We start from the raw sequence: 56,810 nt of genomic DNA, 5'->3' as shown, positions 1-56,810 counted from the left end.
CCAACCCCGCAGACCCCGTTTGGATAATTTTTGCTCCGGTGTCTTCTCTGGTTCTGCCTTCAACGCCTGAATCCGGTCGCAAGTGCTGGGAACGCGCTTGGCAGCGCCCAGCACAAAACAAGTCTGCGACGTAGACGTTTCCGCCATCCCGATGCTTTGCGCACAGAGTTTTATCCTTGACCTGTTCAAGGAGGCGTTTCTCGATAGTCATGGGTGCGAGCTGCGAGCAAGATGGCCAGTCATTGTTGGCGGTCGCGCCGAAATAGGATTGCGATCAACGAAACGGGGAGAAAACTCATCCGCCAAGCTTTCGTTATCGCTTTGATCTTCGCCATCCGGCCGCACGAGCTTCGGCTTCGGAGCAAAACCACTTCTCGCCCCTCGCTTTGGAAATCTTGGTTACGGTGTAAAACTTCTGCCCAGGCAGATGATAGATGCGCTCGCCGTCCGCTGAGATATTGCCTTTGATGTTGCAGCCGGAATTGCCAAGCGCGAAAACGGGCGCGCTGGTTTGCTGTTCTGTGGCTGTATGCTGTGCTCGCCAATCCCACGGCTTCTGAAATGTTCCGGCCCACAGGCCGAGCTTCGCCGCTTGGGCATTCGCCTGCAGTCCTGCATAGGCACCGTGGCTGTAGCGAGGCCAGTCAAGCGCCTGGCCGTTCTCGACCTGCCAACCGGCAACGTCAGAGCCGTCAGCACGCGCACAGCTGCCAACATAACGGCCAAAGCGATCCCAACTCACAAACGTGCATTGGACCGGCTTTGACGACGAGAGGAAGCCGTCCAGCGCTTCAGCGGAGCGACGGCCGCATGCATATTCGAAGCCTTTGGCGTCATGGCAATATTGCTGGCTCTCGGGCGCGTCTATGCCATTAAATCGGATAAGGTGGCCATGGATCTCGATCGTGTCGCCGTCGATGACCGAAGCTACCCCGGCGATCGGGGCCGTCGTAGGTCCGATCGAGTTGGAGAGGTTGGTCTCGGGGAGGCGATCGCTGTGCTGGAGGACGAACTGCGTGATCAAGGCGGCCAGGGCGGCTACCGTCACTAAGACGAGCCGCTTCGGAACGCCCGCCAGTTGGCGGGCACGCCGGAGCTTTGCTCCAGTGCGCCGGCGCCATTGATCGGAGCGATTGTCGTACCGAGACCTGTCCAAGACCGTTTCACTCGCACCCAACGCCATCGTGATCGCGGTCGGGCCTGTTGGAATCACTGCCAGTGACATTTACCAGACCGGCCACGACCGGATTGTTTCCCTTGCCGCCTCCGAGTCCAAATCACCGCCGCCGCGCCGCGATGGCTGCGTCGGGGCGACCGAAAACGCCTACAAAATTGATTGACGATCGCAGCGGCGCGCGCCGCCGCCTTCGATATATTGTTGCTGTTCGGATTGAACGGGTCAACGGTCTGTAAAAGCATATTGGGGTGGTACGCATCGCCGCCGCGAGCGTCACCGTATCGTAGTGATTCAAGTAGTCGGGCGTGCAGCCCGAGAAAAGCACTGCGGACAACTCGCACGAAAATTCACCCACACGCATGAATGAATTCCTCAACTCTAGGCGAAATTATGCGCTATTTGACTTTTGTTGTCGAATCCAGAATAGGTTCGACCGTGAGCGGATACGGCACGCGCATTTGGGTCGCGTGATGCGGACCACGCAAAGCTGCGCCGGAACCCAGTCGAGCGTGTTGCTGACGCTCTCACCCCTGGTGCGCCGCCCCAGCATGTGCAGACCGTGCGCCGATGTCGAGCAAAACATTCTCGCGCGGAAGATGATCGGGCAGCGTCTTACGATCGGACGGTCGCTCGGACGGCGACCTCTCGACGCTGGCTCGCCTCTCCCGCCGCGGGCAATATCGCCGTCGAGGCCTTCCAGGGCGAGAGCCAGTTGATCGGGTTCGGGGCCCACTCTCGCTTTCACCCTGCAGATGCCATATTTCTACAGCGTGATCTGGCTTTAGCAGCCTTCCGCCCTTAGGGATCGCACCATTCGCAGCACGACGGGATCGTACGGGATTTTTTCGGATCTGCTGTAGTTCATTGTAAAGAGCGCCGCACGGTCATTGCAGATCGCAATGATGCGTACATAGCGGATTTGCCCGTCCCTGAGGCCGGAATAACTGGCCCAAGTCGGCTTAACGCGCCGATAGGTCACTTTCCAGCCCGCCTTTTCGTCCTCGACGATTCGATGCTCTATCTCGGCGCGGAAACTGGCCTTTCCGAGCCTTGCGCCCCAAACAGCAAGAAAGGCCCCGTTTTTGCCCTGAAAAGCTGCCCCCTGATCGGAACGCTGAGTCAGAACAAAGCCAGGGGGCACATCGAATACAAAGCCAAACTGCTTGACGCCGAAGGGCTGCCACTCTTGCGCATAAAGAAGCGTGGTGGAAAACAACAACGAGACGAAGCTAAGCAGCAAACGGCTCATAGTGTTTAATTAGGGTCGCGTAATATATCGTCCATACCTTGCCGGATCCTGGTCGCAAATTTTTTGCCAACGCGACCTAGCATCGGCAAGCTGTCGCAGTCGTAGACACCGGCGGCGTTCACTCTTCCCAAAGTCTTTCGCCGATATGGGGCAGTTAAGCCGACGAGAGGCAATTGCCCGCTGCGCAGCGCCTGCGCGACGCGTTTGGCCCGATAGCCCAACCTGTCGGCTGCCTCGACCGCGCGAAGCGCGGTCTCGTCGCCGACGTAACCATAACTGTTGAGCGCCCGCGCAGCCGTCGCCCGCGATACGTTTGCCGCGGCGGCCACCTCTTTCAGAGTGATCCCCTTCTGCGTCAATGCTATCGGTCCTCCGGCGACCTGGGCGGCATGCCAGGAGCATTTTGGGCCCCAGCATTGCAGCCACCCTTGTCCCGCATATCGGCGGGTTGTCGAACTGCCAAGGCCGCTTGTGCCCGTTTCTTTCCGCAAATAGGATCCTAACCGTGTTTCGGGCCGACCGGCGGTCAAGCGCCCTCTGGGCACAAAATGCCTTCCTGGCCAGATGGCGCAGGTTGCCAGGTCGTTGTCGGTCAAAGTTCGGCCAGAAAATCGCGGCGGTCCAAGGGCAGCACGGAATCGAGAGCCGCGAAGGCTTCGGCACGTCGAACAACATAGGCAGGTGGTCGAGCGAAGAGGTCAGTTTCCATTCGCGAGCGGCCCGAGAATTCGGACTCCCTGGCGGCGCGCGGCAAGTGCGAGCTTGCGATCGAGGGTGGCCAGCGGCAACTCGGTTTCGATTGCCAGCGCAAGATAGGCGGCGTCATAGGCGCTGAGCCCGTGCGAAGCCGCTAGCGTCAGCACCGCGCCGTCCGACCCGCCGCCCGCGTCCTCCAGCGGCAATCGGCGCAGCCGTGCCATGGTGGTGGCAGCTTCGCCCGCCGCGATGCGGCCACGCCGCTCGGCAATCAGTACGACGTTCCGCGCCTCGTGCCAGAACAGGGAAGGGACAGGCGCCGTTGTTCCCGGCAATCGTCGCATCAGGGCGGCCGCCGCCTCGCTGTCTTCATCAGGAAGAATCCAGGCAGCCGCCATGGAAAGGTCGACAACGAAAGGCATCAGACGATGATCGCCATCAAGCGCGGCGCCCTTCATCGCGCCAGGCCCGAATTTCGTCCTGCGTCACGGGCCTGGCGCGGGCGCGGGCAGCGCTGATCTCTTCGATCACGGCTTCGACATCGTTGCGCCGTTGTATCCGCGACAGTTTAGCGATGGGATCGTTGCCGCGCGAAATAATCACCTCCTCGCCGGCTTCGACCCTTGAAAGCAGTTCCGAGAGATGCGTCTTGGCCTCGCCAACTTTCACCGTGATGGGCATTTCCTGTCCTTGTACGCGTCGGGGCCCTCGCGGCGAGCCGTGTTCATTGCCGTTGAGCTGAGTGTGGATTGCCCGACAATCGCTGTACGCGACAATAGGCGCAATGCTGACGCTTGGTCAAGGCTTGGTCAAGTCACTAGGCCTGGACACTGCCGACCCCTCGCACGCCGCAAGGCGGGCCGTCTCTCAACAAGGTGAAATTGTTCGTTCTGGTGGAACGGGGCTTCTGATCGTGCGCGGTTATCTGGTTTTCGCAGATGCGGAGGCTTGCAACTTGTCGCGGTCAGCGCACTCCAGTGGATCGCGAGTGGCTATCTGACCATAGTTTGCGGGGCATTCATCGTTGGGCGTGTCGCGCTTGGACGCGCAGCGCCGACACTCGTCGCCGTGTCTGTTGCCGTAAGACGACAACCTAATCACGCGATCCTGTCACCCATCTCTTCCAGGCCCGCGGCCCATCTGGACGGTTCGGCCTTGCCCCAATTGCCCTTTCAGCTGAAACGACTAGGGCGGAACGTTGCGAGCATGGGATGCGGATTGCCTGAGGCGATTTCTTTGGCAAGCAATTCGCCGACGATCAATCCAAGCGTGGCGCCGCTGTGGCTAAAGGCGACGTGAAGCCCGGCGACGGTCTCGACGGAGCCGAGCACTGGCTCGCCGTCGCCAGGGATAGGCTTCGGGCCAACTGCATAGGTAGCGAGTTCGAGCCGCGGATTGCCCTCGAGCACGGCGCTGGCCTCGTCGAGCAGTCCTTTTTTGGTCTTGTCGTGCACGGTGTAGGTGCCGTCCGAGTTGACCACGACTTCATCCTCCGACCATGCCGAATCCAAAACAAGTGCGCCATCCGGCGTCGGACGCACCGCCACGCGCGGCGTATTCAGCACGGCACGGAGCTCGGTCTTGATCGGCTTGGTTTTCAAGAGGAGTGAAATCGGCGTAGCGTCGGGGATATGGACTCCGAGCTCCGCAAGCATGACAGGCGTCGCTGGCCCAACGCAAAGGATCACTGCATCCGCCTTTACCGGCACACCATCGACAGCGACGACGCCACGCGCGCGACCACCTGTGGCATTTATCCTCACGCGCCCAGCGTCCCGAACAAGCTTGCCGCCGCGGGAGCGGAACTCATTGAGCAGCAGATCGATCAAAGAGGGCAGGTCAACCCATCCTTCGCCAGGATTGAAGATGGCACCCTGCGGGGTGATTGCGCTGGCGTTGACGCCGGGCGTCACTGCACCGACTTCGGCAGGGCCGAGCAGAAGCGCGTCATAACCAATATCCTGCTCCAACTGGCAGACGGACGCGATCTGGTTCGATTCATCATCCGCATCCCAGGTGAGGCCGCCGTCAAAGCGAAGCCACGACGCCGTTTCCGGCCTTGTGGCGGCCAGGGTCCGATAACGGTCGATGCCTGCAAGCCTCAATCGGTGGTAGGCAGTGTCGGCACGTCGCGCTGAGTTCAGCCAGGAAAGTGAACGGCCGGATGCACCGTTGGCCGGCGCGCCGTCGTTGACAATGGTTACATCAACGCCAAGACGAGCAAGGTGCAACGCAGAAGAGATGCCGAAGATGCCCGCGCCGATAACAACGACATGGCGCGGCTTTGGGGATGCAGTCATAGAGAAATCCTTCTTCGCAGAAGACGGGCTGGGGGTTGTTGGATCGCTGCAGAGTGCGGCGGAACTAATAGTCGGTGAGCTTGTTCATGTAGCGCCGGCCCTCAAGCATTGGCCGGCCGCGCAGACTGGCCAGCTCGTAGGCAAAACGCCATAGACTGTCGAAGAAGACCAAGGGCACGAGATAGGGTTTGATGTGTTCGGACATACCGCTGAGGTCGAGTTCCGCTCCATCGAGCACCAGGATGTTTTCCCGGCTGCCGTACTTGAAAAGGAAATCGCGGGCGCGTTCGGAAAGGCTCCGCGTTTCGTCCAAACCCAGCAAGACCACGAAGCAAGCGTCCCGGTCCACCACCTCAAATGGGCCGTGAAAGAATTCGTTGGCGTGTATGGCTTGCGAGTCGAACCACTGCATCTCCATCAACACGCAGATGGCGTACGAATAGGCCGCACCATAGCTGGCACCGCCGGCCAGTGTGTAGATCGCTTTGCGCGGCGCGAAACGGGGTGCGAAGGCCTGAAACCGGGCGGCATAGGTCCGGTGCGCACGTTCGATCGCCGGCTGAAGATGGCTCAGGCTCATCAGCAGATCGGCGGTCAGCCCAGCATTCTCCCGAGCATCGATTAGGCCGGCCAGCAACGTGTAGAGCACGCCGTAATTGCTGCGGGCTGCATCGATCGGTTTGCCCGTCGTGTAGGAGGCCTGGTACGCCACAGGGTGGTCGACGGCGCGCGCGAGGGGCGATACCTGGTCAAGGGTCATGCCGATTGTCGTTGCGCCTCGATTTCTTGCGTGATTGGCCGCTCGGACGGTCTCCTTGGTGGTTCCGGTCTGCGAGCAAAGGACAACGAGCGTGTCAGGTCCCAACCGTCGCGGGTCTCGGCAGACGAACTCATCCGCGTTGTAGATGTCGCAGGCGAATGTGCCGCTGCGACGGTCGACGAAGTATTTGCCTGCCATCATGATCGAGAGCGAGCCGCCGCACGCCACGAGAAACAGGTGCGAAAACTGCCTGCCCGCCGTAGCGGTCAGGGTGCGTTCTACGTCGGCGGGAAGGGCGGAAATCATGAGGGTCCTCTTCTCGATGATAGAGCTTGGGCCGGCGCACAATTGACAAATGGCAGGCCATTGTGCGAACGTTCTCATATCCTTTAAACTGAAAGTCCTGCGATGGTCAAGATTGCCGCGATGGGCGACAACGTGGTCGATTGTTATCTCGCTCGCGGCGAGATGTATCCTGGCGGAAATTGCCTCAATGTCTCGGTCTATGTCAGCCGCTTCGGCGGGCAGTCGGCCTATGTTGGGGCGATCGGCAAAGACCGGGCAGGGGACTTGATCCACGCCGCACTCAAGTCCGAGCGCGTGGGCGTCACCCGATTGCGGCGCCTTGAAGGGCCGACCGCCTATTGCCTCATAGGTCACCGAAACGCCGATCGGATCTTCCTGGACTTCGACCTCGGCGTCTCGATGTTCACGCCGACGCAAGAAGATCTGCATTTTCTCTCGGGCTTTGAGGCCGTTCACATTGGCCAATCCAGCGGGTTAGACCCATGGGTTGCTGCGGTATCGAGTAAAGCACTGTTATCTTACGATTTTTCAACGCGGCGGGACCCGGGACATCGACTCGAGATTGGGCCTCATTGCTATCTGGCCTCCGTCTCGGGTGATGGTCTCGACGACAATGAATTGGCTGCAATCGCATCCGAACTTCTTGCATGTGGTTCAAGGTGGGTTTTGGTGACTCGTGGTCGAGCCGGCGCCGTGCTTCACAGCGACACCGTCTCCTACCGCACCCCGGCGCAGCTGGTCGAACCCGTCGATACCCTGGGCGCGGGCGACACCTTCATCGCCAGAACGCTATTCGGCCTGCTTAAGGAAGAGGCGCCTCAGAATATTCTCCGCGATGCTGCAGAGGCGGCGGCTGCTACCTGTCAGTACTACGGCGCGATCGGCCATGCGGCAGCAATCGATATTGGAAAGATTACGGTGGAGATCCTCCGCGGAACGGCACAGGAAACCAGTCTAGCTGCGAAATTCTCCCGACCAATTGACGCGAGAAATGTACAATGCTAGACGAAGTGATAACGTTCTCATTCATCTAACTGAACGCCGCCCAGGAGCGTTTTGATGGATTAGACGTCGAGTGGGATCGCAGGCCGAGTTCGGCCAATCTTAAGAGGAGAAGACATGCAAACGAATTCAAGCAGGCGCCAACTGGTGAAATGCGGTCTGGCGCTGACTATCGCTCTTGTGACAGGACTTAGCACGTTGGCTGCATCAACGCAGGCAAAGGCGGCCACCAATCCCTACAACCTCATTGACCCTGCTGTGATCAGTGTCGGGACGATGGGCGATGCGAAACCCTATGTCTTCACCGACGCCAACGGCAACTTCACCGGCTTCGACGCTGAACTCTTCCGCGACGTGGCGCGCCGGCTCGGGTTCAAGGAGGAGCAGGTCGTTTTCACCGGCCAGGAATTCTCGGCGCTCCTGCCGTCTGTCGCCAACGGTCGCTTCGACGTCGCTGTCGCCGCCATCGGCACGACCGCGGAGCGCAAGAAGACAGTGGATTTTGGCGACGGCTATCTCGCCGGCTACCTGTCGATCATTTCGGCGGATCCGGCACTGACAAGTAATGAAAGCACCGCCGGAAAGCGCATCGGCGTGATCCAGGGGACGCTGCAGGAGATCTATGCAGAGAAGAATCTGAAGGGCGACATCGTCAAATTCCCCGACAACAACACTGCGGTGGCGGCGCTGAACAACGGAACGATCGATGGCCATTTCACTGACTATGAGTCGGCCAAGCAGTATGTGGAGCGCTATAAGAACCTGAAGATAACCATGAATGTGCCGTCCTTCGATGCGCCGGCCGGGTTCGTGGTCAAGAAAGGCAACGATGCCTTCCGCGAGGCGCTAAACAAGGCCCTGCGCGAGGCCATGGACGATGGCACCTGGAAACGGCTGCACGAGAAGTGGTTCCCGGGCACTCCGATGCCGGATCAATATCTGCCCAAGAAGTAAATTCGCGCGTATTTGTTATCGTTTCCGGCCGGACCCGTGAGCAACGGTGCCCGGCCGAGTTGTAGATGGACTTGATATGAGCTGGTTCGACACCTTCGCCCGCAGCTTCCTGGATTTCCAGGCGATGGCAGAAGTTCTGCCGAACATGGTGACGGTCGGCCTCAAGAACACCTTGATCCTGGCCCTTGCCTCGACGTTTTTCGGGACGCTGATCGGTATCGTACTCGCCGTGATGGGGATTTCCGAGAACCAGCCGCTGAAACTCCTTGCCCGAGTCTACACCGATATCTTCCGCGGGCTTCCTGCCATTGTCACAATCCTGATCATTGGCCAAGGCTTCGCGCGGTTGGGCCGAGATCTGTTCGGTCCATCGCCTTATCCGCTGGGCATTCTGGCGCTCAGCCTGATCGCCGGCGCCTACATCGGGGAGATTTTCCGCGCCGGCATTCAGAGCGTCGAGCGTGGTCAGATCGACGCCACGCGCACTCTCGGCATGACATATGGCCAAGGCATGCGCCTTGTGGTGATCCCGCAAGGCATCCGTCGCGTCCTGCCTGCACTGGTCAACCAGTTCATCGGCAATGTTAAAGACTCCAGCCTGGTCTATTTCCTTGGTCTGCTCGCCTCCGAACGCGAACTGTTCCGCGTCGGCCAAGACCAGGCTGTGCTGACCGGCAACTTGTCGCCGCTCTTGCTGGCCGGCGTGTTCTATCTCGTGATCACGGTGCCGCTGACCCATCTCGTCAACTACATCGACGCGCGCATGCGTGTCGGCAAACGAATCACCGCCGTGCAGAGTGGCCTCAAGGAAGTCACCGAGCTTGCCGAAGCCGTCGTGCCGGGCGCAGCGACGTTGCCCGCAGCACAGCCCATTCGCTTCAAGGGTGGGGGCATCGAGGTGAAGAATATCGACATGGCCTACGGCGCCGTCCAGGTGCTCCATGACGTCAGTCTGAAAGTGCAACCCGGGACCGTCACCTGCCTCATCGGTCCGTCCGGCTCGGGCAAGTCCACCTTGCTGCGTTGCCTCAACCGCCTAGTAGAGTGTCGAGCCGGTGACATTCTGCTCGATGGCGAAAGCATCTACAAACAGACCCCTGACCAGCTCCGGCGGCGCGTCGGCATGGTTTTCCAGCAGTTCAATCTGTTTCCCGACCGCAGCGCGCTCGCCAACATCACTCTGGCGCTGCGCAAAGTTAAACGCATGTCGCGCGAGGAGGCTGAGGGCGCGGCCTTAGCCAGGCTGCATGAAGTCGGACTGCTGGAGCGCAAAGATCATCGGCCGGCCAATCTCTCGGGCGGGCAACAGCAGCGGGTGGCCATCGCGCGTGCGCTCGCCCTCGAACCCGAAATTATGCTGTTCGACGAAGTCACCAGCGCGCTCGATCCGGAATTGGTCAAAGGCGTCCTGAACTTGATGGCCGATCTCGGTCGGGGCGGGATGACGATGGTGGTCGTAACACACGAGATGAATTTCGCCCGCAAGGTCGCGAACCAGGTCGTATTCATGGACGAGGGGCGGATCGTCGAGGCAGGGCGACCGGAGGACCTTTTCGACAATCCGCAGAGCCCGCGTCTTCGGCGCTTTCTGTCGGAGGTGCTGTGATTCAAATGGTGTGCGCAACGGCGGGTGCTGCGGTGTTCGGCCTTGCGGGGCGTGCCTAACTGCCGCTAGTTCGTCGCCACGACGTTGCATGGTCGGCGGGACTTGCTGGGTGACTCAAAGATCCAAAAACGCAACTATCATCGAAGTCGCTCGCCGGGCTGGAGTGAGCTCTGCCACGGCTGGGCGCGTTCTTGGTGACTACGGCTACAGCAGCCCTGAGGTCCAGGAGAAGGTGCGCGCCGCAGCAGCTGCGCTGGGTTATCGCCCCAATCGCCTGGCCAAAGGTCTGATCACCGGTAAGACGCAGACTATCGGAGTTGTCGTGGGCGACATCGAAAGCCCATTCTATGCAAGCGTGCTGCGCGGAATAGGGGACGTCGCGCGCCGTGGCGGCTTCGGGGTTATCGTTACGAATAGTGACGAAAATGCCGAACTCGAGCGAGAGGCGGTGCAGCTGCTGTTGGAAAAGCAGGTCGATGGTTTAGTCGTCTCATCGACCTTCTTGGACGAGCCGGATCATCTTCGTGAAGCAGTCGCGGCCCGCTGTCCCGTCGTGCAGTTCGACCGCATCGTGGCGGGCATGCAAACCGATTCGGTCGTGGTCGACAACGTTTCTGTAACGCGTAACAGCATCGCGGCGATCATCGCCGCCGGACACAGCCGCATCGGAATATTGGCGGAACTCGGGCCGGACCAACGCGATGATGTTGGCTCCTTTGTGGCAAACGCTGATCTCTCCAGCTCCGACGTTCGCTACCATCATCCAAGCTGGCAACGGTTGTTGGGTTATCTCGAAGCCCATCGCGCCGCGGGCATTTCGCCGGATCCGCAGTTGATCCGCCGCGTGGCGGTCTATTCCAGCGAGGCAGCCCGCAAGGAGGCGCTCGATCTGCTGACAATGCGCAATGCACCGTCCGCTCTGTTTACCGCCGATGGTGTGATGTCGACAGGAGTTCTGGAGGCGATTTCCGCATTGAAGCTTGCGATTCCAGGAGACGTTTCGCTGCTTTGCTTCGACGATCTCGACTGGATGCAATTCGTGGCCCAAGGTATCACAGCCATCGCGCAGCCGGCGCATCTGATCGGAGCGACGGCAGCAGAGCTTCTCTTGAAGAGGCTGGCTCGGGACGCCGCACCTTTCGAACACCGTGTTCTCGCGGCCCGCTTGGTGGAGCGTAATTCAATTGCGGTTCATCTCAATCGCGAGGCCGTCTGACCTGGCCGCAACGGTCTATAGCTGGGGCTGCAGCGCCTCTCTATATCGAGGTCGATGCCATGCAGGGATATTGACCTGCCGTATGTTTCTTCGCTTGCCTACACGCCATCGGCCATTTGCGGCTCGGCTCGGCTGAATGACAGCCCACGCGGACTGCTGGGTCGGACCATTATTGCCTGAGATGCCCCCGGCGTGAGCTGCGCAAGAAAACGGGTGAGCGCATCCGGATTCCGATTGCGAATCTCGAAGTCGTTCTTGCGCCGGATTGCGCTGCGCACAAGCCTGACCCCGAAATAGCGGAACGGCTCTGGAGCTAATGCCAGCCGCCGGTCGATGCCGACAAAGCTACAGGCGCAATGCCGGTTCCTTTGAAGCCCATGCCATAGAAAATGTTGCGATGACCGCGCAGGTGATCGAAGATGGGGACATGCTCGGGCACGCAGTGGATCGGGCCGGCCCAGTCATAGTTGATCGGGACCGCGTCGTGGGTCGTGCGCATGAGTGCGGGGACAACGTGGCTATTCTCCGGGTCGAAGTTGTCGCCTGGACCGTATAGGTTACAGGGCATTGCCGAACATAGTCAGCACCGTACTGGCGGCGGTAGGCCTGACACAGCTTGAGACCGGCGATCTTGGCGATAGCGTACCACTCGTTGGTGGGTTCCAAGGGGCCCGTGAGAAGCGCGTGTTCCGGGATCGGCTGTGGCGCCAGCTTCGGGTAGATGCAGGATGAGCCCAAGAACCCAGTCTGTCGACGTCACAACGGAACGTGGCGTGGATGACATTCGTTTCGATCAGCAAGTTGTCGGGCAGGAAATCGGCCGGATAGCGATCGTTGACGAGAATCCCGCCGACCTTTGCGGCTGCTACGACCACGGCGTCGGGCCTGGTTTCTGTCATCCAGCGATGCACGGCGTCCAGATTTCGAAGGTCGAGAACGTCGCGGAGCCATTAGGACCTCGCAGGTTTCCTCCTCCAGTCGCCGCGCTACACCCGAGCCGACATGCCGCGTTGGCCAGCACAAATATCCGTTTTGCGTCGAGCCGATAAGGTGGTCCATGGCCGGTGGCCCTTTCTAGACGCTACTGTCCCTGTGCCAGCTCTCTCGCTCCAGACGTTTCAGATCGGCGGCCACCATTTCCGCCACGAGGTCGCTGAACGTCGTCTTTGGCGACCAGCCGAGCTTTGAGCGGGCTTTCGCCGGATTTCCCATCAGGAGATCGACCTCCGTCGGACGGAAATGGCGTGGGTCGACTCGGACGAGGATCTCTCCTGTCTTGCCATCTCGGCCGATCTCGTTCACCCCCTTACCTTCCCAGACGATGACGCGGCCGACTGCCCGAAAGGCACGCTCTACGAACTCTCGAACCGAGTGGGTTTCGCCCGTGGCGAGGACGAAGTCGTCTGGCTCGGCGTGCTGAAGAATCCGCCACATGCCCTCCACATAGTCGCGAGCATGCCCCCAGTCGCGTTTCGCATCCAGATTTCCAAGATAGAGGGCGGACTGGAAGCCTCGCTCGATACCGGCAACCGCACGTGTGATCTTGCGGGTCACAAACGTCTCGCCGCGCGTGGGGCCTTCATGATTAAACAGTATGCCATTGGAAGCGAACATTCCGTACGCTTCACGGTAGTTGATCGTGATCCAATAGGCATAGAGTTTGGCCGCCGCATAGGGAGAGCGCGGGTAGAACGGCGTCTTCTCCGTCTGAGGCACCTCCTGGACTTTGCCGAACAACTCGGAGGTTGACGCTTGATAAAAGCGCACCCGCTCTCCCATCTTCAGGATGCGGATGGCTTCAAGCAGCCTGAGTGTGCCAAGGGCATCGGCGTTGCCGGTATATTCAGGCGTCTCGAAGCTTACCTGGACATGGCTTTGGGCCGCCAGATTGTAGATTTCGGTGGGGCGAGTCTCCTGAATGATGCGGATGAGATTGGTCGCATCGGTCAGGTCGGCGTAGTGGAGAAAAAAGCGTGCGTCTGGTTCGTGCGGATCGACGTAGATGTCGTCGATGCGTTCGGTATTGAAGGAGGAGGATCTGCGTTTCAGTCCGTGGACAGTATAGCCGTTCTCCAGCAGCAGTCTGGCAAGGTAGGCACCGTCCTGACCGGTCACACCAGTTATGAGCGCAATGCGATCTGTCATCGGGTCCCATCCAATCGTTTGAGGGCTGTGGTGGCGCCGTCGACCGACGATCTGCCCCCACACTCCTTTAATGAAGGGCGAAAGCGCCTTGTTCGACCAGAGTGTCATTGTGGGAGGCACGCCAGCAAAAGGAGGTAATCCCCACCGCTCAATGCCCGTCACAGCTACTTCCCGTGCGTCCCCTTTCTGCTTGGCTGGGCTCTTCAGCCTATGCTCCTATGGCATGGACGTAGCCGCCCTGCCGCGAGCCGTCAGTTCACAAGCGCGCTTGCGCCACCGCTTCTCCGCGAGCTGCTTGCCGGCCATGCTGCCGTCGGCAATGCCGAACATGTGGGTCGGCTGACCAGTCCGGCGCGGGCGATGCCTGCTGAGAAACGGTTCGCGTCCGGCCTGCATCTCGGGGTCACCTGACAAGCGTGGCGTCAGGTTGTTGCCGACGATCCCCGCCACCGAGGGCGGCTTGTCGAAAGTTCTCGAAAGGCTTGTTATCGCGTCAGCAAAAATGACAATTCGTGGCCCGCAGGAGAAACATGGAACAGGGTGTAACCCTGGCCCTTTATCGCTTCCACTGTTCGGTAGGTTTGCTCCACCGGAGTGCGGTGCCACCAGTGGTGAAACTCGACGAGAATCTGTCTCGGTAAGACATCAGATCCAAGCACCTCTGGAAGGACGTCGTGCTCTGCCCCCTCGACGTCGAGTTTCAGCACATCTATAGTTGCCAGTCCGAGCATATCCAGGATAGTAGAGTATCGCCTCACGTTGCAGACAATGCTCTTGCCTGTAACCATCTTCGTGGAAAAATTGCTGCGTGTATCATCTTCGGACACAGAAAACGTCTGCTCCCCGTCGAAATTAGATATTCCCAAGGGGTAGATCCGCACAGTGGGGGGTAATTCCTGAGCGGCAATCCAGTCAAGACTGGCCGGAGTCGGATCAAACCCAAAGACCTTTGCACCGAATACTTTGCTGATTTCCTGATCAAATGAAATGTCGTCCCCTAAGCCAAATGAAAGAACAATAGGGGCGGGAGCATCTAGAAGAGGCTCGACCGCAACCACCCAACCTCCATATGCGGAGCCGAGTTTTTGTGTAGGAACGGAGCATTCGGGCCGGAGAAGATGATCGAATCCTAAGGCCGCTCTTACAACGCGCTTACAATACCGGAGCCAATCTGGATTGTACATCAATAGTGCCTTTGGCTTATTTATTGTAGCTGTTCCGCTTGACTGCGCCGTCCTCACCGTGTCCAAAATGGACCAGAGCGCCAGATGGGTTCAGTCTGGCGTAACGCGGAGCGGCTATCGCCCTGTGAATTTTACATCAATTCCCTCCCGCGACCAGAGTGCCATTGTAGCAGGCGCTCCAGCAAAAGGAGGTAATCCCATCGCTCGGCGTTCGTAACAGATGCTGCGGGAGCGTCGCCTTGGGCTGGGCCAATGTCTTCGCCCTACTGCATAGGAAGTAGCCGCCCCGCTGCGAGCGCCGGCTCACGAGTCCCTATGCCGATGCCCTTGTCCGTGGGTTGTGCCGGCTACTGCGGAGCCGAAGAAGTGGCAATCCTGTCGTTGCGGAGCTGAACGCAGGAAGGGCGGGCAGTGCGAATCGGCCTTGGCGGTTGCAACGAAATTGACCTGGGTTCGCCGAGCGGAGAGATCGGGCTTGTTGAACAGCGCGGCGCGCGCAATGTATTTGGGTATCTCAAAATGGCAGAGGTGATAGGGCCAGTGGAAGCCGTAGAGGGGCCTTATACAGCTTGCCGGATGCTTATGTTTTGATCCCTTGCATTGAGGTAATTCGCCGCTGTTGCGAACACCCTTCAGCATGATTGTTGTTGTTTGGCCAAGATGACGCTTCCAGCCCGGCGATGCACGCACGATAAATTCGAGGTCGTCGTGTCCGCTGGCCGGCTTCACACCAGTTCCTACTGGAGAAGCCCTTTGGCAAGTTCGCGCAAGTCCTGGAACGCAACAACAACGTATGAGGCCAGAAAGCTGCACAGATAGAAGCTTGGCGGGGCGCCGTGCTCCCACCGGAGAACCAGGGCGCCGAGTTCAAGGCTCGGTCGCGTTTGTGCTAGCCATGCCAAGGTCGCGGCCAAGGCGAGGCTACCCAGAGCATTGGTCGGGTAATGCAGCCCCAAGTAGACTCGCGCAAGCTCTACCACCAAGGTACAGGCCAGGGCGAGGAGTCCGAGTTCGAAGTGAACGAGAAGAATGGCGATCGCTAGACCCGCGAACAGAACCGCTCGCTCGCTGGGGAACCCGGGGGTGCCGGCGAACGGCGCTGAGCGCAGAACGGCAGCGTCGCCCAGAACATCCGGGATATGAATCCCAAGTGCGGAGTCAAAAATCGGCTTTGGCGTCGTCGGCAGATTGCGCTGCAGGAAATGCGCTACGAGCGCCGCGAGGACAGCTGCGCAGACGCCGCTCACCAGCCTTGCCCTCGATTCCGGCCCGTCATGGGCGAACCAGCAATACCAAAGCAAGGACACAGCTATAGCGCCCTCGGTTGTTGGGTAGACGGCACCGAAAGCGAGCCGGCTGGCGAAGGGCTGATTGCTCGCTACGGTGTTGACGGCCTTTGCGAGGGGCCTATCGATCCAATCCGGGTTAAGGGCCAGGAAAGTCGTACCCACAAAGAGGAGGCAAAGCGCGGCAGCATGCGTCAGGCAATGTAAATCGGATAACGTTCGCGCCATCGGTTCGGCCATCTCAACTCTCGGGGTTCGGTCGGCGGAACAACTGGAGTTCCGCTAACTAAGCGGTCGCAGAAACCTCGCGGCGCAGGGAGGCTGCAGAGCGGCCGAAGAAGGCAAGATCCTGCTCCCGGCGCAGCGCGTCGCAAAGCCGCCCGACCGGAAGCTCAATGTCGTCATAGCCGAGCACCTCGTCCCGCTTCACGTCGCGCAGCAGCCGGCAGCCCTCGGCGAGCCCGATCGGCACAAGCCGCTCGGCGTGCACCGTCAGCGCGTTCTCGCAGAGCCCGTAGGTCATGTAATGTCCAAGGCCATCGAGGATCTCTCCGGCACTAAGATCCCGCTTGGCGGCGGCCACCACATCAACGGTCGGTGCGCCCAGGGGCGCAATCGCAGCATCGCGGAATATTGCGGCTCTCGCGACCGTGGAGGGCACCTCGAAATGACACAAATGATAAGGCCAATAGAAACAGTAGAGCGGTCCGGGCCCCATCTTGTAGAGTGAGAGATAGTGCTTCTCTACGGCATCCTCTGTGGTGCCAAGAACGAAGATGCCGGGGTTGGGCATGGCGCCGACACAATAATCAACTATCCCCGGCCCCTCGAGGAGCTGATTGAGCGGATACCAGCCGACCGCCCCCTGGATCGGGCTACCAGGCTCGACAACAGGCCCGTACATGCCGCGCTTCGCCACCCGCATGCCTGTGGCGTTGGCTACGATGGCGTTCTCGAACGAGATCTTCGTGCCGTCCGCGAAGGAGGTGACCATCGGGGCCTTCATCCCCCACTTCTTGGCAAAACCCTCCTGGGTCGTCGGGTTTCGGTAGGGATCGTGCAGGCCCTTGATGTTCCCGCAAAGCACCGGACGTATGCCCAGGCCCCTGACCCAACGGTAGAGGTTCATGATTACACCGGGCTGATCCCCCTCCACATTGGTGAGGACCACTCCTGCCCGGTCGGCATACACTTTCAGGATCGGTCCGATCGTGCCGTCGAGCTCGGCATTCATCAGGGCGACATGCTTGCCGTGCCGGATCGCGCGCATTGTGACGTGGGCAGCGAATTCGATCGCGCCTGTCGCTTCGACGATGACGTCGATGCCGTCGGCCTCGCAAATGTGCATCGGGTCCGCCGTGATCGCGCGGCGACCGCGCGCCACGAGATCCTCAAGCGCTTTGGTGCTGGTCGCCTCCGTCACATCGTCTTCGCCTGCAGCGGCATAGGCATCTCGCGCTTTTTCCACGTGCCTGTTGGAAATCGCCACGAGCTCTATGCCTGGGACATATCGCAGCATCTGAAGCGCGATGCCTTGGGCCATGAAGCCGGCCCCCACCATACCCACGCGAATTGGCCGCCCCTGAGCCTGGAGCCTCTCCAACTCCCTGTCGACAATGAACATTTACGTTTCCCCTGTGCTGCTCCTCAAAAGGTCGTGGCGGCGAAAGGTTAGCGGTCATAATCCGGCCAGCTTCGGTCCTTGTCAGAAATCTGCGCCGGCGCATCCACCGGCCACTGAACGGCGAAGGCAGGATCGTTCCAGCGAACACCGCGCTCGGCTGCCGGTGTGTAGAATTCGGAGACGAGATATGTCGCCTCGGAGTGGTCCTCCATGGTGAGAAAGGCGTTCGCGCAGCCCTTAGGTATCACCAGCATTCGTTCGTTCGCCGCTGAAAGTTCCACCGTGAGGTGCTCCTTATAGGTGGGCGATTGGGGCCGCAGGTCGATCAGCACGTCGTACAGGCTGCCCCGGATGCAACGAAGCATCTTGTCCTCGCCATGGGGAGCCAGCTGGTAATGGAAGCCGCGCAGTGTGTGCTTGTGCCTGTTGTATGAAATATTCATCTGCACGACACGATCGGGAAGCCCCTGCTCGGCAAACTCCCGCGAACACCAGCCGCGTGCGAAAGAGCCCCGCTCGTCTTCGAATTTCTGCAGTTCCACCAGGGTGGCGCCGGGAATATCGGTCTTTATGAAAAGCATCGTAGATCCATTGGTCAAATGAGTGTCACGTCGGGTCGCATCTCCGACGATCTCTCCTGAGGGTTGCTCGCGCCGGCGGTCCGCTTGTGCGATCGCGGGACGGCATCAGACTTGCGCCGGATGCAAGAGGCGCGAGCCGTGGACTTCATAGCCGATAGGCACATAGGCTAGGTGTGAGAGTGCGCGTCGGACACTTTCCCGGCGTTCCGGCTTGACCGCGAACATAAGGAATCCGCCGCCGCCGGCGCCACACAGCTTGCCGCCTTCCGCACCAGCATCCCTGGCGAGGTCGTAGTGGCCATTGATCTCCGCGTTGCTCACGCGGGACGCCAAACTCCGCTTCATCTCCCACCCTGCGTGAAGGGCCGCACCGAAGCGTTCTATGTCGATGACGGGCTCCGAAAAGATCTCCTGAAGCATGAAGGCATCGTCCCGCATCCGCCTGAGCGTATCGAGATTGCTTGACGTTTTCGCCTTCTGCTCTGCCAGCACGGAACTGGCCGGTCGCTGATGCGATGTCCAGAACATCATCAGGTTGCTGAAGAGATGTTCGACGGCGCCATTGCGCACCCGCTGTGGCTCGACCGTTACTGCGCCGCCCGGCTGGAAGCGGAACAGGTTCATGCCCCCGAACGCGGCGGCATACTGGTCCTGCTTGCCAATCGGTTCCTTGAGGATGTCCATCTCGATGTGACATGCCTCTTCGGCCAGTTGGCCAGGGGTGACACGTTCTCCCCGGAATGCATGCAGGGCGTTGAGCAGTCCCACCGTGAACGAGCTCGACCCCCCCATGCCCGTCGAGGCCGGCATGTCTCCGACCGTCGAGATGTAAATTGGTGGTTCGATCTCCAGGAAACGCAGGCATTCGCGAGCGATGTTGTTCTTGATCTCCCCTATGGTGTTTACCTGCTCCGTCTGTGAATAGTTCAAGCGGATGGGTTCATTAAAGATCACGCTGTGACGCTTGACGGTGACATAGATGTACTTGTCCACTGCCGCGCTGAAGACCGCGCCGCAATCGAGATTGTAGAAATCGGGCAGATCAGTACCGCCGCCAGCAAAACTGACGCGCAAAGGAGTGCGCGTCAGCACGAGAGACGGTAAACGCTGTGCGGCGCGATCGATGATGGTCGGAAGGTCCAGTCCTGAGCGGCGCTCCACGACTTTGGTCCCGTCTAGCTGTTCCATATTTTGCCCTCGAAAATCGACGGAATGAAAATTAGGCAACACGCGGCTGTGCCGTTCGCCAGCGCAGTTGATCATCGAGCATCCCCGCCTTGAGCAAATGATCGAGCCAGCGCAGCCGCGTGAAGCGCTTGTCGGTAAAGTCTTCAAATGTAAGTGCGATCGAGCGGAACGCCTCGTAAAGCTCCTGCGCTCGCATGCGCGCCGTCCACTGAAACTCGAAATCCGGGAAAGTCCGTGAGAACTTGCTGAAGTCCGCCTTGTAGGTCCTTTGATCCGCGCCCGGCTTCGGTGTCATTGTGAGCTGCGCGCCGGGGACGGCCTCAACGGCGATCTCCGCTATCTCGCGCACCTGAAGATTGAGGCTTTCAACACCCATATTGAACGCCTCATTGTGAATGTCCTGTAGCGGCGCCTCCAGCATCAATTTGAAATAGCGCGCGACATCCTGGACATGAACCAGGGGCCGCCATGGCGTGCCATCGCTATGGACTTCGACACGTCCAGTGGTGAAGGCGCTGCCCATGAAATTGTTCAGCACGGTGTCGAAGCGCATTCGCGGCGAGAGACCATAGACGGTGCCGTTGCGGCAATAGACGGGCGAGAACCGGTCGTCCGCCAGGGCGCGCAGCGCTTCTTCGGCAACAGCCTTCGATCTTGCGTATTCTGTTTGCGGCGCCAGCGGGGCGGTTTCGTCGACGACGGCGGCTTCCGACATGCCATACATGATGCAAGAGGAGGAAAATAGGAACCGCCGGATGCCCGCCGCCTTGGCCATCGTGGCCAGACGAACTGTCCCTTCCTCATTGATCTGCCTCGTCCAATCCGCGTTGAGATTTCCGATCGGGTCGTTCGAGAGTGCCGCCAGATGGATCACCGCGTCAAAGCCCTGCAGATCCGGGGGTTCGATGGCGCGCAGATCCTTTGTGATCTCGGGCACACTGGCATTGTCGGCTCCCAGGGTGCACGAACGAAAATATCCTATGTCTAGCCCGACCACCTCATGGCCCGCCGCCTGCAACACGGGCACCATGACAGAACCGAGATATCCATTGTGTCCGGTGACGAGAACGCGTGTTGGTTCATTCATGTCTGCCGTGCTCCGCTTTCGAAAGGAGTTGACGGGTGAGGTCCAGAAGCGAGCATTGCTCGCTTACTTGCGCATATAGGCAGTCTGCGGCTTCGGCCGCTTGACGGTCACGATCGTCATCGCCGACAAAGAGTGTGCGTGTGAGATCGAGATCAAAGTCGCGCTGTGCCTGATACAGCATGCCGGGTTTGGGCTTGCGGCAGTCGCAGCCGTCGTCCCAGCCGTGTGGGCAGTGGTAGATCTCCGCGATCTTGCCGCCGACGGCTTCGGACTCCGCGCACATGCGCTGGTGAAGCGCCTCGAGATCAGCGGCGGTCATCGCTCCGCGCGCTATCCCTGCCTGGTTGGAGATGATGACTATGCGGTAGCCGGCCTCGTTCAGAAGGGCCAACGCCTGCTTTGCACCCGGAACCCACTCCCACTGGTCCCATGAACACACATATTGAGCCCGTGGCGGTCTGCAGTTGAGTACGCCGTCCCTATCTACGAGCATGGTTTTTTCGCGGCTCATAAAGCGCTCCGTCGCGGGTAGACGCTCGATCGAGCCCACGCTGTAATAGCGGTGCTCGCTCACGAAGCCGGCGAGCCGATGCTGCGTCGCGAGCGGCGTGTAGATGGCCTCCTCGAAGAGGGTGTCCTCGTCGGGCAGGAGTTCGAGGGCGAGATCGGTCAGTATGGCATAGCTGATCTCGACTCCCTGCAGCCCGGGCGTGGTGCGGAGCCGGTCGAAGACGGTCACATTGTCGTTCGCATCAAGGATCACGCTGCCGCGTGAATAGCCGTCCTTGTTGCTGTAGACCGTGATCATTCCAGGCTTGCCGGCCGCACAGAAGCGTTGCCACAGCCGCTCGATGCGCATCGGCCAGTAATTGTCGCAATACAGCAGCAGGAAGCACGGATCTATGAGGTGACGGGCATTGGATACCCGGCTGCTGGTGAGGTCGTCGGGACGGGTGACGGCATATTCGATACTGAGGCCGAACCTGCTGCCGTCGCCGAAATGGTCCATCACGACATGGGGCAAATACCCGAGTAGAAGAAGAACCCTTTCGAACCCCTCCTGCCGCAGCTGTTCGATCTGGTATTCCAAAAAAGGGCGGCCGAGCACCGGCACCATTGGTTTCGGGCGATCGAGTGTGATCGGCCGCATGCGCGTGCCACGCCCGCCGGCCAGGATGACCGCCTGGCGCGGCCGGCTGTAGGTGCGGCCTTCGACATCTGCCTTTTGCAGCCAGGGAGAGCTCGGCAGGACAATATTCATTGACCGCGCTCCGGTCGGTCGGCGATGAGGTATCGCGTGATGGCATGACAGATCGCGGCGTGGACGTCCTCGACGAGTTCGTAGGTGCCTTTTTCGGACCTCACCCATACTGGCTGATCGACGAGCGCTTTAAGCGTGCCGCCGTCAAAACCGACAATACCGATGGTGGTTACCTTCCTTTCGCGAGCGAGTTCGACTGCCCGCACGAGATTAAGCGAGTTCCCGCTGGCTGAAATCACTATGAGCAGGTCACCCGGCTTGGCGAAGTTCTCCATCTGGCCGGCAAAGATACGCTCGTAGCCTTCGTCATTGCCGAGCGCCGTCATCCAGGAGACGTTGTCTGTCAGGCCTATGACCCGGATTGGCTGCCTTCCCGAGCGTTTCGTGGCCTTACCGAGGTCATTGACCCAGTGGGAGGCGGTCGCTGCGCTGCCGCCGTTGCCGGCGACGAAGACTGTGCCGCCCGCATCGCGTACGGCGCGCAGCAACTGTATCGCCTCCTGCACGGCGTCCGTATCGATCTGCGCCAATGCGATGCAAAGCGATGCCAGATAATCCTGCGTGAATTCTTTAGGCTGCAACCAGAGGGCATCATCCCGCGAACTTTTGCGACATGCCACCACTCCCTGATCGATCGCGAGCTCTGTCATGCCACCCTCGATTGCTGCAATGGTGAGCCATCATCACAGCGTGCGAGCACTTCGAGTTCAATTGCTATTCCGAAACGGGAAGCTGGCGGGCGGCGCTCATCGGAGGTACTTAAAAGGAATATCCCTTGTTCTCTCCGTTGCGGCCGGCACGCCGGCAGGTCGCCATATCGGCGTCAAGATCGTCACGGTGTCGCCCGACAACAATGCCGTAGGCAACCCGCGGCGCTGCGGCGCACCAGCTTCATGCGCCTGGTATCGATGATGCCAAGTGGATGGGCGTGGAAGCGGAGCGCCCATTCACCATCCTCGGTTTCGGCGGCGACCGCTTCGCCGGCCAGCGCCTTGGAAACGTGGACGAGGCCGCCGTTCCGCCTGATCTCGCCATCGTGGCGCACGCTGCGCGCCGCCGCCTGGGCCGGATAGTCGGGCTCGGGCGGTGTCGTCGGCATGGCACGAGTCGAGGCGCGGTAATGCTGCGCCGGGGTGTCCATGGCCAGCGCCTCATGCGGACGCTCCTCATTGTAGGCGTGCCGGAAAGCCTCGAAGGTTTGCCCCTGGGCCGTTCTGTCGGCCTGCGGCGCCTCGGCCAGCGGCAGCATGGTCAGGTGAAAGCGCTCGTGGCGGCCGTTCTGCTGCGGCTTGCCGGGCGCGATCCGCTCCAGCGTGATGCCGAGCTTGATGAAGTGCACCGCAAGCTGCGTCAACCCGGTAACGCCGGCCGACGCGAAGAGCGGGCCATTATCGCTTCTGAGCCGATCCGGCAGCCCATGCTCCTCAAACAGCCGCTCGAATACCGGCCAAGCCTCGTCATCCGCCGTCGAGCCCGTCGCCTCGAGCGCCAACAGGTAGCGGCTCGACGCATCCATCACCGTCAACGGCTCGCAGCGCCACCCGTCACGGGTCCGGACCAGCCCTTGTGATCACACGTCCACACCGCGTTCGGTGCCTCGGCTTGCGGTCACGGTCCGTTGCCGCAGGCCCGCAGCCGTGCCCGCTTGCGGACGCTGACAAGGCCGTGCCGAGCAAGGATCGCCCCAGCCGTCGAGGCCGATGGCCAGGCCAACTCGGGAGCGATGCGCTTCAGCCGTGCTACGATCTCTTCGGTCCCCACAGCGGATGCGTCTCCTTGGCCGCAACGATCTGTTCCACCAGATCCAAAGCCGTCGCCCGGCCATGATTGAGCGGCGCCCGCGGCAGATCAGGCAAACCTTCCGGGCCGAGCGCACGATAGCGACCAAGCCATTTGTAGCCGGTCTTGCGCGATAGCCCGAAGCCAGCACACAACTCGCTCATCGTCTCATCGCCCGCCAAGCACTCCACAACAAACCGAAGCCGCTCGTCCATGATGCCAGTCTCTTGCCAAACCATCGCTGGTCCTCCTGGCGGACAAGAAAACTGTCGCCCATGCAATCGGTGCATTCTGTTACCTGTCTATCCGGTTCGGACAGGTATTCCTTTTAAGTACCTCCAATGAGCGCCGCCCGCCAGCTTCCCGTTCGGAATAGCAATTGAACTCGAAGTGCTCGCACGCTGTGATGATGGCTCACCATTGCAGCAATCGAGGGTGGCATGACAGAGCTCGCGATCGATCAGGGAGTGGTGCGCGAGCAAGTGCTTGGGGTACCCGTGCACGCCCTGGGCTTGGCGCAGGCAGTCAACTGCGTCTTCGACTGGGCCCTGCGGCGGGAGAGCCGAACGGTTTTCCTGTGCAATGCCCACAGTGTCGTCACCGCCCGCCGCAATCGCGCCCATGCCGAAGCGATGGATAGCGCCGACCTTGTCGCGCCGGATGGAGCGCCGGTGGCCTGGATGCTGAGACGGCAGGGACACGCGGATCAGCCGCGCATCGCCGGACCGGACCTGATGTGGATTTGTTGCCGGAGGGCATCGGAACTGGGCTCGGCAATGTTCCTGTACGGCGGCAGCCCGGGCACCCTCCAGCGTCTCGAACAGTGCATTCGAACCGAGTTTGCCGGCATAAACATCGTGGGCTCTTACTCCCCTCCGCTCCGCCCTCTGTCGGCCGAGGAGGATGAGGCAGTGGTCAGAATGATCAATCAGTCCGGTGCGAGGATCATGTGGGTGGGGCTCGGATGTCCCAAGCAGGAAAGCTGGATGCAGGCGCATCGCGGCCGGGTCAATGCGGTCATGTTGGGGGTAGGAGCAGCTTTCGATTTCCACGCCGGAGACGTCAAGCGGGCGCCGCAATGGATGCAGAAGAGCGGGCTGGAATGGCTGCACCGGCTCTTCCAGGATCCCCGCCGCCTGGCGAGCAGGTATCTCGTGACGAACAGCCTGTTCATCCTGGCTTTGCTGCAGGCATCGCTGCTTCCCAGGCGCAGACTTCGTGACGGTTAGAGGGAGGCGGAACCAGTGAACACACTTGGACCGCCGTATTGCCGATCCGCGCCAACTCCTTCACGGCCGGCTGTTCTTTGGCGCTGCTGCTGGGAGGCGGCGCTGCCATATCTGGACTGTGTGGTTTGCATTGCCTCGACAGGCACCTGACTGGAGGCTACCATGACTCTGAGCAAACAGGCCGCCAGTCTGGCTGTCCTGCATGTCACCGACGTCCTGCAGCCGCTGATCATCTTGCCCTATGCCGGGCGTGTCCTTGGGCCCATGAGTTTCGGGCAGTACGCGTATGCGCTCGCCATCGGACAACTCGCTGCCTCCGTCGTGGCCTATGGATTTCATTGGACCGCGCAGCGCAGGGTTGCTTCCCTTCGATACGAGCCGGCGGCGATCGCGTCACTCGTTGCTCAGGTCATGGCCACCAAGGCAGTGCTGTTCGTTGCCGTATGCCTGGTTGGCCTTGTGCTGGCCGGCGACGTCCTGGCGCTCAGTAGGCCGACATTCCTGTGCGCGATGCTCTCGGCCGCCGGCGGCATTATTTTTCCGGCCTGGCTCTTCGTCGGCCTGGAACGCGCCTGGCAGGCGACCGTCGCGGTGGTTGTTGCTCGCGTTCTGGCGCTCGTCTGTTTCGTCACCATGGTCGCATCACCTGACCAGGTCGCGCTCGCCGTTGCCATCCAGAGCGCAGTTCCCGTCCTCAGTGGCGTCATCTGCTTACCTTTCATCCTTCCGATTGGGTTCGGCGGCTTCAGGTCCGTGACGCTTTCGACGATTGGAATGCAGCTGCGCAACGGCTGGAGGGGATGCCTCTTCTTAGCCGTGGAGACTGCCCTCGTCACCCTCCCTGTCGCCCTTGTCGGGCATTTCGAAGGTTATGTCGCAGCCGGACAATATTCTGTCGCCGAAAAATTCCTACTAGCCGCGCGGATATTTTTCAAGTTGCTTATGGATACCTTCATACCGAGGGTTTCATACTACGCTCATTTCGAACCTGCTGCCGGGATACGACTAATAAGGAGGTCATTATTCACCGTAGCAGGCGGGATGACGATTAGTATCGGAATGTTATTTGTTGCTCCATATATAATATTGATCCTCTTCGGAGATGAATTTTCAGGAGCGATACCTATCGTGCGCGCAATGGCCATTATACCATTGCTGATGAACATAAATACGTTCACATCAAATATATTCATGTTCAGTTACGGCTATGAAAATGAATGGGCCGTCCTTAACGTATCCGGTCTGCTAGTATTCCTGGTGGCCACATATTTTTTGTCTTTCGTCATGGCGGAGCAAGCCATTGTTTACGCGATGGTGGCGAAGGAAGTCGTCGTGCTGGTGGTTTCAGCCGGCTTCTTCCTCATTGGCGGAGCGGCCGTCCTTCGCACGGCGGCGGCTTGCGACAAAGGTCGGGTGCGAGGATATCCGCCGGCGTCCCAATCCGCGGCGTTGGAGCACGAGGCCGATCGTTTCCGGTCGTAGGAGAGTCTGGATGTTCGCCACCGATCACTTTGTCGTTCAGCCGTCCGGGTCGCCTCACCAGCCGATCCCTCCCAAGGATCGCGACGAGTTGACCGCGAAAGACATCTTGAGATTTGTTCGGCGCAGTTGGCGCCTTTGCCTCTTTTGGATGGTTGTGAGCCTTGGTGTCGGCGGCGCATATACGGTCCTTTCGCCTGGATATTACACCGCCTATGCGACGATCCTCCTTTCATCTCCGCCGGCTCCGCAACCGGGCGAAGCTCAGGCGGATGAGCGGGTCTATGTAGAGAGCCAGATACAGGTCATTCAGTCGGACGAGGTCGTCGGACGCGTTGTTGACCACACTGGCTTAGCGGAAGACGAAGAGTTTGTGACGGATGACAGCTTGCGCACCCGGATCTCCAGCTATGTGCGGGGCCAATTGGGGTCTCTCTTCGGCATCGAAATGCCGACGGCGGAGCCAAATATTAGGTATGAGGCGATGGTCCTTGTGAGGCGCGCGTTTTCCGTTGTTCAGATGGGTTCCTCCACCGCCGTCGAGATCGGGGTCACCTCTTCCGATCCTCAGTTCTCGGCCATGCTCGCGAACGCGATCGCCGACGGTTACATCGGAAATCAGCGCGAACGCCGGCAGGCGGCTCGCGCGGAAGAAACATCTGATCTGCACAAGCGGCTGGCTGAACTTCGAGAAAAGGCTTTTGTGACCGAATCACTGACGGAACTCCCATCGGACCCTGAATCTGCGGAGAGGGCACAAGTCCTTATCCGCGAGCAGCAGAGCGCGGCCGAGGTTTATCGCTCGCTTTACAGTACCCTTCTGCAGCGGACGCACTCCGATTTTAGCGCCTCGTCGCTGATCCCGAGCGCAAGGGTCATCACGCCCGCCGAACCGCCTCGCCAACGCAGTTGGCCGCCAACGGTCCTGATGGTAGCGCTCTCCGTTATGGCCGGTGGGGTTGCCGGCGTTGGTCATGCATTGATCAGGCAAGCAATGAACCACCGCCTGATAACGGTCGAGGATGTGCACAGGTCGACCGGCCTTGATCGGATTGTAGGGATCCGCAGAATTCCCCGCCGCAGGTGGAATGTTGTGGGGCCATGCGAGCAGTCTTTGCAGCCCGTCTACTCAAAGGACGCTCCCGAGCTTCACAGCTCGCTGAGCAAGATTGCCAGCCGTATGCGCGGAGTTCAGGACCGCCAAGGCGGATTTGTAATCGGCGTTGCTTCACCCCTCGCCAAGTCCGGAAGCTCCACGGTGGCGGTTCATCTCGCAAGGGTCATTGCGGCGACCGGGCAAAAGACACTGCTTGTTGATGCCAATTGGCAAAAGCCATCAATGGACCAGCCAATGCTGAACGCGGAGCCAGGTCGCAAGCTCGCCAGGGCGTTTGCCACCATTCCCGCCGATCAGGAAGGGCTGGAAGTTCTGGTTCTCAGGCCCTCGGGGTCAATCTCCGAGTTGAATGCCTCGCTCTCCATCTCCGCTGCACTCCAGCATCTGCAGCAAGAATACAGTTGTATAGTAGTTGATTTTCACAGCACCGACCGCACCGCTGATCTGGAAGCGGCCATGGGCGTCATCAGCGAGGTCCTCCTGGTGCTGCAGGCACGCCGCACTTTCGCGGATCGCCTCGAGGGAACCCTGCGCATCATCCCTGCAGAGAAACTCTCGGCAGTAATTTTGACCAGGATGAACCGTGCGGCTTTCAGTCCTAACCGGGAATACAGGCCATGACCTCGCCAGCGACATTGTCACGCAGGAAGGGTTCAAAGCCGGTCGACCTCGTTTGCAGCCATTCCCCTGACGTGCTCGACTACACCCTCTTTCTCTCGGGCATTTGGCTGGCCTGCGCCCTCGCAATATCCCTGCGCCTGCTTGGCCTTTTCTTCATAGTGGTCCCGGTCGGTGTCTGTCTGGCCTATGCCTTGCTGCGGCAGACGGTGCCGCCTCGTCTGCTCGCGGTCTACACCGCCTTCTGCCTCTTCATTGCCCTGCTGTCCAGATACAGGCTGATGCCGGATTCCTGGCAGGTTCACTTCCTTCAAGAAGCAGTCACAAGGCAAATCGTCCCGATTGTAGGATTCTTCGCCGTCGCATGGGCGTCCAAGGCTTATTTCCGCCGCAGGCTGATGAGCGGCAATGCCTTTTTTGGTGCACCCGTTTTCCTGTTCCTGTCTCTCGTTGTCGCGCCGGCGGTGATGTTTCAGCAGGACGTGCAATATCCGCGCGCATCTGGGCAAGCCGCGATAGTGATTCTTTATGGTGCGCTGATCAACAACATGGTCATTGCCGTGTTTTTCATTGCAGGCGGTATTTTTCTGACGAACGACTGGCGCCGATACGGCGGCATTTTGCTCCTTTTGGGAATAGCCCTCGCCAGCCCCTTGGCTCAGTTCAAGGTGCTTGCGGTCACGGTGATCGTCATTCTAATTGGCGTGCCCGGCCGGTTGATGGCCGCAGCTTTGGCGACCGCACTGACTTCGGCCTATGCAGTCGGGTTGAACTTCATACCTCAAACCTTTGCTCTGGACCCGAACTCCGGGATCAGACTCGCGTTCATTTCGGACGCACTCTCATCCCTTGCGGATACATACGGGTTTGGCATCGGATTTGGGAAGGAATCGGTCCGATGGCGATACGAGTTTCCCGGATTCGAGGATATTACCTTTCTTCCCGACACCAGGAATATTACGCATGCCAGAATGCTTGAGATACTCTCGACAGGAATTCACAATTCGTTCTTTCAAGCTATATTGCGGACGGGGGTCATTGGTTTCATTTTGATCGTGTCTGCCATTTTGGTGGCCTTCCCGCCAAATCGACTGCCACGCGGTGTTCGCAATCATGCGTCCACGGTCTTCATCACGATTTTCCTCGCCATGTTCGTCAATCCGGCCCTGGAGAGCCCTCTACAGATTGTGGGAATTGCTTTCTCATACGGCTATTTGATTGCGCTTCGCGCCAGCGTTCCGGCCTTGGCTGTGGAACTTCCTCCAGTTGAACCGGATCGAACGCAGCATTGTGCTTGTTCATACATTGGAACGAACATGGATGCGGCCCACCCGACATAGACGGGCTATCGGAAGGGAACGCGTTGTACCGATTTTGGCGCGGCAGGAGCAGGAGAGCCGTCCGCTGATGTGCCCGCTCATGCGGCGGCGCCGTGCCGGTTCCATGAGGAGTGCCTCGAAAGAGCCAGCGAGCCAGCCATTTTGCCTCGGCCTCGGCTATGCCTCCTCTGGTAGCATAGGGCCATCCACTGCGCAGGTTCGCCCGCGCCGGAGAAACCCGTGCTATGTCGCCCGTAGAGATACGGGGCAACCCGTTGGGTGACCCATGAAGCTGTTGAGATTCTTGTTGTCGGCGCTGCCGATGACCATGGCTTCGACCCGCCTCGCTTCGCTCGCTGGCGCCATCGCTCTGCTTCCGACAGCGGCACTTGCCGACTACACGCTACAGCCCGGAGATACGCTGGAAATATCGGTCCCCGGTATTCCTGATTTCAGGCAGCGATTGCTGATCGGAGTGGACGGCGAGGTGAACTTGGCGCTGGTTGGAGCGGTTCAAGTCAGTGGCCTTTCCATTCAACGAGCGCAGGCTCCGCGCCAGCGAAGATCTCGGGCTTGCGCCCGGCGACGTTGTGGAGGTCGTTTTGCCAAAGGCCGACTTTTCCGGAGCCGTCGCGTCGTCGCCACGGCCGTCCGAGATGCCGAATTGAGATTCGGACGGGGCGGACTGCAATGCGCGTCTTAATGGTTCATAATTTCTACCAGATTAGGGCCGGAGAGGACAGCGTGGTTCGGGAGGAACTCGCGTGCCTCAAGCAGAATGGGGTCGACGTCGAGCTCTTCTCCGCCACAAATGACGATATCGTGCGGGTCGCGCGGAGAATTTCTACCGCCCTGGGCGTTATCTACAACCCTCATTCACGGCGGGCCCTGTCCCGAAAATTGGCGGAATTTTCACCGGATATCGTCCATATCCACAATTTCTTTCCTCTCCTGAGCCCCTCCATCCTGGATGCGTGCCGCGAGGCCGGCGTGCCATCAGTAATGACCTTGCACAATTTCAGGATTCTCTGTCCCAGCGCCCTGCTTTATCCCGATGAGAGGCTTCGGGAGCGAAGTCTGCGCCACGCCTGCTGGTGGACTGTTCCGAAGAAGGTCTACAGGAATTCCCTGGCGGGCACGCTCGCCCTTGCCGCAATGGTCGAGTTTCACAAGAGAGCCGGCACCTGGTCCCGCAAGGTCGACCGCTTCATTGCCCTTACCGACTGGGCCAAGCGCAAGCTTGTGGAAGGCGGCCTGCCGGCCGAACGTATCGTCGTCAAGCCGAATGCCGTTGCCAGGCCGCCGATCTTCGGTGACCTTCGTCGCAATGGAGGGCTGTTCGTCGGACGACTGGATGAGCACCACAAGGGAGTGGCCACGCTGCTCGAGGCGTGGAAGGAGATCGACTATCCGCTGCGGATCATCGGCGACGGGCCGTTGGCTCCGCTCGTCGAGCAATCTGCGGGCGAGCGCGTGGAATATCTCGGGCGTCAGTCGCGCGAGACGGTGCTGAAGGAGATGCAGGCTGCAGCATTCCTGCTCTTTCCGTCGAAAGGGTATGAATTGTTTCCCATGACCGTCATCGAGGCCTTCGCAAGCCGCCTGCCGGTCATCTGCTCGGAGCTGCCGTGGATCAAAGGGGTCGTGGAGCCAGACGTCACCGGCCTTGTCGTTCCTGTCGGTAATGCCGGCGCGTTGGCCGATCAGGTGCGCTGGGCGCTTTCAAACCGATCTGCCTTGGAGCAAATGGCAGGCCGGGCCTATGCCGCCTATCAGGAGCAGTACACGCCCGAAGCAAACTTCAATCGGTTGATGGCCATCTATGAACCCCTGGTCAGGCGCCCGATCCGGGCCTTCGCGGCAGTGTCGTGAGGTGAGCCGGAACATGCGCCGGCAGGAACCGATTTTAGGGCAGATCAAGCTTTCACGCGTCAACGAGCGCAGTGCGGGTTACTCCCATTTGTCGTTTATCGATTTGCGCCGAGGATCGATCCTGCCACCTCGCATACTTCGGAGAGGTCCTCTTTTGCTTCCATTGCTGAAATACGGTGCCACGGAGGCTGTGGCCGCCCGCAGGCACCTATTTGTGACGGTTTGATCGAATGCGCATTGTCTTGACCCGGCGCGAACCTTTGGATTCACCTGATGGCGTGAGCATCTTCATTGTGGCACTTGCCCAGGCGTTGCTCGAACTGGGGCACCAGGTGCAGATCGTGGTCGGCACCTTCGAAAGCCGCGCGAAATTCCAGCGACTTCTTTCGCCTCGCCTCGAGTTGCCGATAATCGGATTGAGCCGCACGCCGTTGACCGGACCGGCCTCAGTCGCGGCATGGCTGCGGGCGATCGGTATCATCAACCAGTTCCGGCCGGACCTTGTCATCCATAGCGAGACGATGCCGCTACCGCTGCGTGGCACGATCGTCCAGATCGTTCACGATCTCGAGAGGCGGAAAGGGGCGCTTGCGCCAGCATGGCGAGCCATTCGACGCGCGAGCATGCGGCGCTGCCATTACGTCGTCGCCTCCACAACCGAGCTTCAGGAGGAACTGGTGCGAGATCTTGGGCTGCCAAGAGACCAAATCGTGAAAATTCCCAAATGCATCGATCACCAGTCATATGCGTCTCGTGGGCTGGCAGAGCGCGAGCGGGCAATCCTCCATGCCGGCACCTCGCCCTACAAGGTGCCGGAGGCGACGATCCGGGCATTCGGCGCCCTCAACGACCCATCCGTAAGGCTCTACGTGACGGGTGACATCACAAGACCGGTGAGGGAGGCGGTCGATGCTCTTCCTGAACCGATAAGGGGGCACGTAGTCCTTCTCGGCATGGCAGAGGGAGCACGCGTTCGCGAGCTACACAGCCGCGTTCGCGTCGCCGCTTTCCCCACGCGTTATACGGTTCCTGTCGCCTCAGCAACGGTGATGGAGGCGATCGCCAGCGGCACACCCATCGTCGGGACCTCAAGGCTCAGCCGGGATCTCCTCGCGGATGGCGTGAATGGGGCAGTGGTCGAACCGCAGCCCGAGGCGATGGCCGCAACACTAAAGGCGGTGCTGGACGATGATGACCTTTGGTCGCGCTTGTCGGCAGGTGCCCGCCAGTGGGTGGGACGGTTCGATGCACAGGGAGTCGCAAAGCAATATCTCGAGCTCGCGGATCTCTCCGGACATGGAAGATGACAAAGGGACTGCCGAGCCGCGGCAGCATTCAGGCTCGCAGATCGTCAGCGGCTTCGTCGGGCACCTTGGACCCTTGCTGAAAGCTTCTTACGATTGGGGAATGCGATGATCATCGGCTACTGTCGTATCAACACCTTCGAACCCGCTGCCAGGCTGGAGGCGCAAAAGCTTTATCTTGCCCGCTTGGGAGCCGAGAACTACTTCTGCGAGAAGACTAGCATATTCGGTTCGACGCCGGAGCTGGAGAGGGCGATCGAATGTGCCAGGAAAGGAGACGTGATTGCGGTCACGAAGCCGTACCGTGTTGCGCGCACAACCCGCGAAGTGCTGGCGCTCATCGAAAGACTTGGCAGCAAGGATGTCGGTCTTCGCATCGTCGACACACCTATCGATACGAGCACGACGACGGGACGCATGATTCTTGCATCAGCGCCTCTGTGGACGCTTGGGATGTCCCCGTCGCGGTCAATGTTAGCAGACCTGTTTCTCTTTTGGCGTCGTCGTCGGTAGGGCATGGTCGGAGGCGACGCGCCAGCGCACTCTCAGCTCACTGCCAGTTGAAGGCGAGCCGCAATGCCGGTCTGGGATCAAATACCTTGCGCTCGATGGACCAACCGGCATGCACGGCCGCACTGTCCCAGATGATGTTGCGGGGATTGGCGAGCGCGTAGACGCAGCAGTCCCTAACACTGTGCTTTTCAGCGCCTTCTGATATCCGGGTATGGAACGACAGGCCGTTGGATGTCGGGGCGTCCCTGCCGTCCCGCGGCTCATTGTAGGTGTCCCGGCTCCGGCAGCGGTTGAACGCGCAACCGCCACTGCCGACCTTACCCTGCGGAACGGCCGAGAAGGCGCCGTTGCCCTGTTGAACGGCGTCGACGTCATCGACCCGACAATTGAAGCTTCCCTCCAGCATGACGCCAACGCCTGTGGGGCTGTTGTTGTAGAAGACGAGTCCATGTCGAATTGTACAGCGGTCCGAGTGAAAGGCGGAAATGTTGTCCTCGGTCCAGGAGGTGGGACCGTTCTCGGCCGAGAATTCTTCCAGGCTCGTATCCGGAGAGCGGTTGAACTGCACATTCTGTCCACGGGGGAACGGCCCGCTAGCGTCGTGGAGTTCGAGGAAGCTCATCTGGGTGCTAGGACAGTCGACGACATAGATATTGGAGGAGCCGCGGGACGCCTTGACACGGATGATGATCGCATCGGGGCAGCTTTCCAGCTCTATATTGTTGCGGTTCTGACTTGGTCCGGTCACCGAGGGGGGAACGCCGACATGATCGATCTCGAGATCCTGCAAGCGTATTCCGGCGGCCCCGCGGGCGTATATCCCGCTGCCCATGGCATGACGAATGCGGCAGCTGCGGACGATGACGCCCTGATGGAGTGCCGTGATCCCGTTGCCATGGGGGGCGTAAATGTCCAGATTTTCAATGATCTGCCCATCCGCGCGCGTGAGCACGGGTCCGCTTGGACGCGGAAGAGAGACGGCACCCCCGAACGATCTAACTCCCGATCGCCCCTGGGCCAGAGGCACCGCTGCACCGACGACACCCGAGGCAGGCAGCGCCAGCAGTCCAGCAAGGAGACGGCGCCGATTAAGGCGCCGGGGTTCAAGAGACTGCCGGCCGCGTGACATGGAATCTATCAGCCAGCCCAGTTCGGGTGCTAAACGTCGACTCGGCTTGTGTGGGGACGTCGAGATGGCCAACGAGATGCAGATAAACCCTACCTCTCGGCAAGGCGGCTTCTTCGGCCAGGTTGTCGTCAGGCATCCCCATTTCCCCCTGTGCGCCAGCGGCGCAGGTTCGCGAAGAATGCACATCGGCGGCAGGCTTATGCACCTACAGCACTCCACACACCATCTCTCCATTCCGCCCGCCGCGAAAGCCCTTCATAAGGCTTAATACCGATGGGCAAAGTGCCATCTGCCGGATTTCCTGCCATTGTTTGAAGCTGGCGATAAGCGGAGCGCGAACCGATGTCGGTCGAGGCGGATGTCTTTGACTATGTGATCGTCGGAGCCGGGGCGGGAGGCTGCGTCTTGGCCAATCGTCTGGCGGCTGACGGGACCAATATGGTCTGCCTGCTCGAGGCGGGGCCGGCCGACAGCAACATCCTTCTGCACATTCCGGCGGGACTCTACAAGACATCCTCGAATCCGAAATATGCCTGGCAGTTCGAAACGGAGCCCAGTCCGGGGACGGCCAACCGTTCTATTCCGATGTCGCAGGGCAAGACACTAGGCGGTTCGACCGCAATTAACGGCATGAACTACAACCGCGGCGCGGCTGCCGACTTCGACGAGTGGGCCCACCAGGGCAATCGAGGCTGGGGCTACGCCGACGTGCTGTCCTATTTCAAGAGAACCGAGCGGAGGCTTGGGGTTTGCGATCCCTTCTATCGCGGGACGGACGGACTGCTTCCAGTTACAGATTGCGATTGGCGACATCCACTATGTGATGCATTCATCGAGGCCGCGCTCAATGCCGGTATCCCGCGTAATTCCGACTACAATGCAGCAAGCCAGGCCGGCGTGGGCTACTATCAGCGCTATATCGATAACGGATGGCGCGTGAGCGCAGCGCGGGCTTTCCTACGGCCGATCGCCAGAAAGAAGAGCTTGGATGTCCGCACGAACGCGCAGGCCACTGCCGTCCTCTTCGAGGGAAAGCGTGCCGTCGGCGTTCGATATGTACGAGGAGGGCCGGGTCATCCCACGAGCTTTGTGAAGGCCCGTCGAGAGGTGATCCTCTCCGCTGGCGCTGCGAACTCACCAAAGCTGTTGCAGCTGTCAGGCGTCGGTGCTGCGAGTATGCTCTCCGGCCTTGGAATTCCGGTCGTGCACGAATTGCCCGGTGTCGGTGCAAATGTTCAGGACCACTACATAGTCCACCTGATCGCGCGGGTGGAGGGCATCGAAACGGTCAGCGGACACGGCTTCGGCCTCCTGCGCGAGGCAGCGAAATGGATGCTGGGCCGCCCGAACTTTCTCGCCGTCAGCCCGTCGCTCGTCTACGGGTTCGCCAACTCGCGGGATCTTCACTCCACCCCCGATATCCAGCTTGACCTTGCCCTGGGCAATTATACTGATCACGGCGGCGCGCGGCGGTTTCCGGTCATCAAGCTTGGCTATTATCAGTTGCGGCCGAAGAGCATCGGACATGTTCGGGCGGTCTCGGCAGATCCGTCTCAAGCTCCGCTGATCCAGCCCAACTATCTCGCCGATGATCAGGACCGACAGGTCGTTATCAACGGCATGAAGATTGTGCAGCAGCTGTTTCGGGCCCCCGAGCTCAGGCGCTACAACTGTACGGAAGAGCTTCCCGGCCCGAAAATAACGGACGACGCCGACCGGCTGCAGTTTGCCCGCGAAATGGGGCTGACAGCCTATCATTTGTGCGGATCGTGCCGGATGGGCCCATCCAACAGTGTTGAATCTGTCGTGGACGACCAGTTGCGGGTCCACGGCCTCGAGGGCCTGCGGGTCGTTGATGCTTCCATCATGCCATCCGTTCCCTCGGCCAACACTTCGGCCGCTGTCTTTATGATCGCGGAAAAGGCAGCAGACATGATCCTGGGTCGGCAACCCCTCCCGGCACTGGAGCACCATGCGTCGGGCCAACCTGCGGCGGCCGAATAGTTGAAAGTCGAATGACAAGTGCCGGGAGAATTCCTTGAAGAGACGTACACTGGTTGCCTCTGAATTCAATGCCAAGGATCGGGCTCATTTTGCCTTGGCGTATGAGTTTTGCCGCATCGTTGCCGAATGCGAGGATGCCGATCTGATCGCCCCTGGCATCGACAACTACCTGACGAGACGCTTTCACGCCATCTTGCCAAAGCACGACCCTCACAACGTGCAGCGTGACTTCAACAGACTGACGAACGCGTTTCGCAAAGGGCTGGGGTTAATGAATGCGCCAAGCATTGAACATGTTCGGCTCACGCAAGATTATGACCTTTTCTTCTTCGTCGCTTGGAGTCCGCAAAGCCTTGTAGAATTGTCTCGGATCCACGACTGGCGCGGCCGCTGCAAGGTTGCTGTCGCGTATCTGTTCGAGCTCTGGTCGAGCACTCTCGATGAGGACCGCCGATATCTTAAGCTCCTGGACCAGTTCGACCACGTGTTCCTGTTGCACAGCGCGTGCATACCGCGCCTGCCTCAATACACCCGCACGCCGTGTTCCTTTCTTGCCGCGGCTGTCGACGGCCTCATTGCAACGCCGTATCTATCGCCGGTCAAACGCGTGATCGACGTATACTCGATCGGCAACCGAGCCGCGAAGATACACGGACAGCTTCTGAAGCTGGCCGAAGAGCGGGACCTCTTCTATCTCTACGACACGCTCGCAAGCACAGATTCCCGGGTGAAGGCCTGGCATGAGCATCGTTTGCTGCTCGCCAATATCATCAGGCGCACGCGCTATTTCATGGCTTTCAGTCCAGCGACGCTTGCAAACTCCAAGGCCGTCACGATTGCCGGGGAGCAGGTGCTGCCTGCCCGTCTTTTCGAAGGGGCTGCGGGCGGCGCCGTCATGCTTGGGACCGCGCCGCAATGCGCCGAATTCGGCGCGCACTTCGACTGGCCAGACGCCGTGATCGAGGTATCACCAGACTCGAGCCATATCGCAGACGTAATTGGCGAACTCGACGCAAACCCCTGCCGTACGGAATTGTTGCGCCGGATAAGTACGGTCCGTTGCCTAGAGATGCACGATTGGGTCTACCGTTGGGATCACATCCTTGCCACGATCGGCATGGAGCCGCTCCCACGCCTCCACGTTCGCAAGCTCCAGCTGCGACGGATCGCCGCCGATGCTATGGCGCTCGCCTAGACGATCAGGCCCGAAAATGAGACCCGGTTTCGGGTTCGGTGCTCAAGCGGTGCCCAAACAAAGAGAAAGGGCGGCAGTTTCGAACCGGTCGCTTCCGTCGGAGCGTCCGCCGCTCCAGTTCTGCGGGCGAGAGCATATCATTTCGAGGTACTCGAAGGGCTAACAGGCGCCGGAAGCGGGCAAGGAAGCTCGGTATGTCCGCCGGCTCTACCCTTTGGGGTTAGAGCTTATGCCGAATTGGATTCGCACAGTGTCGCTGCCATTCTCTGGCCATTCTCTGGGCTACCCGCAGCCACCGCAATCGAACTTCGCGTGAAGGGGCAATGATCGCAGGGGACGGGTGCCACGTCACGCTGGGCCCTCCGGTGGTTTTCAGCAGAGGAGGGGGTCGTTGCGATATTGGTGGACGCAGGTGAACGTCATGGCACTTCTTCATGAAGGCCCCCGTGCAGGCGCCACGTCAAACGCACCGCGGCGGAACGTGCCCCTCAAGGTCAATGTTCTTCTGCAGTCGTTTCCGCTTCTCGAGGCAATGTCCGTCGTGCTGCTCAGCATCGTCTCGGGAATGGTATATGATCTTGTGAATTTCGGACATTTCGGCGAGTACGGCCGGAACTTCGGGCTCGGCGTTGCTGTAGCCGCCCTTTTTTCGACTTCCGCATATGCGCGCGGTCTGTATCTGAGTTCCGAGCCGCGGTCGCTGGCCTTTCAGATCAAGGAGGTCGCGCTGATCTGGATGGCGGTCTTTCTTTGCCTGTCGGTTGTGGCGCTTGCACTCAAGGTGGGAGACATGTTTTCGCGCCAAGCCGTCATGCTGTTCTTCGTGACGGGACTTGGCGGCATCATCTTCGTGCGCTTGGGCGCCGGACGACTGTTTGCCTCCTTGACCAGGTCGGACATGCTTGCCAAACCGCAAGTAGTGATCGTAACGCAATCGGACGTGCGCGTGCCAAGTGGCGTTGTCCAGGCAATCGAGGCTTCCGGATGCGAGGTCTGCCAAACGATTACATTGCCGGCTGCATCCAGCGAGGGCTCGCTCCTTGAGTGTATGGATAAGCTCATTGAACATGTGCGTCGGCGTTCTGTCGACGAGATAGTCCTTGCTGTCAGTTGGGCTGACATATCCCTGATTGAGAAAATCACGGCCCACCTTTGCGTGGTTGCGGTACCCGTAAGGCTCCTTCCGGACCACGTCGTTAGCGCGCTCTTGCAGCGACCTGTCGTCAACCTGGGGGGGACGAGGGCGATAGAACTGCAAAGCGCGCCCCTGACGGCGCCTCAGCTCCTTATGAAGCGGCTCTTCGATCTTGTGCTGACCACTGTCGCCCTTCCATTTGTTCTGCCCCCTTTGGCCATTGTAGCGGCACTGATTGCGCTCGAATCCAGGGCGCCGGTGCTCTTCTGTCAGCGTCGGGCCGGGTTCAATGGCCGCACGTTCAAGATCTATAAGTTCCGAACGATGACGATCCTGGAGGACGGGCCCGTTGTCCCTCAAGCCTGCAGGGGCGATCCCCGCGTCACCCGCGTTGGGCGCATATTGAGAAGGTTCAGTATCGACGAGATTCCGCAGATATGGAACGTGCTGAAGGGCGAGATGTCGTTGGTAGGCCCACGGCCGCACGCGCTGGCGCACGACAGCGAATACAGCCAGATCATCTCTCTCTATCCGGCTCGGCACAAGGTGAAGCCGGGGATCACCGGCTGGGCACAAATAAATGGCTGGCGCGGCGCGACGCCTGATGTCTACATGATGATCAAGCGTGTCGAACACGATATGTGGTACGTCAACAACTGGTCGGTTTGGCTCGACGTAAAGATCCTGCTTCTGACCATCCCACGAATCTGGACGGGGCGAAACGCCGTCTAGCCCAACTTTGCCGATTCGAGACCGCTGGAGGCGATTTTGTGTGGCAAGTGATTGATTTGCAAGGAGTGGCGGCTGGCCGACGACCCATCGATTAACTGCCAAGCGACACCGGAAAAAGCGAACCTCTTCTTCGACGTTATCAGTTGAATACGACTTTGGGTGAGGCTCGACACCATGAGATGTGCGGCTCTACTACCAAAGGCGCTGTTACAGAACAACTGAATGCAAGCGATGATCAGTGCGAAACACACAGCGACCGCTCAATGCATAACCCGCGACTTCACGCAAAAGTGCCCGCACGGCAACGGCGTTGGCAAGTTGCCGCTTTGGGAGCGGAGAGGAATGCTATTACTCGAGCGATTGACGAAGCTAGTGTCTCTCCGGTCGTGAGTTCCACTCGAATCGAACGATCTCCACGCCCAGACAAACGAAGATGACGGCTTCTGTTAGTCCGCAACAAACCCGAATAACTGACCGAACTGCGGGGCCTCCCGTTGTCGAGTATGCTACGGCGAGGTTAGTTCCCCAAGGTCGGCTTGCATGCATCAAAGGGCAAAATATCCTCCTCAGTTCAACGCAGGGGCTAGTTTTTGCGCTCAATGACACTGCGGCCGATATCTGGCGCTCGCTTGAAGAAGGCGTGCCGGTCGAGGCTATCGTGGGCGAGATGGCAGCCCGTGGCGTTGATAGGCAAGAGGCCGATGGCTATGTCGAGGCTGCCCTTCAAGACTGGGAACGGCTCGGCCTAATCCAACCTGCTCCACCGCCGTGCCCAACCGCAGCTCATCAATACATCTGCCAGGTCGTTGCTGTTCCAGGCGTGTGTGTGCGCATACTGTATCCGGCGGCCGTTGCCTGTCCGGCCGCGACCGTGTTTCAGCATCTCGAAGTTCGAAACAGGGTCCCCGACGTTCTATTCCATCTGGTTGAGCGTGGGCAGCGGATCGACCTGTTCCGGGATGGCCACTGGACTGATTCCTGTGGTCGAGACGAGATACCCATTATGGTCAAAGGGCAACTGCTGGCCGAAGTGCTTGGGCACAGTGAATATGAACTCGCCCTTCACGCGGCGGCGCTGTTCAAGAACGGCCGCACGCTCCTCCTTTGTGGTAACCCTGGCTCGGGCAAGACGACGCTGACATTGGCGCTGGTCCACGCGGGGTTTGGGTTCGCGGCAGACGATGTGACACTTCTCGACTCGGCCGGACAGGGTATCGGCCTTGCTTTTGCGCCTGCAGTCAAATCGGGATCATGGTCCATTCTCGGACAATATTTCCCCGAACTCGGCAGGTCTCCGGTTTACCGGCGCCCCGATCGCAGGCGCGTGCGTTTTCTTCTGCCTAAGGATCATGTCCCTCCCGTTGCCCGGCCCGTGGGCTGGGTGGTCTTGCTCTGTCGGACGCAGGATGCCAAACCTTCCCTGCGGGTGATTGACCCGACCGAGATCCTGGGTGGCTTGCTGAACGGCGCCTTTGCGCGGAATAAACAGCTAAGCAGCACTGCGTTCGACGTTCTTTGCCAAGTCATCCGATCGGCACAGGGCTTTTGCCTGACCTATGCCAAATTGGATGACGGGTTGGAACTGCTGAAGGCGGCGTGCCGATGAAGCCCACCGGGGATGCGCTCGAGGCCCTGATCGCGGGACTCAACGGCCGCCTGGTGGTAACGGCCGACTGGCTGTCGGTGATTGCACTCGCCAACCACACTCTGCTTACGCCCGTCTTGTTCGCCACTCTTGCGCACACGGGCCAGCTTGACGGCCTCCCCGAAGACGTAGGCCAGTATCTTCAGTTCATTTACCGCTGCAACCGGGACCGCAATTTGCGCTTGCGCAGGCAACTGAATGAAGCCGTTGCTGCCCTCAATCAGGGGGGCGTCGTTCCGGTCCTGCTCAAAGGGGCCGTTCCCTTGTTCCTTTCGTCGAGCGGCAGGGTTCCCGACAGAATCATGAGCGATCTCGACTTGGCTGTGGAAACGCCCAAAGAAGGGGCTGCCCGGGCTTGTCTTGCCAAACTTGGCTACGCCGAAGTGACGGTGGCTGGTGGCATGGCGCGCCCGCAAGACGTCGGTGTCGTGGAACTCCGGCCGTACCGGGAGATTGACCGCGAGCCCCCGAGGCTTGCCCGCCGTCACGGCCTTAGGGCGAAAATCCCCCCTCCACAGTCGCGGGCCCTCCACTGGATCATGCATGATCTCATCAAGGAGGCGGACTACTGGCGCGGAAGGACCGACTTTCGCCACCTTTATGATCTGGCACGGCTGGCGGAACAGCATAAGCTGGATTGGGCGGTGCTCCGAACATCCTTGCCCGACCAGAGCGCGCGGAACGCGTTCGATACTCAACTCCTGGCATTGAGTCACTTCTTTGGCGTCAGAGCACCGGCGCAATATGTACGGCGCCCATTGGTTCGCTTTCAACACTGGCGGCGTGTCTTTCCCTTGTACCATCCCGTCCTTGGCGTTTCATTGCGCCTGGTCGGCAATTCGCTGTGGGGTATGTGGCGACTCCTACATGGCGATGGCTTGGGCCGACGAAGTCCGCTCGACTTTGGACGGCGCGCCACGAGCATCCTCCTAGACGGCGATCTCGGGTCAAAAGTGTAGTAATACTTAATTTCCTGAATTGTATCCTGACGGCGCCTTGTCTTCGCGAAACGCATATGTCACATTAGCGCGTTAGAGTTGTTATTCACCAGCTTGGAGTACATTTGATGAAGAGCGGAAAGTATTCCAGGCGAAAGACAGACAAACTTATCCCCGAAGAACAGGCGCGTCGTGAATTTCTAAAGAATGCCGGGCGTTTTGCTATTGTAACACCACCCTCAATTGCTTTGTTGCTTGGCACGAGCTTGAACTCGCACGCTATTGCCGCATCGCATGGCGCACGTCCCGGGAATGGATGGGGCGACACGAACCACTTCCACTTTGGTCCTCCTGGCCGCAATCGTTAGAATGGTTTCTTTGGTCGTTCTGGCCGATCATAGATGACGCGGTCGCGCAATCGCGACGCTGGCGACCCAGGCGCCGGCAATGACGCAGTCGACACGTCATAGCCCTCAGGCAACTCCAGGATGAAAACGTGAACGCCGGCGAGCGATGCCCGGTCCATAGGCATAGCCGGATCGGCGAGCGCGATGTTCTCGCGAATGGACCGGTTGAAGAGCACGATCTCGCGTCGAAGCCAGGTTGGGTCGACCACCGGTACATCGACGCCATCGACCAGCATCACACGCCAGCTCGCTTCGACACACCATAGGCCTGCGCCGCAAGGCTTGGGAAAGACGTCGCTCGATGACCGCAAGAGCCAGTTCCTCTCGACGCCACGGCGTCAAACGGGCATTCTTGTGGACGTTCATTTAGTACCCTCCGGTGAGTGCTGAAGGTTGGTAACTCCAGTCTCCTCGGTTCGGTCCGCATGGACAACTACGGAAAGCTCACAACTCGAGTCTGTTCCATCCCGATGACATCGGGATGGAACTCCATTGAGCGTGATCTTCTCCGAAACCGGGCTCCCCTTTTTGGTACGCTGACTTTCGGTTCGGGATCACGGCTTTACGGTACTGTGGTCCAGTCCTTGTTGGCCAGGGCTGCCCCTCGCGGGATGTTAGTTCCCCGCGTAGTCCTTCAGGTCACAAAGAACGAGGCTGCGGTGAGCGACAGATGTGGGGAAAGGGTGGCGAACTGTGTTTGAGATGCGCCGCCGGCCCCGTCATTGTCGAACGAGAGAGCCCCGGTTTCACTGTTGTAGATGATATGATCGGAGCTGTCATGCGCGGCTGCACCAACAAAGAAAGCTTTGAACGGAAGCCCTCCCGACTGAAGCCCGGCAAACACGGTATCGCTGAGATGGAACGTATCCTGGGAGCGCTTGAAGTCGGTGATCTTGTCGACATTGCCGGCTCCAAGAGCCGTATTGAACGAGAAGGCATCGTGGCCTCCGTAGCCGGTCAAGACGTCGGCGCCGAGGCCGCCGTTGATGACATTGTTGCCGGCATTGCCCTGGATGGTCTGGGCGAACTCGTTGCCAGTGAGGGCCATTGCCTTTGTGTCTGCCGCGTTGTTGGTGGCGAGAACCTCGATCTCCGAGCCGGCCGAAAGCGCATAGCTCACCGAGGCGAGCACACTGTCGTTGCCGCCGCCCACAGCCTCAACCACCTTCTCGTTGGCATTATCGACATAGTAGGTGTCGTTGCCGCCATAGCCGATCATCGTGTGGCCGCTGGTTCCGTGGAGTATATCGGCGCCGCTGGTGCCGTACAACGTGCCATCGCTGGTGCTGCCGGAAGGAGCGACAGTCCCGGTCCCAGACCCGGTCTCGGTCCCGGTCGTGCCGGTGGTTGTGGGAGTGGCGCTCGCGCCCGTGACAGTGTCGGTCGAGCTATCCCCTGCGTAGTCCCAGGTGAACTGGTTATCGACGTGTGCCACTGGGGTGGCCGTGGGATCCTCGTGCACGTCGGCTACGACCGCCTTTGACGCATCCCAAATGATGTTGTTGGGATTGCCAGGGTTGGTGTAGGTCGAGTTCAGGATGCTGACCCCGCCGGAGCTTACATTCCAGATCAGTCCATTCGACGAGGAAAGCCCGCGGCCTTGATCCTCATTGATACCGTCGAACGACCTCGTGTGATCGAAGGTCACATCGCTCGCGTAGGAAGAGAACGCGCCATTGCCCTGATGGATGGCGTCAACGTGATCCACCCTGCCGCCGGTCGATGCGTTCTCGAACATGACGGCCACGCCGGTCTGAGAGTTGTTACCGTCGATCACCCCATTTGAGATCGTCGTATTCGGGCTGCCGTATACCGAGACGATGTCCTCAGGATGCGAACTGCCGGCGTCGTTGACGGCATAGAAGTCGGTTAGCGAACTATTGCCCGAGTTGTTGAACTGGACGAACTGACCGCGCGGCATTGGGCCATGGAAGTCGTAGCCATCGACGTGCGAAAGACTCGCGCCGGGCGAGTTCAGGAGATAGATGCCAGTCGAGCCTTCCCGCACCGTCGTGTTATGAACGGTCAGGTTCGAGGCGTTTTCTGCGTTGATGTTGTTGATGTTCGGGCTCGTCTCGGGGTCGATTCCCGCCGGGGGGGCGGCGTTGATGACCTCGGTGTTCTCGATCGTGACGCCGTTTGCGCCCGATATCATCACCCCGTCGCCTTCGACGTGATGAATAAGACAATTGCGCAGGATGACATTGTCGTGCGTAATCGTGACCGCGTCCCCGTTGGTGACGTAGATGTCAAGATTTTCAATCACCTGGCCGTCGTACTCCGATTGGACCGGTGTGGTGGTGTAGGTAAGACCCTGCGCCGGCTGCGTGGTTGCCGTCGACGCGGAAGCGGTGGAAATGGGAGCCTCGGTCGTCACTCGGCTGCCTCCGTCGTCGCGCGTGAGTTGTTCAACCCTTCCGAGTGTGTCCACAGTATTTCCTTGTCGGAATTCATCGATCTCATATGTGTTTCTCCAGTTAAATATTAACCATCATAAGTATCTATAAGGACACTCATCGACAAAAAACGATAATCTATCGTCTTAACGAAAATCTGACAATACAACCAGAAATTTCATCTGGAGATATAATGCTAACCTTCATGACCATAATACGGCGTGGATAAGGCTATACTGAGACTCTCCCCGGCGATCGGCACTGCGTTCAAGCTTGCGCCTACGTCCAATTGCAAACGTCGCCTAGTATCTCGGATCACGCGTGACCTTACCCCCGAGGAGCAGGAGACAAGGTCATGCATGCTAGTCGGCCAACACAGCATGAGCGTTACCGACACGGTCCGGCACGGCTCGAAACAGGTGATCTAAGAGGGCTATCCTGAACTCGGCTACAATTACCGCCAGACCGACCTGCACGCTGCCATCGGCGTGAGCAACTGCAACGGCCTCCCGCACTCGTCACGCGGCGTGGGGCAGCTTGCGGCGCAATATGGTGAGCGCCTTCCCGACATCGCCGAACTGGAAACGCCTGCCGAGCCTTGCTGGACTCGCAGCAACTGGCAAAGCTACTGTGTGAAATTCCCCCACTGGTTCGACCAGCGGGTATCTGCCCCCGGAAGGGAAGGGCGCGGGCCTCACACGCGCGAACCAAGCCCGCTTCAAGGCGGACGGGATCATCCATTAATCTGACAACGTCGCTTTGCGTAAGCCGCTCGCCGGTAAGAGAGCCTCGTAACCATATTTGGCCACCCGCTCATGAATAGCCAAGATCAGACCTGGTGTAGTCGTCACGACCGAGAATCGACGACCGTCGCTTGCCGCTTCGATGATTCCTGCCTCGGCGATCCCGGCTACCGGAATGCACGACTTTAGGCGCATCTGGTCCATTCCAGGATCCCCGGCGCCGTGGTTCTGCGCCGTCATTCTGCTAGGTGGATGACCTGATGCACGCCTTGACGCGTCAGATGAATTAAGACGCGAATCGACCAAGCCGTCAATCTTGGCAATCGTATCGAGGTAACCATAGCGGAACGGGCCGTCCCATGTTTTCCTTTCATCGGCCCCGCGGGAAACCAAGCCCGGTAAATCCTCACGGCCGCGCAATCCTTTGCCACGATAGGCTGAGTCGGTGAAACCATGAGCTCGGGTTCTTGACCAAAAAGCCCGGGGCTGAAGATCCGGGATACGCCTCGATGATGCTGCCCTACGCCTAAAGAGGGTATTTTGGTGTACGGTTTTCCTGGCGTAAAGTTAAAAAAGAAACTGTGCGGTTGGCGCGTGGAGCAAATCGACGCGTGTATCCCAATTGCGCCGGGTGAGAAGCGATCATGACAAGGCAATCTTTCATAACCGTGCTTGTCGGGCCGAGCGAGTTACTTCGAGAAGGTCTAAGTCGAATCCTGAATGAAGAAGATTTTTGTATTCTTTTCTCTACGGCTTCTGTTAACGATCTTTTGCAAAAGCCGCTACCGCGTCACCGGTCGATCTTGCTAATCATAGATATCGGCGGTGCTGATGCGGAAGCTGAATTCGCGCAAATTGTTGAGTTTAAGGCGATTTACCCAGCCAGCCATGTCGTTGCGCTAGCTGATCACTGTCGCACGGCCGATATAGTCTCAGCTTTTCGTGCGGGGGCTGACGGGTATCTGACAAAGATCGCTGCTTACGATACCTTCATCAAAGCTCTCGAATTGGTTATGCTTGGGCAAACGGTACTACCTGCGGAAACTTCGATGGTTATTCAAGATATAAGGCAAGCTTCGAAAAATGAACCGACAGCTGAACCGATAACTGATGAGTTACCAAAGGTGGAAGATAAAGTGGAGAGTGGCGATCAAGAAAAGGTAATTTTGTCGAATCGCGAGAACTGTATTCTGCGCCGTTTGATCGAAGGGGAGTCAAACAAAGCCATCGCGCGCGAAATTAACATTGCCGAAGCTACGGTGAAGGTACATGTCAAAGCCATACTTCGAAAGATTCGGGTCCGCAACCGAACACAGGCTGCAGTTTGGGCGATGAATCATGGTATGCTTACTCCACCGTCTGGCAACGGCGCGTCGGGGAACGATACGGTGGTACCTCAGCGTCACCATCGGCATGATCTACTTGAAGCAAAAAATGGATACCTCGTTTTCGACAATCGTCCTCCTATATGACCTGCGACAGATCTTCGTTCTGGCTGGTGCATTCACTTGCCGAAGCCTCGTTCCCGATCAAGAACGCGTGGGCTCAAATCATTCCGGGCGATGGCCGAAGAGGCGCGGTGGAAACCGCATCACAGGGGCGTATCATATGGATCCCGCCAGTGTAACCACGACCCGTCTTAGATCCGGTTGTTTTTTGCCCGTTGTCCTCTGTACTCAACAGCGGTGGATCACGAATTAGATCGCCTCAAACGGTTGAACTCTGTGCGTGATTAATAAAAAAACACAAGGATGACGGATCTTTACTGGCATTTTGAATTTCACGGGATTTTTCATTAAATGGGCCAAACTGTTTCTGGTTTGTCGTTCAGCGAAGCCCGGATCGGAACGGTTGAAGGCGGAGAATCCGGCCTCCTGGTTTGGAAATGCGACCAACTGGTGGCGGTCCTTACCCAGATCGACGAGGAAGCCTACTCCACCAAAGGCAAATGGTTCCTCGAGACAGGATTCGGGCTGCTGAGCGGGCAGCACAAGAATTTCGATACGATCGAGGAGGCCATAAGATGGGTAGGAAGACACACCTTCCCCGAGTCTGCTTAGATAGCAGTTCAGCTGGGGCAAAAGTCGAATACGGCCGCGGGACTCACGCAAGGTGGGCAGTGTTACGATTGGGCTCACTCGTCAGCCAGAGTTCCTTCTGCGAGAAGATCGTTGACCTTGCAGGCGACTTCCGTGCGGTTGGTCGCCTTTAGTTTTTTCATGATATTGCGGATGTGGACCTTCACCGTGCTTTCGCGCAAATTCAGTTCGTAGGCGATCATCTTGTTCGCCTTGCCGCGCCGGAGCGCTTGCGCAACCTCGGCCTGCCTAAGCGTGAACATGCCTGCCAAAGGGTGCGTGTCGCGGCTGCCCGAATCTATCAGGTGCCGCATAGCAAGGACACTGCTCGCCGGCACGAAGATGCCTCCCGCTGCCGCCAGGTTGATAGCCTCGACGCAGACATCGATTCCAACAGAGGTCGGAATGTAACCGCGTGCACCGCATTCGAGAGCGGTCAGTATCTGGGCAAGGTCTTCGGTGTCGGCCAGGACGACCACAGGGACCGATTTGAACTCGCACGAAATATGCCTGATCTCGTCAGCGATGCCACGATCGGTGACCTTCCGACTGCCAAGGTTGAAGAGTATGGCTGCAAGGGGAGGGGCCGAGCTCTTTCTGACGCGCCATTCCTCGATGGAACCCAAGGCGGCGATATCCATGCCGAGTTCGTGGTCCACGAGAGCCGATGCGAGACACTCGCGGTCTAGAGCCCTTCCGTCCAAGATGAGGAGGCATTCCCTGCCTGTCGGCCCGTGGACGATTCCCGTTCCGCCGGACGGGACTTCTGACCGATTGGCCGAATTATGATTGTGCAGTCCTGCCGTGGCACCCATGTCAATACCCGCTCTTTCCCACACAAGCCGCCGTGCGCCGGCCGATGTAGTTTTCCGCATTCTCTAGCATTGAAAGTTTGGTACTGCGCGTTGTGAAAGGTCGAGACTCGATTACCCCATTTGCGTCGTTTTCAGCTCCCTGAGCCCCGGCGAGACCCAACCTGGGTAAGTGTAGGGTTTATTTATAAGCAGTCTCTAACATAGGTTGCTTTTTTCGTAATTTTCAGGGAATCACGCCATGCTGGGCCCAAAGGGCTGCAATCTGCCTGAAGACGCATGCATCGGACCACTTAGCCATCTTCAGCCCAGCAGCCGAACGTGGATCGGCTAGTGCCTGCTGCGATTCAGCGGTAGACCAGAGGGTGACGTTGACACGGTTAGCGCACAGTGCTGATCGCCGTGGCTCAACAATTTAGTTCGAGCCCACCCGATGGGTCTGCCGTAGTAAAGGGCCTCTGCGCATATTTCGGCAGCACGCCGTCCTCGGTGCGATAGGCCGAGTTGCCGCGGTCATGATGATCTCGCCTGCACACTTTGGTCAGCACGAACGGGGTTGCGTTCCGCTCGGCCCAACCTTCGACCGCCTCGAGCCGGATACCGCTGTCTCGAGACATACCAAGCTCTGCCAGGTGTCCCGCGCACGACCAGCCCTCCGTAAATGTCGTCTCGAACTGTTCCGGCGACGGAATGATCGTTTTCAGCGGAAATTTTGATGTCCATGCGCTGGCGTTCAAAGAGAGATAGCCGCTACCTGAGATACTCGCTGTCGAATCCGGCTGTTTCGACCAGCTTCTTGCGGTTGATCACCTCTACATGGCCCGACTTGAAAGAGACGAGATCGGCCTTGCGGAGCTCCCTTAACGTTCGGTTGACGTGAACCGTGGTCATTCCCAGGATGTCGGCCAGTTCATGCTGGGCAAGAGGACACTCATATCTTCCATGGGCCGACAGCCCAACCATGGAGAGCCTCTCCTCCAACTCGAGCAGGAAATGGGCGGTGCGCCTCATCGCGTTCCGCCGCCCGGTATTTATGAGATGTTCGGCAAGGATGGCGTTCAGCCGCGCTAGGGAACAGGCGATCTTCTTCCCGATTTGGCCTTCCGACAGGATGGCCTCGACCAGTTCCTTACTGGAAATTTCATAAGCAGCGAGTTCGGTTAGGGATGCCAGCGACGCAAGACGGGATCCGTCCAAGCCACGGAAACCGACGACGTCCCCCTTTAGGGGAGTGTCTATGATCTGCCGCTCTCCGTCCGGCAGTGCGTGATAAAGTATGGCCCAACCCGATTTTACAATGAATATCTCACTGTTGTCGTCCTCCTGGCGGCATATCACCGAATGGGGTTTATAGATTTTTGCTGTAGCACCGAGAAAATTGTTGTTCCCCCACTCATTCTTCGACAACGTCCCCCCTATGGGATGAGAGCACATGAACTGCAATAGTGTCTGCATGGAGACTCGCAAGTTTGCTTCTGTGTCCACACTACTGACAACAGTATCTCCCGGATAAATCGACAGAACGACCTCTTACCCTAAGGGCGGGTTGGCCTATTGTCCTCGTCTGTTTGAATGAGGTAAACTGCGCTTAGCTTAGGATGTTCAAGGTGGTTAAGTCTCGCGGTTAGGCCGGACAACGGGCTCTGAAACGCTAATCACTTTGCGGTTGCAGGAACGGCTAGGCTGCCTCGATTTTCGTTGCGGTATGTGACAGTTACAGATCAAGCAAAACGTCGCCTTGCGGGCGGCTGCAGCACGCCAGGACGTAGCCTGCCGATTTGTCTTCCGATGTCAGCCCGCCCAGGTCCTCCATGAGGACTTCGCCGGACAGCTTGGCGATCCGGCACGTACCGCAAACTCCCTGCTGGCAAGCGGTGGGGACGTAAACGCCACGTTGGCGCGCAGCTTCCAGCAGGGTTTCCCGCTGGGTGCAATGATAGTGTCGAGACCGCTTCGCGGCCGCCCCGTGGCTTTGCCGCGATAATGTACCCAGAATGCTGTTTTCCGACTCCATAACACCCCGATCGAATGTTGTGCCGATGATTCATCGTTATTCAACCCGAACGAACGCAAGCTGCGGATCGCGCGGCATGGTGCGTCTATCGAAACTCCTCATTGGATCGGCCTGCTCGCCGCCTTGACGCTGACGGATGCGCGACCAGCGGACCGCCGCTTCACTTCCACCAGCCGACAGGGCTAGACTGGCATACAAGGACAATCGCAGGATTTTGGCTTCAAGTGAGCCCGTGCCGGACGAGGTGGCGGACGACCGGGGAAAACATCTGCTGGCCGATATAAGACCCGATGTTCGCATCTTCGAAGATCGTTTGGGCGGTGACGGCATCCTCGACTATGGGGATACCTGCCTCGCGCGCTTGAACCATCATATCTTCGGCCGCACGGCCCTGACCCTTGCCGACAACCGTCGGCACAGGCGTTTCGCCCTTGACGTAGCGCAACGCCACGGCGCGGTCGCCTGACACCAAGACGATGCCCGCGTTTTTCACACCCAGCTTCGCAGGCTGCATCACTGCTTCGCGCCGCTGTCGCTGCTGTTCACGGCGGATCAATGGATCGCCTTCGAGGTCCTTGTGTTCGCGCTTGTATTCGGTTGTCGTCATGCGCATGTCACGTAGGAACAGCCAGCGCTGAATGGGAACATCGACCAAGCCGATGACGAGAAAGGCCAGGGCGGCGGCAATTCCGAGAGGTGTCATCACCGCCTTGATGATCGGCTCCAGGCATGTCTGACCACAGCCTGGCGCGTCGAAGAGAGGCTGTAGCCAGGCAATCAGGATGAATACGAAAAGGCTCGCCAGGAACACCACCTTGACGAGGCCCTTGGCGAACTCGATGACGTTGCGGAGCGACAGGATCTTCTGAAGGCCCTTCGCCGGATTTATGTGATCGAACTGCAGCTTGAGCGGCTCGAACGAGAAGACCGGCCCGAACGTGGCCAGCATGCCGAAGGCTACGGTGAAAACCACAACGATCCCGACTAGCGGCAATGTAGCAAGCATCAGCAATGAGAACGAGTGGTGGATGGCCCGCAGGCTGACTTCCTCGAAGGAGCCGCCGGGCACCGTCACGGTCTCCACGAGTTCCGAAAGATGTTTGAAGAGCAGCGGCCAGCAAAAATAGAGATAGCCAAGCGCTGCGAAAAGAGTGAAGCCGGAAACCAGGTCGCGGCTTTGCGAAACCTGGCCCTTGCGGCGGGCGTCACGAAGCTTCTTATCGGACGCCGGTAGTTTCTTTTCCTCAGCTTCTTCGGCCATGTTGCAATCTTACCGCACTATCGTGGTTCCAGTCGGCCGATGCCCTGTGTAAGGTGGGACGGGCTTGAATACGGAGAGGTGGATTTGCGGTTGCGTGTCGTATTCCTGCCGGTCGTCGTCGCGCTGGCGCTGAGCGGTTGCCAGACGACCAAAACCGGCTCGGTGCAGGCCAAGGCACAAGGACCATCGTCTCAATCCGAGCGCCTGATCAAACTTGCCGACGATATTGATGCGCGTGGAGAAAGTGATACGGCCATCGCGCTCTACCAGCGCGCAGCAGCAATGCCGGACGCCAGGGCGAGCGCGTTCGTCAAGACGGGCGATGCTTACATGCGGGCGGGCTATCCCGCCGACGCCGCCAAAGCTTATCGGGCCGCGCTCGCCAAAGCTCCCAATGACGGCGGAGCAATGCTTGGGCTTGGCTCGGCGATGATAGAGGCAGGCGATATCGATGCAGGCATGCGCGCGCTTGCGCAGGCAGCGCCGCTGGTCAACACCAGCAGCGCCTACAATCGATTGGGCGTTGCGCAGACTTTCGCCGGGCAGACAGGACAGGCGCAGGAGACTTTCGGCCAGGCGTTGAGACTTGCGCCGGGCGATCTTGACGTCGAGACCAACATGGCATTGGCGGCTGCGCTTGAGGACAATTCCGCCGCGGCGCTGCCGCTGGTGCAGAAAATTGCCGCGGCCCCCAACGCGCAATTGCACCACAAGCGCAACATTGTGGTGGTGTACGGGCTTCTTGGCCAGGCCGACCAGGTCAAGGCCTCGCCGCCAATCGGCCTGACGACCAAGGAGGTCGCCACCCTGCTTGCCCGCGCAAGAACCATCCGGCTGAAGGGCAGCACTCAGGCCAAAGCGAAGGCGCTCGGCTCCATCCTCGGCTAGCGAATCGGGCCGGAGGGCCTGAAGCGGCCTTCCGCCAAGCGCGACGCGCAGAGTGACACTACGCGGGCGAATATTGCGCCGGCTCACTCGACTGGGAGCGTTGTTTGCGGCACCGACGGCGCGCTGTTGGCGCCGCCTATCGGAGCCTCCTCGCCATCTAGGTAGCGACGGGCCGCGCGCGCGGTCGGTGCGGCCGCTGCCGGGCCCATGCGGCGGCCTTCTACGAGATCACGCTGGCTTTCGGACATACGCTGAAGATTGAAGGCATTGGCGCAACCGGGCGGCAAATGGGAGCCGACGCTGGAGACCATCGTCAGGTTCGTCTTGGCAGCAGAGTTGTCGTCGTCGGCTGGCTCGGCCAGACAGGCATCGGGAGCAAGAACTGAGCCGCCGACACCTTTCTCGGAGCCGCCTGCATCCGTCGAAACATAGTTATAGCCGGGCGAATAATCCTGCCGCGATTGCGGGCTGTTCGCGCAGCCGGCCAGGACCAGCGCTGGAATAACGCAGAAAAATCCGATGGGGGATGTCATATCCGGTCCTCGTTACTTGATGATCAGACCCGTCGCCGACGCGTCATTGGCGTGCTTGCGGCTGCGGTGCTTGGCTGCCGGACGGTCAAGCGGCGTGGCGAGGCTGTCGCGCACCGGTTCCACCAGATAGGGCGTGATCAAAATGACCAGTTCGGTCTCTTCGTGCTGGAAACGCTGTGATTGAAAAAGCGGGCCAAGCACCGGTACATCGCCGAGCACCGGAAACTTTTCCAGATTGCGCGAAGTCCGCTGCTGGAAAAGGCCGGCAATCGCAAATGTCTGACCGCTCGCCACTTCGACCGTGGTGTCGGCCTTGCGCACGACGAAACTCGGCATGGCGAAGCCGTTGGCGCTTACGGATCCGGTCTCAGATAACGAACTGACTTCCGGCTGGACATGGAGCGCGATGCGATTGCGGCCGATCAGCGTCGGGGTAAAGCCGAGGGACACGCCGAAGGGCTTGTATTGGACGGTGACGACGTCGGTTCCTTGCGGGATTGGAACCGGAATTTCGCCACCGGCGAGAAAGCTTGCAGTCTGACCGGTCATGGCCGTCAGGTTCGGTTCGGCCAGTATCTTGACGATGCCGTTGCGTTGCAGGGCTTCGATCAGAATGTCGAAGTTCAGGCCATGCGCCTGGTCCATGCTCAAACCGAAATTCCCGTTGCCCGAGGGCACACCGTTGTCCTGGAACATGTTGAATTCGAAGCCGCCGCTCCTGTAGCCGACGGACCAGTCGACGCCGTAGGACTGCAGTTCCGTGCGCGAGACTTCGGCGAAGCGAACCCGGATGTTGACTTGCTGTGAGCCCTGCACGGTCATGTTGTTCAGCGGCGGCTGTTCCGGCGGCGAGAAGGTCCGGGCGACATTGTCCAGATCCGTTGCCTCATCGACGCCTCGCGCCTCGCCTGTTGCAACGATACGGGTTCCGAAAATGTGGAGATTTGTCGCCGAGCTCGGCTGCATTGCTTGCTTGGCCTCGGTAGCAGGCGTGACATCGGGGGTGACGCGGAACTGGGCTGTTGCCTCAATCCGTTCATCGGCCGTGATCGCAATTAGGTTGGTCAGGCCGGGTTTGAGCCCGAACACGTAGACCATGCTCGGCGACACGACCTGAAGGTCCGCGATCGTGGTGTCGGCAATCAGCACGGATTCGACCGGTTCATTGAACCGCAACAAGCGTCCTTGTCCGACCGGCAAGCCGACCGTTGGTTTGCTCGGCAACGGTGATATGTTCTGTGCCGTCGCATCGGCTAGTGTGAGCAGCAACGCCAGCAGGACGCCAATAGTCGCGATAGCCAACCGGCCTAAATCTGCCCGCCGGGCGAAAGCGGCTGATCCTACGTCTGCCGCGGTGTTGTGGGTGGTCATTGCCATTTCTCTCCTGAATCCCCAATGTCCGTCCGTCCGGCTGGCGTCAGGAGGGCGCCTCCTGCGCGGCGTTCGCCTGAGCCGACGGGAGCGAATGGGAGACGACGCGCGCGCCGGCTTTGCCGGGGCGGCCAGCGATCGTGGCCAGCGGCTGGACATTGAATTCGTGTGCGAGTTCCTGGAAGGACAGGACAGGAAGCTCGATGGCATTATGTGCGAGCAGGCTGCGCATGTGACGGCGCACATCCATCGCGGCGAGGACGACCGGCGAAACATCGGTGGCGTTCTGCGACCGGGCTCGCTCGATTTCGGTGACCAAAGCCTGCGCATCATCGTTCGACAGGTTCAGGAAGGTGCCGGTCGATGTGCTTTGCACCGCGTTTCGCAGGATATCTTCGGCCGAACGCTGCAGCACATAGGCCGCGATGATGTTGTTGCGGCCGGCGAAGCGGAAGCTGATCTGGCGCTTCAAGGATGTACGGACATATTCCGTCAGCAAGGGGACGTCCTGTTCGCGTTGGCCCCATTCGATGAGTGCCTCGAGGATAAGGCGCAGATTGCGGATCGGGACGTTTTCGGCGACGAGCCGGCGAAGCACTTCGGCGATCTTCTGGAGCGGCACGGTCTCCTGCGCCTGCCTGACCAGATCCGCATAATCCGGTTCCATCTCCGAGAGCAGTCTGCGTGTCTCCTGAATCCCGACGAAATGGCCGGCATAAAGGCGAAGTGCATGGCCGGTCCATTTGGCCGCTATTTGCACCGGCGTTGAGAAGACAAAGCCGGCCTCGTTCAGTGCTGACAGGTAGCCGTCATCGGCCCATACGAATTTGCGCAGACCGGCAATCGGAGAACCTTTTTCGTAAGGTATTTCGAGCAGATCGAGATGCGTGGTGTCCGCTTCGACAAGAACACGGTTGGCAGGAATTTCAGCACCCAGGATGGGCGCACCTTCCAGATCGACGCGGACGCTTCGTTGCGAAAGCATCTCGTCGACCTGCATGCCGATGGCCGGAACGTCGACACCGAGATCACCGAAGAGCTCACGGCGCACGCCGTCGGCGAGCGCGGCAAATTCGGCCTCCGGGACCAAGCGAGCGAGCTCGGTTCCGAAGCGCACCACGACGCGGTAGGATGGAGACAGTGTTGCGGTGGAGATTGCCGAAAGCGACGCGGAATCCCCTCGCTGTGCAGGCGAGGCGGTAAGGCCGATGTCTTGAGGCCCGGACTCCTGGGCGGTGCGGCGATTGATTGCATAGGCGCCGGTGCCGCAGCAGGCACCAAGGACCAGGAACATGATGGAGGGGAAGCCTGGCACCATGGCAAGGCCGACCATGATCACGGCTGCGAGTGCGAGCGCGCGGGAGTCGCGCAGCAGTTGGCTGGTTATTTGCTGGCCAAGATCGCCCGTTCCATCCGCGCTGCCGACGCGCGTCACCATTGTACCGGCGGCCACAGCAACGAGCAGTGCCGGTATCTGCGCCACCAGGCCATCGCCCACGGTGAGCAACGTGTAGGTCGCAGCCGCGTCGCCAAGCGACATGTCATGCTGCAGCGTGCCGACTGCGAAACCACCGATCAAGTTGACCAAAATGATCACAATGCCTGCAATCACGTCTCCCTTGACGAATTTCATGGCGCCGTCCATTGCGCCAAACAGCTGGCTCTCGCGCTCCAGTTGCTGGCGCAGGTGGCGTGCCTCCGCCTGGTCGATGTCGCCGTTGCGCAGCTCGGCATCGATGCTCATCTGCTTGCCCGGCAGCGCATCGAGCGTGAAGCGCGCGGCCACCTCGGCGACGCGTTCGGCGCCCCGCGCAACAACGATGAACTGTGCAACCGTGATGATCAGGAAGATGACGAGGCCTACGGCAATGCTGCCGCCAACGACGAAGGTGCCGAAGGCGGTAATGATCTCGCCTGCGTCGGCCTGGAGTAGGATGAGTCGCGTGGTCGTGATCGTGATCGCCAGCCGGAACAAAGTCGCGATTAGGATGACCGACGGCAGTGACGAAAACTGGAGCGGATGAGAAACGTAGAATGAGGCCAGCAGAATAAGCACGCTGATGGCGATGTTTGCGGTGATGAGACCGTCGACAAGAAACGTCGGCAATGGAATGAGCATCATTACCACGGCGACGAGCATCAGAATGGCGATGACCAGATCACTGCGGCGTGACAGCCTGGCAAGGAATTGCATCAGGCGTTCCGAGACGGTCATCGGACGCCTCGTTGCGACAGGAAGCTAAGCAAGGTACTGCGCGCCTCCGTCTTTCGCCCGGCCACGAGCAAGGCGCGGCTCTTCAGTAATGTAAGCACCGGATGATCCATTCCTTCCAAGGTCTCCAGCCTGGCAATCGTGGCAAGCGCCTTTTCCGCCTCGCCATCGAGTATGAGAAGGTGGGCCAACGTTCTGAGGACGCCGGCATTTCCCGGCGAGAGCTGTGCAGCAATGAGCAGGTAGGCCGCGCCCCGCTTTGCGTGCCCGTGGCACCCGTAGAGATAGCCCAGGACATGCAAAAGATGCACGGTGTCACGCGGATCGGTCAGAGTTTGATCCTTCCTGCATGCGACCAAGCAGATCGCGATGACGCTCGATTTCATCCTCCATCAGCGTTCTGGCGAGCGTCTTGAGTTGCTCCCCGCCCTCAAGGGTTGGGACCAGGTGCGTTACGAGGTGCTG

At 59.5% G+C, this 56,810-nt stretch carries 52 protein-coding genes and 5 pseudogenes (1 of these 57 cut by a window edge); 22 read left to right on the top strand and 35 right to left on the bottom strand.

The genetic code is table 11. The annotated features are described in order from the left end of the window. Positions 1-313 precede the first annotated feature (313 nt). The 8 genes from NKI95_RS20675 to NKI95_RS20640 all read right to left on the bottom strand — a co-directional run bounded on the left by NKI95_RS20675 (position 314) and on the right by NKI95_RS20640 (position 6,488). Complete coding sequence (locus NKI95_RS20675; RefSeq protein ID WP_352719128.1) at positions 314-1,225, bottom strand: thermonuclease family protein; 912 nt, start codon at positions 1,223-1,225, stop codon at positions 314-316. 340 nt (positions 1,226-1,565) lie between these two features. Next, a complete protein-coding gene (locus NKI95_RS20670) occupies positions 1,566-1,727 on the bottom strand; it encodes an IS66 family transposase zinc-finger binding domain-containing protein (protein WP_352719155.1) in 162 nt (53 codons plus the stop codon). Positions 1,728-1,958: 231 nt separating this feature from the next. Beyond that, entirely contained in the window at positions 1,959-2,426 is a 468-nt protein-coding gene (locus NKI95_RS20665; protein WP_352719127.1) for a hypothetical protein, read from the bottom strand. 5 nt (positions 2,427-2,431) lie between these two features. Further along, a complete protein-coding gene (locus NKI95_RS20660; protein WP_352719126.1) occupies positions 2,432-2,785 on the bottom strand; it encodes a LacI family DNA-binding transcriptional regulator in 354 nt (117 codons plus the stop codon). Between the two features lie 339 nt (positions 2,786-3,124). Further along, positions 3,125-3,580: a type II toxin-antitoxin system VapC family toxin gene (locus NKI95_RS20655; protein WP_352719124.1), complete on the bottom strand. Its 456-nt coding sequence runs from the start codon at positions 3,578-3,580 to the stop codon at positions 3,125-3,127. After that, positions 3,561-3,803, bottom strand: coding sequence for a type II toxin-antitoxin system Phd/YefM family antitoxin (locus NKI95_RS20650; protein WP_352719123.1), 243 nt, complete (start codon positions 3,801-3,803; stop codon positions 3,561-3,563). Before NKI95_RS20650 ends, NKI95_RS20655 begins: the two co-directional genes overlap by 20 nt. Before the next feature lie 491 nt (positions 3,804-4,294). Continuing rightward, positions 4,295-5,422 (bottom strand): NAD(P)/FAD-dependent oxidoreductase, encoded by a 1,128-nt coding sequence (locus NKI95_RS20645; RefSeq protein WP_352719122.1) that lies wholly within the window; start codon positions 5,420-5,422, stop codon positions 4,295-4,297. A 64-nt stretch (positions 5,423-5,486) separates the two neighbouring features. Next, positions 5,487-6,488 (bottom strand): SIS domain-containing protein, encoded by a 1,002-nt coding sequence (locus NKI95_RS20640; RefSeq protein ID WP_352719121.1) that lies wholly within the window; start codon positions 6,486-6,488, stop codon positions 5,487-5,489. 102 nt (positions 6,489-6,590) lie between these two features. Between NKI95_RS20640 and NKI95_RS20635 the strand changes: the two genes are divergently transcribed. The 4 genes from NKI95_RS20635 (at position 6,591) to NKI95_RS20620 (ending at position 11,266) form a co-directional block, all read left to right on the top strand. Next, a complete protein-coding gene (locus NKI95_RS20635; RefSeq protein WP_352719120.1) occupies positions 6,591-7,493 on the top strand; it encodes a PfkB family carbohydrate kinase in 903 nt (300 codons plus the stop codon). Positions 7,494-7,607: 114 nt separating this feature from the next. Continuing rightward, positions 7,608-8,444, top strand: a complete 837-nt coding sequence (locus NKI95_RS20630; protein WP_352719119.1) for an ABC transporter substrate-binding protein — start codon at positions 7,608-7,610, stop codon at positions 8,442-8,444. 76 nt (positions 8,445-8,520) lie between these two features. Then, positions 8,521-10,050: an amino acid ABC transporter permease/ATP-binding protein gene (locus NKI95_RS20625; protein WP_352719118.1), complete on the top strand. Its 1,530-nt coding sequence runs from the start codon at positions 8,521-8,523 to the stop codon at positions 10,048-10,050. A gap of 88 nt (positions 10,051-10,138) precedes the next feature. Further along, positions 10,139-11,266, top strand: a complete 1,128-nt coding sequence (locus tag NKI95_RS20620) for a LacI family DNA-binding transcriptional regulator (protein ID WP_352719117.1) — start codon at positions 10,139-10,141, stop codon at positions 11,264-11,266. A gap of 313 nt (positions 11,267-11,579) precedes the next feature. On the opposite strand, the gene NKI95_RS20615 is transcribed toward NKI95_RS20620, so the two are convergent. The 13 genes and pseudogenes from NKI95_RS20615 to NKI95_RS34475 form a co-directional block, all read right to left on the bottom strand. Further along, entirely contained in the window at positions 11,580-11,765 is a 186-nt protein-coding gene (locus tag NKI95_RS20615; RefSeq protein WP_352719157.1) for a hypothetical protein, read from the bottom strand. After that, positions 11,745-12,293 (bottom strand): annotated as a pseudogene (locus NKI95_RS20610) (NAD-dependent epimerase/dehydratase family protein); the annotation flags it as partial. The gene NKI95_RS20615 and the pseudogene NKI95_RS20610, both read right to left, overlap by 21 nt. 47 nt (positions 12,294-12,340) lie before the next feature. Next, positions 12,341-13,411 (bottom strand): GDP-mannose 4,6-dehydratase, encoded by a 1,071-nt coding sequence (gene gmd, locus NKI95_RS20605; RefSeq protein ID WP_352719116.1) that lies wholly within the window; start codon positions 13,409-13,411, stop codon positions 12,341-12,343. Between the two features lie 485 nt (positions 13,412-13,896). After that, positions 13,897-14,595: an FkbM family methyltransferase gene (locus NKI95_RS20600; RefSeq protein ID WP_352719115.1), complete on the bottom strand. Its 699-nt coding sequence runs from the start codon at positions 14,593-14,595 to the stop codon at positions 13,897-13,899. A 303-nt stretch (positions 14,596-14,898) separates the two neighbouring features. After that, positions 14,899-15,324, bottom strand: a complete 426-nt coding sequence (locus NKI95_RS20595) for a hypothetical protein (protein ID WP_352719114.1) — start codon at positions 15,322-15,324, stop codon at positions 14,899-14,901. An 8-nt stretch (positions 15,325-15,332) separates the two neighbouring features. Then, positions 15,333-16,121, bottom strand: coding sequence for a phosphatase PAP2 family protein (locus tag NKI95_RS20590; RefSeq protein ID WP_352719113.1), 789 nt, complete (start codon positions 16,119-16,121; stop codon positions 15,333-15,335). 46 nt (positions 16,122-16,167) lie between these two features. Continuing rightward, positions 16,168-17,505, bottom strand: coding sequence for an NAD(P)H-dependent oxidoreductase (locus tag NKI95_RS20585; RefSeq protein ID WP_352719112.1), 1,338 nt, complete (start codon positions 17,503-17,505; stop codon positions 16,168-16,170). Between the two features lie 47 nt (positions 17,506-17,552). After that, on the bottom strand, positions 17,553-18,086 hold the full coding sequence (rfbC, locus tag NKI95_RS20580) for a dTDP-4-dehydrorhamnose 3,5-epimerase (RefSeq protein ID WP_352719111.1): 534 nt from the start codon (positions 18,084-18,086) through the stop codon (positions 17,553-17,555). A gap of 105 nt (positions 18,087-18,191) precedes the next feature. Next, complete coding sequence (locus tag NKI95_RS20575) at positions 18,192-19,349, bottom strand: GHMP family kinase ATP-binding protein (protein ID WP_352719110.1); 1,158 nt, start codon at positions 19,347-19,349, stop codon at positions 18,192-18,194. After that, on the bottom strand, positions 19,306-20,361 hold the full coding sequence (locus NKI95_RS20570; protein ID WP_352719109.1) for an NAD-dependent epimerase/dehydratase family protein: 1,056 nt from the start codon (positions 20,359-20,361) through the stop codon (positions 19,306-19,308). Before NKI95_RS20570 ends, NKI95_RS20575 begins: the two co-directional genes overlap by 44 nt. After that, positions 20,354-21,622, bottom strand: a complete 1,269-nt coding sequence (locus NKI95_RS20565; RefSeq protein WP_352719108.1) for an HAD-IIIA family hydrolase — start codon at positions 21,620-21,622, stop codon at positions 20,354-20,356. The genes NKI95_RS20570 and NKI95_RS20565 overlap by 8 nt, the downstream gene beginning before the upstream one ends. After that, complete coding sequence (locus tag NKI95_RS20560; RefSeq protein WP_352719107.1) at positions 21,619-22,272, bottom strand: SIS domain-containing protein; 654 nt, start codon at positions 22,270-22,272, stop codon at positions 21,619-21,621. Before NKI95_RS20560 ends, NKI95_RS20565 begins: the two co-directional genes overlap by 4 nt. A 182-nt stretch (positions 22,273-22,454) precedes the next feature. Further along, positions 22,455-23,640, bottom strand: a pseudogene (locus tag NKI95_RS34475) (integrase core domain-containing protein). A 201-nt stretch (positions 23,641-23,841) separates the two neighbouring features. Between NKI95_RS34475 and NKI95_RS20545 the strand changes: the two are divergent. The 8 genes from NKI95_RS20545 (at position 23,842) to NKI95_RS20510 (ending at position 32,852) form a co-directional block, all read left to right on the top strand. Continuing rightward, on the top strand, positions 23,842-24,630 hold the full coding sequence (locus NKI95_RS20545) for a WecB/TagA/CpsF family glycosyltransferase (protein ID WP_352719105.1): 789 nt from the start codon (positions 23,842-23,844) through the stop codon (positions 24,628-24,630). Positions 24,631-24,792: 162 nt separating this feature from the next. Then, positions 24,793-26,112: an oligosaccharide flippase family protein gene (locus tag NKI95_RS20540; protein WP_352719104.1), complete on the top strand. Its 1,320-nt coding sequence runs from the start codon at positions 24,793-24,795 to the stop codon at positions 26,110-26,112. Between the two features lie 10 nt (positions 26,113-26,122). After that, positions 26,123-27,847: a GumC family protein gene (locus tag NKI95_RS20535; protein ID WP_352719103.1), complete on the top strand. Its 1,725-nt coding sequence runs from the start codon at positions 26,123-26,125 to the stop codon at positions 27,845-27,847. Continuing rightward, the gene (locus NKI95_RS20530; protein ID WP_352719102.1) at positions 27,844-29,184 is read left to right on the top strand and encodes a hypothetical protein; all 1,341 of its coding nucleotides are present in this window, start codon (positions 27,844-27,846) and stop codon (positions 29,182-29,184) included. The genes NKI95_RS20535 and NKI95_RS20530 overlap by 4 nt, the downstream gene beginning before the upstream one ends. A gap of 265 nt (positions 29,185-29,449) precedes the next feature. After that, positions 29,450-29,866, top strand: coding sequence for a polysaccharide biosynthesis/export family protein (locus NKI95_RS20525; protein ID WP_352719101.1), 417 nt, complete (start codon positions 29,450-29,452; stop codon positions 29,864-29,866). After that, positions 29,854-31,035 carry a glycosyltransferase family 4 protein gene (locus NKI95_RS20520; RefSeq protein ID WP_352719100.1) on the top strand — a complete coding sequence of 394 codons (1,182 nt, stop codon included), beginning with the start codon at positions 29,854-29,856 and terminating at the stop codon, positions 31,033-31,035. The genes NKI95_RS20525 and NKI95_RS20520 overlap by 13 nt, the downstream gene beginning before the upstream one ends. Before the next feature lie 230 nt (positions 31,036-31,265). Further along, entirely contained in the window at positions 31,266-32,342 is a 1,077-nt protein-coding gene (locus NKI95_RS20515; protein ID WP_352719099.1) for a glycosyltransferase family 4 protein, read from the top strand. A 105-nt stretch (positions 32,343-32,447) separates the two neighbouring features. Beyond that, positions 32,448-32,852, top strand: a complete 405-nt coding sequence (locus NKI95_RS20510) for a recombinase family protein (protein ID WP_352719098.1) — start codon at positions 32,448-32,450, stop codon at positions 32,850-32,852. Between the two features lie 37 nt (positions 32,853-32,889). Here the strand turns inward: NKI95_RS20510 and NKI95_RS20505 are convergent, their stop codons facing one another. After that, complete coding sequence (locus NKI95_RS20505; protein ID WP_352719097.1) at positions 32,890-33,804, bottom strand: right-handed parallel beta-helix repeat-containing protein; 915 nt, start codon at positions 33,802-33,804, stop codon at positions 32,890-32,892. A 519-nt stretch (positions 33,805-34,323) separates the two neighbouring features. Here NKI95_RS20505 and NKI95_RS20500 point away from each other — a divergent pair. The 5 genes from NKI95_RS20500 (at position 34,324) to NKI95_RS20480 (ending at position 41,651) form a co-directional block, all read left to right on the top strand. Continuing rightward, positions 34,324-35,985: a GMC family oxidoreductase gene (locus NKI95_RS20500; RefSeq protein WP_352719096.1), complete on the top strand. Its 1,662-nt coding sequence runs from the start codon at positions 34,324-34,326 to the stop codon at positions 35,983-35,985. Positions 35,986-36,019: 34 nt separating this feature from the next. Next, positions 36,020-37,180, top strand: a complete 1,161-nt coding sequence (locus NKI95_RS20495) for a glycosyltransferase (protein ID WP_352719095.1) — start codon at positions 36,020-36,022, stop codon at positions 37,178-37,180. A gap of 421 nt (positions 37,181-37,601) precedes the next feature. Continuing rightward, entirely contained in the window at positions 37,602-39,047 is a 1,446-nt protein-coding gene (locus NKI95_RS20490; protein ID WP_352719094.1) for an exopolysaccharide biosynthesis polyprenyl glycosylphosphotransferase, read from the top strand. Between the two features lie 433 nt (positions 39,048-39,480). Further along, positions 39,481-40,653 (top strand): PqqD family peptide modification chaperone, encoded by a 1,173-nt coding sequence (locus NKI95_RS20485; protein WP_352719093.1) that lies wholly within the window; start codon positions 39,481-39,483, stop codon positions 40,651-40,653. Next, positions 40,650-41,651 (top strand): nucleotidyltransferase family protein, encoded by a 1,002-nt coding sequence (locus NKI95_RS20480; protein ID WP_352719092.1) that lies wholly within the window; start codon positions 40,650-40,652, stop codon positions 41,649-41,651. Before NKI95_RS20485 ends, NKI95_RS20480 begins: the two co-directional genes overlap by 4 nt. Before the next feature lie 442 nt (positions 41,652-42,093). Here NKI95_RS20480 and NKI95_RS20475 read toward each other — a convergent pair. From NKI95_RS20475 to NKI95_RS20470, 3 genes and pseudogenes are all read right to left on the bottom strand, one after another. Next, positions 42,094-42,273 (bottom strand): annotated as a pseudogene (locus tag NKI95_RS20475) (hypothetical protein); the annotation flags it as partial. 11 nt (positions 42,274-42,284) lie between these two features. Then, positions 42,285-42,403: pseudogene (locus NKI95_RS34470) on the bottom strand (IS481 family transposase); the annotation flags it as partial. Between the two features lie 268 nt (positions 42,404-42,671). Further along, on the bottom strand, positions 42,672-44,414 hold the full coding sequence (locus NKI95_RS20470) for a right-handed parallel beta-helix repeat-containing protein (RefSeq protein WP_352719091.1): 1,743 nt from the start codon (positions 44,412-44,414) through the stop codon (positions 42,672-42,674). A gap of 474 nt (positions 44,415-44,888) precedes the next feature. Here NKI95_RS20470 and NKI95_RS20465 point away from each other — a divergent pair. Next, positions 44,889-45,182, top strand: a pseudogene (locus NKI95_RS20465) (aminotransferase DegT); the annotation flags it as partial. On the opposite strand, the gene NKI95_RS20460 reads toward NKI95_RS20465, so the two are convergent. Then, positions 45,174-45,380 carry an aspartate/glutamate racemase family protein gene (locus tag NKI95_RS20460; RefSeq protein WP_352719090.1) on the bottom strand — a complete coding sequence of 69 codons (207 nt, stop codon included), beginning with the start codon at positions 45,378-45,380 and terminating at the stop codon, positions 45,174-45,176. The pseudogene NKI95_RS20465 and the gene NKI95_RS20460 sit on opposite strands and share 9 nt — an antisense overlap. Before the next feature lie 440 nt (positions 45,381-45,820). Here NKI95_RS20460 and NKI95_RS20455 point away from each other — a divergent pair, with 440 nt between their 5' ends. Together NKI95_RS20455 and NKI95_RS20450 are read left to right on the top strand one after the other, a co-directional pair. After that, positions 45,821-46,648, top strand: a complete 828-nt coding sequence (locus NKI95_RS20455; protein ID WP_352719089.1) for a LuxR C-terminal-related transcriptional regulator — start codon at positions 45,821-45,823, stop codon at positions 46,646-46,648. A 327-nt stretch (positions 46,649-46,975) separates the two neighbouring features. After that, positions 46,976-47,236, top strand: a complete 261-nt coding sequence (locus tag NKI95_RS20450; RefSeq protein WP_352719088.1) for a hypothetical protein — start codon at positions 46,976-46,978, stop codon at positions 47,234-47,236. Between the two features lie 74 nt (positions 47,237-47,310). Here the strand turns inward: NKI95_RS20450 and NKI95_RS20445 are convergent, their stop codons facing one another. The 5 genes from NKI95_RS20445 to NKI95_RS20425 form a co-directional block, all read right to left on the bottom strand. Then, a complete protein-coding gene (locus NKI95_RS20445) occupies positions 47,311-48,069 on the bottom strand; it encodes a helix-turn-helix transcriptional regulator (protein ID WP_502909217.1) in 759 nt (252 codons plus the stop codon). 404 nt (positions 48,070-48,473) lie between these two features. Further along, entirely contained in the window at positions 48,474-48,803 is a 330-nt protein-coding gene (locus NKI95_RS20440; RefSeq protein ID WP_352719087.1) for a hypothetical protein, read from the bottom strand. Between the two features lie 13 nt (positions 48,804-48,816). Beyond that, the gene (locus NKI95_RS20435; protein WP_352719086.1) at positions 48,817-49,473 is read right to left on the bottom strand and encodes a Crp/Fnr family transcriptional regulator; all 657 of its coding nucleotides are present in this window, start codon (positions 49,471-49,473) and stop codon (positions 48,817-48,819) included. Between the two features lie 307 nt (positions 49,474-49,780). After that, positions 49,781-50,080 carry a 2Fe-2S iron-sulfur cluster-binding protein gene (locus NKI95_RS20430; protein ID WP_352719085.1) on the bottom strand — a complete coding sequence of 100 codons (300 nt, stop codon included), beginning with the start codon at positions 50,078-50,080 and terminating at the stop codon, positions 49,781-49,783. Positions 50,081-50,300: 220 nt separating this feature from the next. Continuing rightward, positions 50,301-51,341, bottom strand: a complete 1,041-nt coding sequence (locus NKI95_RS20425) for an EscU/YscU/HrcU family type III secretion system export apparatus switch protein (RefSeq protein WP_352719084.1) — start codon at positions 51,339-51,341, stop codon at positions 50,301-50,303. Between the two features lie 84 nt (positions 51,342-51,425). Here NKI95_RS20425 and NKI95_RS20420 point away from each other — a divergent pair, with 84 nt between their 5' ends. After that, on the top strand, positions 51,426-52,229 hold the full coding sequence (locus NKI95_RS20420) for a tetratricopeptide repeat protein (protein WP_352719083.1): 804 nt from the start codon (positions 51,426-51,428) through the stop codon (positions 52,227-52,229). An 83-nt stretch (positions 52,230-52,312) separates the two neighbouring features. Here NKI95_RS20420 and NKI95_RS20415 read toward each other — a convergent pair whose 3' ends face one another. From NKI95_RS20415 to NKI95_RS20400, 4 genes are read right to left on the bottom strand one after another with little or no spacing between them, the layout of a single operon-like run. Continuing rightward, positions 52,313-52,762 carry a hypothetical protein gene (locus tag NKI95_RS20415; protein WP_352719082.1) on the bottom strand — a complete coding sequence of 150 codons (450 nt, stop codon included), beginning with the start codon at positions 52,760-52,762 and terminating at the stop codon, positions 52,313-52,315. Between the two features lie 12 nt (positions 52,763-52,774). Further along, the gene (locus NKI95_RS20410; protein WP_352719081.1) at positions 52,775-54,133 is read right to left on the bottom strand and encodes a type II and III secretion system protein family protein; all 1,359 of its coding nucleotides are present in this window, start codon (positions 54,131-54,133) and stop codon (positions 52,775-52,777) included. A gap of 46 nt (positions 54,134-54,179) precedes the next feature. Then, positions 54,180-56,348, bottom strand: a complete 2,169-nt coding sequence (gene sctV / locus NKI95_RS20405; protein ID WP_352719080.1) for a type III secretion system export apparatus subunit SctV — start codon at positions 56,346-56,348, stop codon at positions 54,180-54,182. Then, on the bottom strand, positions 56,345-56,731 hold the full coding sequence (locus tag NKI95_RS20400) for a tetratricopeptide repeat protein (RefSeq protein ID WP_352719079.1): 387 nt from the start codon (positions 56,729-56,731) through the stop codon (positions 56,345-56,347). The genes sctV and NKI95_RS20400 overlap by 4 nt, the downstream gene beginning before the upstream one ends. Between NKI95_RS20400 and NKI95_RS20395 the strand changes: the two genes are divergently transcribed. Further along, a protein-coding gene (locus NKI95_RS20395; protein WP_352719078.1) for a hypothetical protein crosses the window boundary here: on the top strand, positions 56,715-56,810 show its 5' end (the start). It continues 147 nt past the right edge of the window; only the first 96 of its 243 coding nucleotides appear in the window; its start codon is at positions 56,715-56,717; its stop codon lies beyond the right edge, outside the window. The two genes, NKI95_RS20400 and NKI95_RS20395, sit on opposite strands and share 17 nt — an antisense overlap.

It is taken from the genome of Mesorhizobium sp. M0306, from assembly GCF_040321655.1.
Classification (GTDB): Bacteria; Pseudomonadota; Alphaproteobacteria; order Rhizobiales; family Rhizobiaceae; genus Mesorhizobium.
The sequence above is the reverse complement of the archived record's forward strand: the minus strand, read 5'-3'. Positions and strand labels throughout refer to the sequence as shown.

Bases quoted from the DNA above. Each gene is read 5' to 3' on its own strand.
- NKI95_RS20635 (WP_352719120.1), top strand. From the start codon at position 6,591: ATGGTCAAGATTGCCGCGATGGGCGACAACGTGGTCGATTGTTATCTC.
- NKI95_RS20400 (WP_352719079.1), bottom strand. From the start codon at position 56,731: ATGAAATCGAGCGTCATCGCGATCTGCTTGGTCGCATGCAGGAAGGAT.
- NKI95_RS20430 (WP_352719085.1), bottom strand. From the start codon at position 50,080: ATGGAGTCGGAAAACAGCATTCTGGGTACATTATCGCGGCAAAGCCAC.
- NKI95_RS20615 (WP_352719157.1), bottom strand. From the start codon at position 11,765: ATGCGCACGACCCACGACGCGGTCCCGATCAACTATGACTGGGCCGGC.
- NKI95_RS20445 (WP_502909217.1), bottom strand. From the start codon at position 48,069: ATGGGTGCCACGGCAGGACTGCACAATCATAATTCGGCCAATCGGTCA.
- NKI95_RS20545 (WP_352719105.1), top strand. From the start codon at position 23,842: ATGACAGAGCTCGCGATCGATCAGGGAGTGGTGCGCGAGCAAGTGCTT.
- NKI95_RS20655 (WP_352719124.1), bottom strand. From the start codon at position 3,580: ATGAAGGGCGCCGCGCTTGATGGCGATCATCGTCTGATGCCTTTCGTT.
- NKI95_RS20450 (WP_352719088.1), top strand. From the start codon at position 46,976: ATGGGCCAAACTGTTTCTGGTTTGTCGTTCAGCGAAGCCCGGATCGGA.
- NKI95_RS20500 (WP_352719096.1), top strand. From the start codon at position 34,324: ATGTCGGTCGAGGCGGATGTCTTTGACTATGTGATCGTCGGAGCCGGG.
- NKI95_RS20630 (WP_352719119.1), top strand. From the start codon at position 7,608: ATGCAAACGAATTCAAGCAGGCGCCAACTGGTGAAATGCGGTCTGGCG.
- NKI95_RS20510 (WP_352719098.1), top strand. From the start codon at position 32,448: ATGATCATCGGCTACTGTCGTATCAACACCTTCGAACCCGCTGCCAGG.
- NKI95_RS20455 (WP_352719089.1), top strand. From the start codon at position 45,821: ATGACAAGGCAATCTTTCATAACCGTGCTTGTCGGGCCGAGCGAGTTA.
- NKI95_RS20620 (WP_352719117.1), top strand. From the start codon at position 10,139: ATGGTCGGCGGGACTTGCTGGGTGACTCAAAGATCCAAAAACGCAACT.
- rfbC (WP_352719111.1), bottom strand. From the start codon at position 18,086: ATGCTTTTCATAAAGACCGATATTCCCGGCGCCACCCTGGTGGAACTG.
- NKI95_RS20645 (WP_352719122.1), bottom strand. From the start codon at position 5,422: ATGACTGCATCCCCAAAGCCGCGCCATGTCGTTGTTATCGGCGCGGGC.
- NKI95_RS20640 (WP_352719121.1), bottom strand. From the start codon at position 6,488: ATGATTTCCGCCCTTCCCGCCGACGTAGAACGCACCCTGACCGCTACG.
- NKI95_RS20520 (WP_352719100.1), top strand. From the start codon at position 29,854: ATGCGCGTCTTAATGGTTCATAATTTCTACCAGATTAGGGCCGGAGAG.
- NKI95_RS20535 (WP_352719103.1), top strand. From the start codon at position 26,123: ATGTTCGCCACCGATCACTTTGTCGTTCAGCCGTCCGGGTCGCCTCAC.
- NKI95_RS20460 (WP_352719090.1), bottom strand. From the start codon at position 45,380: ATGGACCAGATGCGCCTAAAGTCGTGCATTCCGGTAGCCGGGATCGCC.
- NKI95_RS20540 (WP_352719104.1), top strand. From the start codon at position 24,793: ATGACTCTGAGCAAACAGGCCGCCAGTCTGGCTGTCCTGCATGTCACC.
- NKI95_RS20410 (WP_352719081.1), bottom strand. From the start codon at position 54,133: ATGACCACCCACAACACCGCGGCAGACGTAGGATCAGCCGCTTTCGCC.
- NKI95_RS20415 (WP_352719082.1), bottom strand. From the start codon at position 52,762: ATGACATCCCCCATCGGATTTTTCTGCGTTATTCCAGCGCTGGTCCTG.
- NKI95_RS20530 (WP_352719102.1), top strand. From the start codon at position 27,844: ATGACCTCGCCAGCGACATTGTCACGCAGGAAGGGTTCAAAGCCGGTC.
- NKI95_RS20515 (WP_352719099.1), top strand. From the start codon at position 31,266: ATGCGCATTGTCTTGACCCGGCGCGAACCTTTGGATTCACCTGATGGC.
- NKI95_RS20600 (WP_352719115.1), bottom strand. From the start codon at position 14,595: ATGTACAATCCAGATTGGCTCCGGTATTGTAAGCGCGTTGTAAGAGCG.
- NKI95_RS20575 (WP_352719110.1), bottom strand. From the start codon at position 19,349: ATGATCAACTGCGCTGGCGAACGGCACAGCCGCGTGTTGCCTAATTTT.
- NKI95_RS20525 (WP_352719101.1), top strand. From the start codon at position 29,450: ATGAAGCTGTTGAGATTCTTGTTGTCGGCGCTGCCGATGACCATGGCT.
- NKI95_RS20425 (WP_352719084.1), bottom strand. From the start codon at position 51,341: ATGGCCGAAGAAGCTGAGGAAAAGAAACTACCGGCGTCCGATAAGAAG.
- NKI95_RS20565 (WP_352719108.1), bottom strand. From the start codon at position 21,622: ATGAATATTGTCCTGCCGAGCTCTCCCTGGCTGCAAAAGGCAGATGTC.
- NKI95_RS20585 (WP_352719112.1), bottom strand. From the start codon at position 17,505: ATGTTCATTGTCGACAGGGAGTTGGAGAGGCTCCAGGCTCAGGGGCGG.
- NKI95_RS20675 (WP_352719128.1), bottom strand. From the start codon at position 1,225: ATGTCACTGGCAGTGATTCCAACAGGCCCGACCGCGATCACGATGGCG.
- gmd (WP_352719116.1), bottom strand. From the start codon at position 13,411: ATGACAGATCGCATTGCGCTCATAACTGGTGTGACCGGTCAGGACGGT.
- NKI95_RS20625 (WP_352719118.1), top strand. From the start codon at position 8,521: ATGAGCTGGTTCGACACCTTCGCCCGCAGCTTCCTGGATTTCCAGGCG.
- NKI95_RS20490 (WP_352719094.1), top strand. From the start codon at position 37,602: ATGGCACTTCTTCATGAAGGCCCCCGTGCAGGCGCCACGTCAAACGCA.
- NKI95_RS20480 (WP_352719092.1), top strand. From the start codon at position 40,650: ATGAAGCCCACCGGGGATGCGCTCGAGGCCCTGATCGCGGGACTCAAC.
- NKI95_RS20665 (WP_352719127.1), bottom strand. From the start codon at position 2,426: ATGAGCCGTTTGCTGCTTAGCTTCGTCTCGTTGTTGTTTTCCACCACG.
- NKI95_RS20570 (WP_352719109.1), bottom strand. From the start codon at position 20,361: ATGAATGAACCAACACGCGTTCTCGTCACCGGACACAATGGATATCTC.
- NKI95_RS20485 (WP_352719093.1), top strand. From the start codon at position 39,481: ATGACGGCTTCTGTTAGTCCGCAACAAACCCGAATAACTGACCGAACT.
- NKI95_RS20670 (WP_352719155.1), bottom strand. From the start codon at position 1,727: ATGCTGGGGCGGCGCACCAGGGGTGAGAGCGTCAGCAACACGCTCGAC.
- sctV (WP_352719080.1), bottom strand. From the start codon at position 56,348: ATGACCGTCTCGGAACGCCTGATGCAATTCCTTGCCAGGCTGTCACGC.
- NKI95_RS20560 (WP_352719107.1), bottom strand. From the start codon at position 22,272: ATGACAGAGCTCGCGATCGATCAGGGAGTGGTGGCATGTCGCAAAAGT.
- NKI95_RS20590 (WP_352719113.1), bottom strand. From the start codon at position 16,121: ATGGCCGAACCGATGGCGCGAACGTTATCCGATTTACATTGCCTGACG.
- NKI95_RS20650 (WP_352719123.1), bottom strand. From the start codon at position 3,803: ATGCCCATCACGGTGAAAGTTGGCGAGGCCAAGACGCATCTCTCGGAA.